The 57671-nt window shown below is 38.1% G+C and carries 48 protein-coding genes and 1 other RNA gene (1 of these 49 running past the window's edge); 37 read left to right on the forward strand and 12 right to left on the reverse strand.

Annotation, left to right across the window (positions count from 1 at the left end):
* From GVV20_RS05075 to serS, 7 genes are all read left to right on the forward strand, one after another.
* Window positions 1-932 (forward strand): 1-phosphofructokinase family hexose kinase (locus GVV20_RS05075; RefSeq protein ID WP_250690172.1); only part of this gene is annotated, 932 nt, incomplete at its 5' end.
* A 2-nt stretch (window positions 933-934) separates the two neighbouring features.
* Entirely contained in the window at window positions 935-2794 is a 1860-nt protein-coding gene (locus GVV20_RS05080; RefSeq protein ID WP_159741516.1) for a PTS fructose transporter subunit IIABC, read from the forward strand.
* Between the two features lie 188 nt (window positions 2795-2982).
* Window positions 2983-3204 (forward strand): RNA-binding S4 domain-containing protein, encoded by a 222-nt coding sequence (locus GVV20_RS05085; RefSeq protein ID WP_159639941.1) that lies wholly within the window; start codon window positions 2983-2985, stop codon window positions 3202-3204.
* On the forward strand, window positions 3176-4273 hold the full coding sequence (gene recF / locus GVV20_RS05090; protein ID WP_236261772.1) for a DNA replication/repair protein RecF: 1098 nt from the start codon (window positions 3176-3178) through the stop codon (window positions 4271-4273). Before GVV20_RS05085 ends, recF begins: the two co-directional genes overlap by 29 nt.
* Window positions 4273-6192, forward strand: coding sequence for a DNA topoisomerase (ATP-hydrolyzing) subunit B (gyrB, locus tag GVV20_RS05095; RefSeq protein ID WP_159741170.1), 1920 nt, complete (start codon window positions 4273-4275; stop codon window positions 6190-6192). Before recF ends, gyrB begins: the two co-directional genes overlap by 1 nt.
* Window positions 6193-6202: 10 nt before the next feature.
* Window positions 6203-8713: a DNA gyrase subunit A gene (gene gyrA, locus GVV20_RS05100; RefSeq protein WP_159741169.1), complete on the forward strand. Its 2511-nt coding sequence runs from the start codon at window positions 6203-6205 to the stop codon at window positions 8711-8713.
* Window positions 8714-9036: 323 nt separating this feature from the next.
* Complete coding sequence (serS, locus tag GVV20_RS05105; RefSeq protein ID WP_159741168.1) at window positions 9037-10326, forward strand: serine--tRNA ligase; 1290 nt, start codon at window positions 9037-9039, stop codon at window positions 10324-10326.
* 54 nt (window positions 10327-10380) lie between these two features.
* On the opposite strand, the gene GVV20_RS05110 is transcribed toward serS, so the two are convergent.
* Window positions 10381-11172 (reverse strand): HAD family hydrolase, encoded by a 792-nt coding sequence (locus tag GVV20_RS05110; protein WP_159741167.1) that lies wholly within the window; start codon window positions 11170-11172, stop codon window positions 10381-10383.
* Window positions 11173-11249: 77 nt separating this feature from the next.
* On the opposite strand from GVV20_RS05110, the gene ffs reads away from it, so the two are divergent.
* Window positions 11250-11337, forward strand: an RNA gene (gene ffs / locus GVV20_RS05115) — signal recognition particle sRNA small type.
* Between the two features lie 25 nt (window positions 11338-11362).
* The gene (locus tag GVV20_RS05120; RefSeq protein WP_201287516.1) at window positions 11363-12250 is read left to right on the forward strand and encodes a GNAT family N-acetyltransferase; all 888 of its coding nucleotides are present in this window, start codon (window positions 11363-11365) and stop codon (window positions 12248-12250) included.
* 44 nt (window positions 12251-12294) lie between these two features.
* Here the strand turns inward: GVV20_RS05120 and GVV20_RS05125 are convergent, their stop codons facing one another.
* Window positions 12295-12900 (reverse strand): sortase, encoded by a 606-nt coding sequence (locus tag GVV20_RS05125; RefSeq protein ID WP_159639933.1) that lies wholly within the window; start codon window positions 12898-12900, stop codon window positions 12295-12297.
* Window positions 12901-12974: 74 nt separating this feature from the next.
* Here GVV20_RS05125 and dnaX point away from each other — a divergent pair, with 74 nt between their 5' ends.
* The 3 genes from dnaX to GVV20_RS05140 are packed head-to-tail and all read left to right on the forward strand — an operon-like array spanning window position 12975 to window position 16326.
* The gene (gene dnaX, locus GVV20_RS05130) at window positions 12975-14846 is read left to right on the forward strand and encodes a DNA polymerase III subunit gamma/tau (protein ID WP_159741166.1); all 1872 of its coding nucleotides are present in this window, start codon (window positions 12975-12977) and stop codon (window positions 14844-14846) included.
* An 8-nt stretch (window positions 14847-14854) separates the two neighbouring features.
* Window positions 14855-15445, forward strand: coding sequence for a recombination mediator RecR (gene recR / locus GVV20_RS05135; RefSeq protein WP_159741165.1), 591 nt, complete (start codon window positions 14855-14857; stop codon window positions 15443-15445).
* Between the two features lie 14 nt (window positions 15446-15459).
* Complete coding sequence (locus GVV20_RS05140; RefSeq protein WP_159741164.1) at window positions 15460-16326, forward strand: hypothetical protein; 867 nt, start codon at window positions 15460-15462, stop codon at window positions 16324-16326.
* Here GVV20_RS05140 and GVV20_RS05145 read toward each other — a convergent pair.
* Window positions 16292-16834, reverse strand: coding sequence for a CYTH domain-containing protein (locus tag GVV20_RS05145; RefSeq protein ID WP_159741163.1), 543 nt, complete (start codon window positions 16832-16834; stop codon window positions 16292-16294). The two genes, GVV20_RS05140 and GVV20_RS05145, sit on opposite strands and share 35 nt — an antisense overlap.
* A 42-nt stretch (window positions 16835-16876) precedes the next feature.
* Between GVV20_RS05145 and GVV20_RS05150 the strand changes: the two genes are divergently transcribed.
* Window positions 16877-17659: an NAD kinase gene (locus GVV20_RS05150; RefSeq protein WP_159741162.1), complete on the forward strand. Its 783-nt coding sequence runs from the start codon at window positions 16877-16879 to the stop codon at window positions 17657-17659.
* 25 nt (window positions 17660-17684) lie between these two features.
* On the opposite strand, the gene GVV20_RS05155 is transcribed toward GVV20_RS05150, so the two are convergent.
* A complete protein-coding gene (locus tag GVV20_RS05155) occupies window positions 17685-18890 on the reverse strand; it encodes an FtsW/RodA/SpoVE family cell cycle protein (protein WP_159812718.1) in 1206 nt (401 codons plus the stop codon).
* 67 nt (window positions 18891-18957) lie between these two features.
* Between GVV20_RS05155 and GVV20_RS05160 the strand changes: the two genes are divergently transcribed.
* The 13 genes from GVV20_RS05160 (at window position 18958) to GVV20_RS05220 (ending at window position 37552) form a co-directional block, all read left to right on the forward strand.
* Window positions 18958-20511, forward strand: a complete 1554-nt coding sequence (locus GVV20_RS05160; RefSeq protein ID WP_159812720.1) for a PTS sugar transporter subunit IIBC family protein — start codon at window positions 18958-18960, stop codon at window positions 20509-20511.
* Window positions 20501-23014 (forward strand): DNA mismatch repair protein MutS, encoded by a 2514-nt coding sequence (gene mutS / locus GVV20_RS05165; protein ID WP_159741336.1) that lies wholly within the window; start codon window positions 20501-20503, stop codon window positions 23012-23014. The genes GVV20_RS05160 and mutS overlap by 11 nt, the downstream gene beginning before the upstream one ends.
* Complete coding sequence (gene mutL / locus GVV20_RS05170) at window positions 23007-24866, forward strand: DNA mismatch repair endonuclease MutL (protein WP_159741335.1); 1860 nt, start codon at window positions 23007-23009, stop codon at window positions 24864-24866. Before mutS ends, mutL begins: the two co-directional genes overlap by 8 nt.
* Window positions 24863-25780 carry a tRNA (adenosine(37)-N6)-dimethylallyltransferase MiaA gene (gene miaA, locus GVV20_RS05175; RefSeq protein WP_159741334.1) on the forward strand — a complete coding sequence of 306 codons (918 nt, stop codon included), beginning with the start codon at window positions 24863-24865 and terminating at the stop codon, window positions 25778-25780. The genes mutL and miaA overlap by 4 nt, the downstream gene beginning before the upstream one ends.
* A 120-nt stretch (window positions 25781-25900) precedes the next feature.
* Complete coding sequence (locus GVV20_RS05180; protein WP_159741333.1) at window positions 25901-28189, forward strand: ABC transporter ATP-binding protein/permease; 2289 nt, start codon at window positions 25901-25903, stop codon at window positions 28187-28189.
* A 210-nt stretch (window positions 28190-28399) separates the two neighbouring features.
* Window positions 28400-28732, forward strand: a complete 333-nt coding sequence (locus GVV20_RS05185; protein WP_159741332.1) for a YajG family lipoprotein — start codon at window positions 28400-28402, stop codon at window positions 28730-28732.
* A 229-nt stretch (window positions 28733-28961) separates the two neighbouring features.
* Window positions 28962-30152, forward strand: coding sequence for a family 20 glycosylhydrolase (locus tag GVV20_RS05190; protein ID WP_159741331.1), 1191 nt, complete (start codon window positions 28962-28964; stop codon window positions 30150-30152).
* A gap of 133 nt (window positions 30153-30285) precedes the next feature.
* Window positions 30286-31218 (forward strand): ABC transporter permease, encoded by a 933-nt coding sequence (locus tag GVV20_RS05195; RefSeq protein WP_159741731.1) that lies wholly within the window; start codon window positions 30286-30288, stop codon window positions 31216-31218.
* Between the two features lie 9 nt (window positions 31219-31227).
* Window positions 31228-32148 (forward strand): carbohydrate ABC transporter permease, encoded by a 921-nt coding sequence (locus GVV20_RS05200; RefSeq protein ID WP_159634787.1) that lies wholly within the window; start codon window positions 31228-31230, stop codon window positions 32146-32148.
* Window positions 32149-32202: 54 nt separating this feature from the next.
* Window positions 32203-33657, forward strand: coding sequence for an ABC transporter substrate-binding protein (locus GVV20_RS05205; protein ID WP_159812722.1), 1455 nt, complete (start codon window positions 32203-32205; stop codon window positions 33655-33657).
* 100 nt (window positions 33658-33757) lie between these two features.
* Window positions 33758-34360: a YesL family protein gene (locus GVV20_RS05210; protein WP_159741706.1), complete on the forward strand. Its 603-nt coding sequence runs from the start codon at window positions 33758-33760 to the stop codon at window positions 34358-34360.
* Between the two features lie 2 nt (window positions 34361-34362).
* A complete protein-coding gene (locus GVV20_RS05215) occupies window positions 34363-36063 on the forward strand; it encodes a sensor histidine kinase (RefSeq protein ID WP_159812724.1) in 1701 nt (566 codons plus the stop codon).
* The gene (locus GVV20_RS05220; protein WP_159741553.1) at window positions 36056-37552 is read left to right on the forward strand and encodes a response regulator transcription factor; all 1497 of its coding nucleotides are present in this window, start codon (window positions 36056-36058) and stop codon (window positions 37550-37552) included. The genes GVV20_RS05215 and GVV20_RS05220 overlap by 8 nt, the downstream gene beginning before the upstream one ends.
* A gap of 38 nt (window positions 37553-37590) precedes the next feature.
* Here the strand turns inward: GVV20_RS05220 and GVV20_RS05225 are convergent, their stop codons facing one another.
* Together GVV20_RS05225 and GVV20_RS05230 are read right to left on the reverse strand one after the other, a co-directional pair.
* Window positions 37591-39726: a GH92 family glycosyl hydrolase gene (locus GVV20_RS05225; protein WP_159741552.1), complete on the reverse strand. Its 2136-nt coding sequence runs from the start codon at window positions 39724-39726 to the stop codon at window positions 37591-37593.
* A gap of 8 nt (window positions 39727-39734) precedes the next feature.
* On the reverse strand, window positions 39735-40790 hold the full coding sequence (locus tag GVV20_RS05230; RefSeq protein WP_159812726.1) for a substrate-binding domain-containing protein: 1056 nt from the start codon (window positions 40788-40790) through the stop codon (window positions 39735-39737).
* A 173-nt stretch (window positions 40791-40963) separates the two neighbouring features.
* Here GVV20_RS05230 and GVV20_RS05235 point away from each other — a divergent pair, with 173 nt between their 5' ends.
* From GVV20_RS05235 to GVV20_RS05260, 6 genes are read left to right on the forward strand one after another with little or no spacing between them, the layout of a single operon-like run.
* The gene (locus GVV20_RS05235) at window positions 40964-42253 is read left to right on the forward strand and encodes a glycoside hydrolase family 125 protein (protein WP_159812728.1); all 1290 of its coding nucleotides are present in this window, start codon (window positions 40964-40966) and stop codon (window positions 42251-42253) included.
* Between the two features lies 1 nt (window position 42254).
* A complete protein-coding gene (locus GVV20_RS05240; protein ID WP_159741477.1) occupies window positions 42255-44921 on the forward strand; it encodes an alpha-mannosidase in 2667 nt (888 codons plus the stop codon).
* Between the two features lies 1 nt (window position 44922).
* Window positions 44923-46299: a glycoside hydrolase family 1 protein gene (locus tag GVV20_RS05245; protein WP_236261774.1), complete on the forward strand. Its 1377-nt coding sequence runs from the start codon at window positions 44923-44925 to the stop codon at window positions 46297-46299.
* Window positions 46300-46303: 4 nt separating this feature from the next.
* On the forward strand, window positions 46304-47185 hold the full coding sequence (locus GVV20_RS05250) for an ROK family protein (RefSeq protein WP_159741475.1): 882 nt from the start codon (window positions 46304-46306) through the stop codon (window positions 47183-47185).
* A 2-nt stretch (window positions 47186-47187) separates the two neighbouring features.
* Window positions 47188-48093, forward strand: a complete 906-nt coding sequence (locus GVV20_RS05255) for an ROK family protein (protein ID WP_159741474.1) — start codon at window positions 47188-47190, stop codon at window positions 48091-48093.
* Window positions 48090-49052: a type I phosphomannose isomerase catalytic subunit gene (locus GVV20_RS05260; RefSeq protein WP_159741473.1), complete on the forward strand. Its 963-nt coding sequence runs from the start codon at window positions 48090-48092 to the stop codon at window positions 49050-49052. Before GVV20_RS05255 ends, GVV20_RS05260 begins: the two co-directional genes overlap by 4 nt.
* 51 nt (window positions 49053-49103) lie before the next feature.
* On the opposite strand, the gene GVV20_RS05265 is transcribed toward GVV20_RS05260, so the two are convergent.
* The 3 genes from GVV20_RS05265 to GVV20_RS05275 form a co-directional block, all read right to left on the reverse strand.
* Complete coding sequence (locus GVV20_RS05265; RefSeq protein ID WP_159812730.1) at window positions 49104-49790, reverse strand: response regulator transcription factor; 687 nt, start codon at window positions 49788-49790, stop codon at window positions 49104-49106.
* Window positions 49791-49900: 110 nt separating this feature from the next.
* Window positions 49901-50755: a DegV family protein gene (locus GVV20_RS05270; protein WP_159741263.1), complete on the reverse strand. Its 855-nt coding sequence runs from the start codon at window positions 50753-50755 to the stop codon at window positions 49901-49903.
* Between the two features lie 57 nt (window positions 50756-50812).
* On the reverse strand, window positions 50813-51667 hold the full coding sequence (locus GVV20_RS05275) for a DegV family protein (protein WP_159741262.1): 855 nt from the start codon (window positions 51665-51667) through the stop codon (window positions 50813-50815).
* Window positions 51668-51774: 107 nt separating this feature from the next.
* Between GVV20_RS05275 and GVV20_RS05280 the strand changes: the two genes are divergently transcribed.
* Complete coding sequence (locus GVV20_RS05280) at window positions 51775-52395, forward strand: IMPACT family protein (RefSeq protein ID WP_236261775.1); 621 nt, start codon at window positions 51775-51777, stop codon at window positions 52393-52395.
* 2 nt (window positions 52396-52397) lie between these two features.
* A complete protein-coding gene (locus GVV20_RS05285) occupies window positions 52398-52811 on the forward strand; it encodes a Fur family transcriptional regulator (RefSeq protein WP_159634739.1) in 414 nt (137 codons plus the stop codon).
* A 43-nt stretch (window positions 52812-52854) separates the two neighbouring features.
* Here the strand turns inward: GVV20_RS05285 and GVV20_RS05290 are convergent, their stop codons facing one another.
* The 3 genes from GVV20_RS05290 to GVV20_RS05300 are packed head-to-tail and all read right to left on the reverse strand — an operon-like array spanning window position 52855 to window position 54574.
* Window positions 52855-53757 carry an SPFH domain-containing protein gene (locus GVV20_RS05290; protein ID WP_201287517.1) on the reverse strand — a complete coding sequence of 301 codons (903 nt, stop codon included), beginning with the start codon at window positions 53755-53757 and terminating at the stop codon, window positions 52855-52857.
* 5 nt (window positions 53758-53762) lie between these two features.
* A complete protein-coding gene (locus GVV20_RS05295) occupies window positions 53763-54194 on the reverse strand; it encodes an NfeD family protein (protein ID WP_159649165.1) in 432 nt (143 codons plus the stop codon).
* Entirely contained in the window at window positions 54191-54574 is a 384-nt protein-coding gene (locus GVV20_RS05300) for a hypothetical protein (protein ID WP_159812732.1), read from the reverse strand. The genes GVV20_RS05295 and GVV20_RS05300 overlap by 4 nt, the downstream gene beginning before the upstream one ends.
* 169 nt (window positions 54575-54743) lie before the next feature.
* On the opposite strand from GVV20_RS05300, the gene GVV20_RS05305 reads away from it, so the two are divergent.
* The 3 genes in view from GVV20_RS05305 to GVV20_RS05315 are tightly spaced (at most 14 nt apart) and all read left to right on the forward strand, a layout consistent with a single transcriptional unit that may run on beyond the window.
* Window positions 54744-55583 carry a VOC family protein gene (locus GVV20_RS05305; RefSeq protein WP_159741658.1) on the forward strand — a complete coding sequence of 280 codons (840 nt, stop codon included), beginning with the start codon at window positions 54744-54746 and terminating at the stop codon, window positions 55581-55583.
* Window positions 55584-55590: 7 nt separating this feature from the next.
* Window positions 55591-56709, forward strand: a complete 1119-nt coding sequence (locus tag GVV20_RS05310) for a cation diffusion facilitator family transporter (RefSeq protein ID WP_159741657.1) — start codon at window positions 55591-55593, stop codon at window positions 56707-56709.
* A gap of 14 nt (window positions 56710-56723) precedes the next feature.
* On the forward strand, window positions 56724-57671 hold the 5' portion of the coding sequence (locus GVV20_RS05315) for an APC family permease (protein WP_159741656.1). The gene runs 393 nt beyond the window's last position; the window shows 948 of its 1341 coding nt (coding positions 1-948); the start codon lies at window positions 56724-56726; its stop codon lies off the right edge, out of view.

The raw sequence follows: 57671 nt of genomic DNA on the forward strand, positions 1-57671 counted from the left end.
ATACAAATAGAGGTGATTTCATGATACATATTATTGCACTAAATCCATCAATTGATTATTTGATGTCGGCAAGTTCTATAGATCTTGGCAAGACGAATCGGTCAAACTTCGAAAAAATAAGAATAGGAGGTAAAGGAATTAATGTTGCAATCGTACTCAATAACTTAGGAATTGATACGACGCTTCATGGATTTTTAGGAGGTTTTACTGGCGAACATATTCGTGAAAATTTGAAAGAGTATCCACGAATAAATGATAAATTTATCAATTCAAATGTATTAACGAGGATCAACGTGAAGATAAAAACTGATATCGAAACTGAATTGAACGGTTCTGGAGAAATCATCGATTCGAGATACATTGAACAACTCGAACGAGAAATCATGACATTTACCGAAAACGATATTGTCGTTATGAGTGGTAGTATTTCCCGGGGAATGAATTACAGTTGGTACACAAAGATAGCAAAACATTTACATTCGAAGAATATTGATTTTATCGTTGATATTGGAAGTCATGAGCTCATAAATATTTTGGAATATCATCCCCTCTTAATTAAACCAAATATTGATGAGTTCCTTCAAATTACCAATGTCTCGGATGATTACGAATCGATTCTTATTGCAGGTAAGGAAATGCTTAAATTAGGTGTTAAGAATATTATTATCTCTTGTGGTAAAGATGGATCTATATATATTTCCAATCAAGAGCTGTTTAAGGCGACGGTTCCAGAAGGGAAGCTTATTGATTCAGTTGGAGCTGGAGACTCCATGGTTGCTGGATTTATTGCAGGAATCGTAAAAGGAGAATCCGAAAAAGAAACATACTTATTAGCATCGGCTTCGGGAACGGCGACGGCATTTTCTGAAGCACTTGCTACATCAGAGGAAATCTCAGCTTTAATGAATAAAATCAAAATAGAGAGGATCTAATTATGGAATTAAAAATTAGTGATGTACTTAAAAGTAATAGTATTATTTTCGATTTGAAAGAAAATGATAAGAAATCTGTACTTTTAGAAATGTCCGAGTATTTAAAGGAGCAAGGATTTGTTAGTAATGCAAACCAGTTCTTAGATGTACTTCTTGAAAGAGAATCTATCAGTACGACTGGTGTTGGAGATGGAATTGCAATCCCTCATGGTAGGAGCAATCTAGTTACAGAAACAGTTGTTCTATTTGGAAGAAGTGCTGCTGGGGTAAATTTTGAAAGCATGGATGGCAAACCTGTACATTTATTTTTTATGATTGCTACTCCGGAAAATTCAGGGAATGAGCACCTTAAAATTCTTGCAGAATTATCGGGTAAGCTCATGCATGCTGATGTTGTGCTAAAACTAAAAAATGCCTCAACGTATTCAGAAATAATCGAAGCATTCGCAATTGACGATACTTCTAATAATATCGAAACGAATGATTTCCATAATCATAAAAAAGTTGTAGCAGTAACAGCATGTGCAACAGGAATTGCACACACATATATGGCAGCTGAGAAGCTTCAAGAAATTGCAAAGAAGTTGAATATTGATGTAAAAGTTGAAACTAACGGAACTTCAGGTGTTGGAAATCAACTTTCTAAGACTGATATTGAGAATGCTGATGCTGTGATTGTTGCTGCTGACATCAAGGTTGAAACATCACGATTTGATGGTAAAAAGATGCTTGCAGTCCCAGTAGCTAAAGCAATTAAAGAACCTCAAAAGTTATTTGAAGAAGCACTTTCTGATAATACTCCGATTCATAGTGAGAAGGCTCAAGAATCACCACGAGATGAGAAAAAAGGAATCTATAAACATCTAATGAGTGGTGTGTCTTATATGCTTCCATTTGTTATTGGTGGTGGAATTGTTATTGCACTTTCCTTTTTGGTCGATCAGTTAATAGGTGTGCCACAAGATAGTTTAGGTCAATTGGGTAGTTATAATGAACTCGCAGCATCTCTGAATAAAATTGGTGGCGCAGCATTTGGATTCATGCTTCCCGTATTAGCTGGTTACATTGCCTACAGTATTGCAGACCGTCCGGGTCTTGTAGCGGGATTTGTTGCAGGTGGAATTGCTAGCACTGGTGGCGCAGGTTTCCTTGGTGCCCTAATTGGTGGATTTGTTGCAGGGTATGTAGTCAATTTTGTGAAGAGAATGCTCAATGGACTGCCACATTCACTGAATGGATTAAAAAATATCATGTTATATCCTCTTTTAGGTGTCCTCATTACTGGTGCAATAATGCTTATTGTTAATGTACCAATGAAAACGATTAATGATATGATGAACAACTTCCTGTTGAACCTGTCTGGCACGAATGCTGTAATCCTAGGATTGCTTTTAGGTGCAATGATGGCAATTGATTTAGGGGGTCCAGTTAACAAGGCGGCTTATGTTTTTGGTACAGGAACGCTTGCTACAGCATCTGTAGGAGGAAGCAGTGTCATGGCAGCCGTAATGGCGGCTGGGATGGTACCACCGCTTGCTGTATTCGTTGCCACACTATTTTTCAAAGATAAATTTACAGTCGAAGAGAAACAAGCTGGACTTACTAATGCAGTCTTAGGAGCATCTTTCATTACTGAAGGAGCAATTCCTTTTGCATCCAAAGATCCGTTACGAATCATTCCAAGTTTTGTAGTTGGGTCCGCGGTTACCGGTGCACTTGTGCTTGCATCAAATATTATGGTAAGTGCACCTCACGGTGGTATCTTCGTAATTTTCCTTGTTTCGCAACCAGTTCTATACATTGCTTACATTGCAATTGGATCAATAATTAGCGGATTCATTATGGGTATTTTATCCAAATAATTAGCATATAAAACATAAAAACAACCGAATGCACTCATCTAAAAAAATCAATTTTTGAAGGTGCAAAATCGGTTGTTTTTTTTTATGTAAAAAAATGTCGTCAAACCCACTAATATAGGACTTTTATGATTATTCATATACGTGCATTTTGTCGTAAAATATGATAAAATAGAGGAGTTAAAAAAAGGATGGATAATATGAAAAAAGAAGGAGACTACATAACACTTGGACAGTTTCTGAAAGTTATGGACTATGTGCAATCGGGTGGGGAAGCTAAACACCTTATTCATACATTCTCCATTCAAGTAAACGGCGAGAATGAAAATCGTCGTGGAAAGAAACTTTACCCTGGTGATCAAGTTGTGATTAACGGGAATATGCATGAAATCTCTGAAGAAGATGCAGATTAAGCAACTTGAACTTAAACAATTTCGAAATGTTGAGGACGTAAGTCTCGATTTTCCGGAAAATATTACAGTATTTGTTGGAAACAATGGTCAAGGTAAGACAAATATCATCGAATCGATAGTTTTTTTAGGTTCAGGTAGATCATTTCGAGTCAATGACGATAAAATTCTGATTCAAAATGGAAAAGAATTTGCTAAAGCTGAAGCAGTTATGGATTCGGGACACCTTTTGAAAATAGTTGTTAGCGAACAAGGAAAATATTTACAGGTTAATCATTCACCATTGAAAAAGTTAAGTGATTTTATCGGGTATTGTAATGTAATATTATTCAATCCTGATGATTTAAATTTTTTTACGGATGCACCCAAAATTCGACGTAGAAGTGTTGATTTTGAGTTAGGAAAACTTTCTAAGGATTATATTGGCATTTTATCTAGATACACACAGGTCTTAACACAACGTAATGCATTATTGAAATCACGAAATATTGACTTTAGCTTATTGGAAATACTGGATAGTCAGCTAATTGAGTATCAAATTCCGATTATCAAGCAACGAAATGCATTTATTGCTCGTTTAGAGCCAGTTGTAGAAAGATTTTACCAAGCAATGAGTCAAACATCGACTCGTGTTAATTTCGAGTATAGGAGCCCTGTAAGTGTTGATAGTTCGATTCTTGCTAATCTAACGAAACGTATGCAAGAAATGCACCAAAGAGATTTGGATATACGTGCAACGCAAGTGGGAATTCATCGAGATGACTACGTATTTAAGATGGATGGGGTTCCTGTTATCAATACTGCGTCTCAAGGACAGAAACGAATGCTCATGATTGCGTTTAAACTTGCACTTGTCTCGTTGGTTTATGAGTTGCAAGGGGCTTATCCAATATTATGCTTGGATGATCTATTTTCGGAGTTAGATGAGTCACGTCGCAAAATGGTTCTGAAAATGATTCCAGACGCCGTACAAGTATTTATTACAACGACTGATATGCAATTTATACAAACAGAAAGAAACTTAAATGTGTTTCACGTTAATAAAGGAATTATTCATAAGGAGGTAATTTAATGGCATCAAACAAAGTAGAACATTCTTATACTTCAGAAGATATTCAGGTATTAGAGGGTTTAGAAGCTGTTCGTAAACGCCCTGGGATGTACATAGGGAGTACATCTGCTCGTGGTTTGCACCATTTGGTATGGGAAATTGTTGATAATGGTATTGATGAAGCACTAGCTGGTTATGCAAGTGAAATTACAGTTACTGTCGACAAAGATAACATTGTCACTGTTTCTGATAATGGTCGTGGTATTCCAGTTGGAATTCACGAAAAAACTGGTGTTTCTACTGCAGAAACAATTTATACAGTGCTTCATGCCGGAGGTAAATTCGGTGGTGGTGCCTATAAAGTTTCTGGTGGACTTCATGGGGTTGGGGCATCCGTTGTTAATGCCTTGTCTACTTTCTTAGAAGTATCTATTTTTAAAGAAGGCACTGAGTACTATCTTCGTTTTGAAAACGGTGGCCACACTGCTATTCCATTAGAAGAACGTGGAAAAACTGATCGCCAAGGTACAGAAGTTAGATTTAAAGCTGATCCAGAAATATTTAAAGAAACTACAGAGTATTCATTTGATGTATTACGTGATCGCTTACGTCAAATGGCTTTCTTGAACAAAGGAATTAAGATTACATTTATTGATGAGAGAGAGCCTGAGGAGTCACGTGCCAACGTCTTCCATTATGAAAATGGAATTCTTGAATATGTTCATTTTATGAATAGAAATCGCCAAGTAATTCATGAAGAGATTGTTTATGTTGAAGGCGAAGAAGATCAAATTCAAGTTGAAGTTGCAATGCAGTATAATGATGGGTTTGTTCCAAATATCTATTCATTTACAAATAATATTAATACACAAGAAGGGGGAACTCATGAAGATGGTTTCCGTCTTGCTTTAACACGTGTTATTAATAATTATGCTAAAGAAAATAATCTACTGAAAAAAGACGAAGATGGCTTCTTAGGTGATGATGTTCGTGAAGGACTCACTGCTATAATCTCCGTAAAACATCCAGATCCTCAGTATGAGGGGCAAACAAAAACAAAACTTGGAAATAGTGAAGTACGTAAGATTGTTTCTAACATATTTGGAAATCAATTTGAACGTTTCTTAATGGAGCATCCTGATGATGCAAAAATTATCATAGATAAAGCGCTCGTTGCATCAAAAGCACGTGTTGCTGCTCGTAAAGCGCGGGAACTGACACGTCGTAAAGGTGCTCTTGAGGTATCATCATTACCTGGAAAACTTGCAGACTGTTCAAATCGTAACCCGGCCGAAAGTGAAATCTACCTCGTCGAGGGTGATTCCGCTGGCGGAAGTGCAAAACAAGGTCGTGATAGTAAATTCCAAGCAATTCTTCCTCTACGTGGTAAGGTTATCAACGTTGAGAAGGCTCGTTTACACCGAATCTTTGACAATAATGAAATTCGTATGATGCTTACAGCGTTCGGTACAGGAATTGGTGAAGAAATGAATCTTGAGAAGTTGAGATATCATAAAATCGTTATCATGACCGATGCTGACGTAGACGGTGCGCACATTAGAACGTTACTTTTAACATTCTTTTACCGTTTCTTACGTCCAGTCATTGAAGGAGGCTTTGTGTATATTGCGCAGCCACCTTTGTATAAAATTTCTCGTGGAAATAAAATGGCTTATGCCTATAGTGATGAAGAATTGGAAGAGCTTAAACCTGAGTTTGGTGATCGTTTCAACGTTCAGCGATACAAGGGTCTTGGTGAAATGAATCCGGAGCAACTATGGGAAACAACTATGGATCCTCAAACACGTACGCTTATTCGTGTTGATATTGAAGATGCAATGGAAGCCGATATGATTTTTGAAACGTTAATGGGTGATGAAGTTGCACCCCGTCGCCAGTTTATTCAAGAAAATGCAGAATATGCAGATTTAGATATCTAGGGAGGGAAAAATGGAAGAGAATAAAGAATTTGATCGCGTAAAATCGCGTAGTATTTCTGATGAAATGAAGAAATCTTTCGTTTCATATGCAATGTCCGTTATTGTCTCACGTGCCCTTCCAGATGTACGTGATGGATTGAAGCCTGTTCACCGTCGTATTCTATATGCGATGAATGATTTGGGTATGACGAGTGATAAACCGTATAAGAAATCTGCACGTATTGTTGGGGACGTAATTGGTAAGTATCACCCTCACGGTGATAGTGCTGTCTATGAATCAATGGTTCGTATGTCACAAGACTTCTCTTATCGTTACATGCTAGTCGATGGCCATGGTAACTTTGGCTCAATTGATGGTGATGGTGCTGCGGCGATGCGTTATACTGAAGCTCGTATGTCCAAAATTTCGATGGAAATGATGCGCGATATTAACAAAGAAACTGTTGATTTTCAACCTAACTATGATGGGGAAGAGACAGAACCTTCAGTTCTACCTTCACGTTTTCCGAATGTTTTAGTTAATGGTGGAACGGGGATTGCTGTCGGGATGGCAACGAATATCCCTCCTCATAACTTAGGAGAAGTCATTGATGCTACAATTGCGTTAATTGATAATCCGGAAATCACAATTAAAGAATTGATGGATGAATATATTTTTGGTCCAGATTTCCCAACAGGAGCTTATTTACTAGGACGCTCAGGTATTAAGTCAGCATTTGAAACAGGTCGTGGATCTGTAGTTATGCGTGCTAAAGTTGATATTACGGAGTTACCTAATGGGAAGCCGGTTCTCACAATTTCTGAAATACCTTACCAAGTAAATAAAGCGAATCTTGTTGAGAAAATCGCTAGTCTTGTTCGTGATAAGGAAATTGAAGGAATTACTGACTTAAGAGATGAGTCAAACCGAGTCGGTATCAAAATAGTTATTGAATTACGACGCGAAATACAACCGGAAGTTGTATTAAACCAACTATACCGTTTAACCGCTATGCAATCGACATTTGGTGTGAATATGTTAGCGTTGGTCGATAATAGACCAAAACTTCTCAATCTTCTTGAAATACTAGGATATTATCGAGATCACCAAATCGAAATTATCACACGAAGAACGCGATTCGAACTTCGAAAAGCTGAAGAACGTGCTCATATTCTCGAAGGAATGATCATTGCTCTTGATAATATTGATGAAGTAATGACAATTATTAGAAGTTCAAATGATGATGCTGAGGCAAGTAGTCGTCTTAATGAACGATTTGGCCTTACAGCAATTCAATCTAAAGCAATCTTAGATATGCAGTTCAGACGTCTGACTGGATTGCAACGTGAAAAACTCGATGCAGAATACGCAGAGTTAACACTAACAATAGAAGATTTAAAAGATATTCTCGCAAATCACAGTCGTGTTTTAGATATAATTAAGACAGATTTAGAAGAAATTAAGACTAAATTTGGTGATCCAAGACGCTCTGAAGTAATAGAAGCAGATATCGATATGCTTGATGAAGATTTGATACCGGAAGAAGATATCGTAATTTCGATGACTATGAATGGTTATATTAAGCGTACAACTATAGACTCCTTTAATGTTCAAAATAGAGGTGGTAAGGGTGTTAAAGGTATGGCGACATACGATGAAGATGAAATTGATCAGTTCTTAGCTCTTTCAACTCATGATTACTTACTGGTCTTTACTAATAAAGGTAAAGTGTATAGAATGCGTGGATTTAATGTTCCTGCAGCAAGTAGAACTGCTAAAGGAATTCCAGTCGTCAACTTACTATCTCTGGATGAAGGAGAAGAAGTACGTACGCTGGTGAAAGTACCTAGAGATGATGAAGACTCTAAATATGCATTCTTCGTAACTCGACAAGGTATTGTAAAACGTGTTGCAGTGAGTGAGTTTGAGTCAATTCGACAAAATGGTAAAATTGCAATTACGCTACGCGAAGACGATGAACTCGTGGCTGTCAAAATGACGGATGGTTCAAATGAAATTATCATCGGTGGAGGCAACGGTAAAGCAGTTCGCTTTGACGAGAATGAAGTTCGACCAATGGGACGTACTGCATCTGGTGTTCGAGGATTCGATGTTGATGGTGGAATCGTCGTAGGGGTCGCAACTGACCGTGAAGGTAAGTATATTTTAGCCATTACTGAAAAAGGTTATGGAAAACGTACTGAATTAGATGAGTATCGCTTAACCAAACGTGGTGCTAAAGGTGTTAAAACAGTTAATATTACTGAGAAGAACGGAAATCTCGTATCGCTTCGTGCTGTCGAAGGTGATGAAGAGCTTCTTGTTATTTCAAGTGATGGAACTGTTATCCGTACAGAAGTTGCAAATATAGGAATATATGGTCGTTCAACGATTGGTGTTCGAATTATCAATGTTGGAGAAAATGACGCTGTAGCTTCAGTCGCGGTGTTGAAAGTTAGTGAAGAAATTGCTGACTCAGATACCGATGATAAGTCACACGATGATACAGTGACTGAAACCGAAACTGTAGATTCAGAATAATATAGTATAAAAGCATACGATTAGTCGTATGCTTTTTCTTTATCTACAATTAAAACTTACTAATTTGACAATAAATACAGTAATGGCTATAATTATCTTAAACTCAGTGTGAGGGAATAATATAGTCGCAAGTTATTTAAAGAGAGATACTGTTGGTGAGAGGTATTATTAATTGATTATAGATCTACCCTTGAGAGATTAAGTTCGGAAGACAGCCGTTATCTGTTAAAGGAATGTTTCACGTGAAACATTCGAAAAAGGGTGGCACCACGGTAAATCCGTCCCTTAATGAGGGTGTTTTTTTTATTTTAGGAGAGATAGTTATGTTAGATATTAATCTATTTAGAACTGATGCGGATATTATTCGCGAAAACATAAAGAAAAAATTCCAAGATCACAAGCTACCGATGGTCGATGAAATCATTGCATTGGATATTGAATATCGTGGTTTAAAGACACGTGCGGACGAATTGCGTGGTCAAAGAAACTCATTAAGTAAGGAAATTGGTAAACTAATGGGTCAAAAGAGAATCGATGAAGCAAATTCCATTAAAGAGCAAGTTCAAGCATTTGCTAAAGAACTTGAAGAAATTGAGCAAAATGAAGAGCCGGTATTTGAAAAATTACAACAACTCTTGATGCAAATACCGAACTTAATAGCTGATGATGTTCCTTTGGGAAAAGATGACAGTGAAAATGTTGAGCGCTCACGTCATGGTGAAATGGTAGAAAAGCCATTTGAAGTCCCTTATCATGTAGATATTATGGAGTCATTCGATGGAATCGACTTAGATGCAGCACGAAAAGTTAGTGGACAAGGATTCTACTACTTACAAAAGGATGTTGCGCGTCTTCATTCAGCTGTCACTGCATACGCGAGAGACTTCATGATTGATCGTGGTTATGATTATGTCATTCCACCATATATGATTCGTAGTCACGTTGTTACTGGTGTAATGAGTTTCGAAGAAATGGAAAATATGATGTATAAGGTTGAAGGTGAGGATCTGTACTTAATTGGTACCAGTGAACACTCAATGATTGGTAAGTTTATTGATACAATCAACCCTGAATCTAAGATGCCTCAACGCCTCACTAGCTACTCACCTTGCTTCCGTAAAGAAGTAGGTGCTCATGGAATAGAAGAGCGAGGAGTATATAGAATACACCAGTTTGAGAAGCAAGAGATGGTTATTGTATGTAAACCGGAAGAAAGTGCTGCATTATTTGAAGAAATGTACAAAAATTCAGTTGATTACTTCCGAAGTTTAGATATTCCAGTCAGAGTACTAGAGTGCTGCTCAGGGGATTTAGCTGATCTAAAACACAAATCTGTTGATGTTGAAGCATGGAGTCCTCGTCAAAAGAAATTCTTCGAAGTAGGAAGTTGTTCAAACCTTACAGATGCTCAAGCAAGAAGACTGAAAATAAGAATTGATACAAAAGACGGACGCGTATTTGCACATACTTTAAACAATACAGTTGTTGCACCTCCGCGGATGCTTATCGCATTTTTAGAGAATAACCTTCAAGAAGATGGTTCAGTACTAATTCCTGAAGCATTAAGACCTTACATGGGATTCAAAGAGAAAATGGTTCCTGTATCTAAATAAATCATTAAAAAAAGGAGTTAATCTTACGATTAACTCCTTTTTTAATTGCATTAACTACTGTTTTTCTAAGTATTCCTTAATAATTCGAGTTACAGGAGCAGAATTATTGTCTTCAATTAAAAAATCAGCAATTTGTTTGACATCATCATGCGCATTCATAACGGCATATCCAATACCCGCTAGCTCGAGCATTCCAATATCGTTATGATAATCACCAAATGCAACAACATCATCTTGATCAATATTCATTTCTTCGAGAAGATGCTTAAGACCTTCTCCTTTATCGACATTGTTATGCATGACGTCAATCCAAATTTTACCCGCAGTAACAGCATTATAACGACTTGATAGGGCAGGTTCAATAAAATTCTTGTAATTATCAACCGTATTTTCAAGACTTAACATAGTGACTTTGATTATATCATCATTCACTTTAGATATATCGTCGACTATATTGTAGTCGAGATAATATTCATACAGTTTTTGTTTATGGTCATCATCATAGACCTCGACATAAGCACTCGTTAGAGACGATGCGATAATTGAAGTTTCTTTTGCTTTACGAATGGGAACTAGTACTTCTTCAATATCTTCCTGAGAAAATACAGACTTATAGATTATTTTACCGTTATACTCGACAATTGCACCATTGTCTGAGATAAAATTGATCTCATGATTAAAATCCTTAACTTTATTTTTAATGCTAAAGAGTGTTCTTCCAGAAGCTAAAACAAGTCCGGAATCACTACTGTTTAGTAGGTCTAGTGTTTCTTTAAAATCTTTTGGCAACTCTGAATTATCGTTCAGAAGAGTGTGATCCATGTCACTTACAAATAGTTTTGGCATATGTTACCTCCAGTGAAATTATATCATAAATGTTTCACGTGAAACGTTGCATTTATTTGCATATTTGTTATAATAACTATGCTACTACAACATAATCTAATGAACCAGGTCAGGGTAGGAATACAGCAGCCTTAATTTAGCTCTTATGTGTGTAGTGGCTTTTTTTGTATCCAAAATGAGGTGATAGATCATGAATCACGAAATGTATATGAGAGAAGCTATAAAACAAGCTAAATTGGCATATGAGATGGATGAAGTACCTGTCGGTGCTATCGTAGTAAAAGACGGAAAAATTATAGGTAAAGGATTCAATCTAAGAGAGAGTACCAAAAGAACAAGCGCACATGCAGAAATTGAAGCCATGAATGATGCGGGGAAATCACTTAATAGTTGGAACTTAAGCGGTTGTACTGTTTATGTAACTGTTGAACCTTGTCAAATGTGTGCAGGGGCAATGATTCAAGCTCATGTAGATACGGTAGTATATGGTGCTAATGAACCCAATAGTGGTAGCTATGGGTCAGTATTGAATATGTCTGAAATAAAGGGATTTAATCATTACCCGAAGGTAATCCCAAACATACTCGAATCTGAAGGGAGATTACTTATGAAAGAATTTTTTAAAGAAAAACGTAATAATGAAGTAAAAATCAAACGCGTCGATGAGAAATCCTATAATCTATACTTAGATGTCAGAAAGAAAGTGTTTGTTGAAGAACAAAACGTTGATATAGGACTTGAAATAGATGAATATGATTCAGCTAATAACGAGAATGTAATGCATGTAATGGCGGTTGTTAATAATCAAGTTGTTGGAGCTGCACGTTATGTGAAAAAGGGAGATACCCTCAAGGTTGGACGAGTTGCAGTGCTCAAAGAGTATCGAAAATTCAAAATAGGGACTAAGTTGCTCCAAGATGCGGAGAAACAAGCGAAAAATAATGGATTTAAACGACTTGAATTGGGTGCCCAGATTCAAGCAATACCATTCTATGAAAAAAATGGTTATAAAGAATATGGTGAAGTCTTTGATGACGCAGGGATTGATCATATAATGATGGAAAAGGAAATCAAATAAAAAAACATCAATCTTAGTGATTGATGTTTTTTTATAGCATAAACTTATGTGTTCGGTACTTCACTGATTTGTGTTGCTTTGACGATAGTTCGCCATGGATCAACAGTTGTCTGTTCTGTACATGTAATTAAAGTAAGTGTTCTAGCATCTGGAGTATCATTCAAGACCGACACATCCGTATGATGAACGGTAGAAATGTCTTCAATACGATAAGTGTAAGTATTCTTTTTATCGTTAAGTATTACTTCATCACCAATTTCAAGTTTATCAAAATCTCTAAAGACACAGCTTGCACAGTTACCATTGTGGCCCGCGATAGCAAAGTTTCCGTTACCTGTAGGTTCAGGAGAACTTTCATACGCAACTACATAGCGAGAAAGATAGTTCCAATCATTTGTTTTAGCAATCAAATGATTAACACCGAGTTTTTCAATAACTATATAGCCCCATACATTGGCATCAACAGTCTCAGCTGGCAATTCCGAGTTCTCAGATAATAAAGGAGCATTCATAAAATTTTGTAGTTCCTGTTCCTGTGATTTACGTTCGAAGTATTTGATACCGACATCGTAAACAATGATTGAGAGCCCCAGCACAGTCATTAGTATCCCAATGATACCAAGAACATTTACTTTTTTCTTCTTTTCCATACCTTAATTATATGGAATCAAATAAGTAATTACAACCAATAGGCCGTATGATATAATGAATAATAGGTGATAACATGGCATATCAGTCATTATATAGAAAATACAGACCTTCTACGATGGACGAAGTAGTCGGCCAACAACATATTGTTGAAGTCCTTACAAATTCAGTAAAAAAAGATAAGATATCGCATGCTTATCTTTTAACTGGTCCACGAGGTACCGGGAAAACCTCAACAGCAAAATTGTTTGCACGTGCAGTAAACTGTACAAGTGACACTGAACTGATCTGTGGTCAGTGTGATAACTGTGTTGCAGTACAAAATAACACGCACCCTGACTTAATTGAAATCGATGCAGCAAGTAATAACGGTGTCGATGAAATCCGAAGTCTAATCGAACGTGTTAAATACACACCAATTTTAGGTAAATATAAAGTTTATATTATTGATGAGGTCCATATGTTAACACAAGGTGCATTTAATGCCCTTTTGAAGACATTAGAGGAACCACCAAGTCACGTCGTCTTTATTCTTGCGACTACAGAAATTCATAAAGTGCTTCCAACCATCATTTCAAGATGCCAAAGATTCGATTTTACGAGAATTCCTGAATTGGCAATTGCAGAGCGTTTAGACAGTATTTTAGAGAAAGAACATGAAAGTGCAGAACCTGGTGCAACGGAATTGATTGCATCATTATCGGGTGGTGGATTGCGTAATGCTCTAACTATTCTAGAACAAGCAATTGTGCTATCTGATGGTCCAATTACAAAGCAACAAATCTATGCGTCAAACGGTGTACTGTCAGTTGATGGAAAAATGGAAATGTTTAGAAATATTGCGGCAAGTGATATGCAGCAACTTATTGATAATATTCAAGCTATGAAAATGCAATCAGTCAGCTATGATCGCTTAGTGATGGACATTACTAAAAACCTCAAAGATAGTCTGATTTATACGTATACTAAAATGAATACATTAACTGAAGATACTTTAGTTCGTTATTTATCAGAAGCATTTACAACAGATGTTCGTCTTAAAATGATTGATATCTTGTTAGAGTATGCAGAAAAGATGCGTTTCTCACAACAACCCGAAATGTACTTTGAGATTGCTATGTTAGACATATTCAATCATTTTTCGAATAACTCAGGTATAGTACAAGGACAGCCAACTCAAAAATATACGCAGTTTGTTCCAAATAAACAAGAGACTGTAGTTGAAACTCCAAAAGACTTAAATCCGATAGTAGAATCCGTAAATACGAAAGGTGCTACAGATTTAGATCCAGTAGTACTCACAAAAGATGTAAGTAAACAACCAGAAGTTGTTATATCGAATCCAGAAGATGCAATACAATTTGAGTTTGATGATACTGAACATGAAGTAATCGAAGATGTCATTGATGATTCAATAAACGCATCAAGTATTGCTCCTGTACATACAGAAAATAGTATTGGGCTAAAGAATATTGATACTGATATGGTTATAAGACTTATGGTAACTGCTGATAAGTCACTAAGATTAGCAGATGAAGAGCAATTTACGCAAATCCAAAGGTATCGAAATATACCACAATGGGCACGATCAGCGAGATTACTATCTGGCGGTAAAGTTGTGTTAAGTAGTCCGTTCTTTGTGGTTGTGGCGATGCAGTCTGAAATTGAAGTTCGTGAAATTGGTGAAGCACGGAATCGTCACGAACTCAATAAATTTAGCGAAGTGATTTTCAATAAAGATAAAACAATCTTAGCAATCTCGGTAAATATGTATCAAGAAGCGGTCGCGAGGTTTATTGAACTTAATAAAGCAGGAACCTTACCAAGTCCTGTTTTACCTGAAGAACTTACTGTAACAGAAGAAAATGCGGAAGATGCACGAATTGTTGATGAGTCACTTGATAGTGTCTTAAATCTATTTGGTGACTCCGTAGAAATTATTGAATAGGAGTTATAATGTATCCGAAAACACTGCAACAACTCATAGAGTCTTTTAAAATGCTTCCTGGAGTTGGTCAAAAAACAGCAGAACGTTATGCACTTACAATGTTGGAATCAAACATTGAAGATCTCAACGAATTTGCAAGCAATCTGATGAATATAAAATTAAACATTAAAACATGTAAAGTATGCCATAATCTTACAGAAACAGAAATCTGCGATATTTGTGCAGATAATACTCGTGATCAAAATACAATTTGTGTTGTTTCAAGTGCTAAAGAAGTTTTCTCAATCGAAAAAACACAAGAATATCATGGTGTCTATCATGTACTCGACGGCCTGATTTCAACGAAAAAAGGCATAATGCCTGATCAATTGAATATTGAAAGTTTGGAAAAACGTCTATCCCAAGAATCAAAAGAAGTGATTTTAGCATTGAATGCAACAGTTGAAGGTGAAATGACTTCATTGTACCTTGCTAAAAGGCTCGAGGATAGAGTTGATGTAACACGTTTGGCTTTCGGACTTCCAATTGGAGGGCATCTCGATTATGCCGATGACATGACATTAATCAAAGCTTTTGAAGGGCGTAATAAAATTAAGTAAAGGAGGATAACATAATGAGCTCAATCGCATATATTTCGGATGAAAGAATGATAGAATTTCATAGAAGTAATGGTCATCGTTCCATCAATTTTTGGCGTCTTAGCACGAAGCGATTTGAACGTTTTGATGTGGGCTCATTGTTATTCTTTATAGACAAACGTTATATTCACCCCGTAACAAAGGAAAAAGGAATTATTGGATATGGACGTGCTCGTAGCGTACGAACGATGAGTATCAAGCGGACATGGGACGAGTACCAACACATGAATGGATACAAAGATTATCCTTCGTTTCATGAGTCCATTATGAATGCAACTAAAGATGGGGAAGCGCCTAAGCAAATTCAATCAATCGAATTAGATCATGTCGTATTTTTCAAAGGACCAGTCTTTCTAAGTGAAGTTGACTTCGTCTTGCCAAGTAGACTTGAATCATTCTTGTATCTTGTAGATGGTGGCAGAGATGTCGCGATTGAACTCTTAAAGAAAGCAGAAACGATTGGTATCGATCAATGGTTTGCAGCAATAAATGCGCGCGTAGAAATGAATTTAATTTATGAAGATATCCATGAACAGACGATCCGAAATGCAATTTCTGATATAGCAGTAACATGGACACAATTACAAGAAAATTTGACCTACAATATTGAAAATACATCGCGAATCGGTCCAATCGCATATCAATATACGGAGCGGTTAACTAAAATCTATTTGCCAAGCTCATCAATAAAAAACCATTTTTACGAGCTTCTCGGTATTATAACGTGGTTAAAAAAAGAACTCGAAGTTTATCAACTTGAGTTCGTCATTGTATCGAAAACTTCGATGCGTGATTTTGAAGATCAATTTAAGCGCCTGAAGTTAACGCCCTTATATATTTAGGTTTTGCTTCGTGGTATTCAACATTTAACTCATTGAGCATATCTACATAGTGTGGATATGCTTTTTCGTTTGCTTCATGTAGTTCATATTCCAATTCGAAATCGTTGTGGTTCTCGAATGATGATGCATCGAGGCACCAAGACCCATAAGTATCATCATACGTATAGCGTTGTGTGTCACTATATGCAATGCAATCCAATTGGTTAACGTCCAAGTTTAACCGATTAAAAAAATCAATGACGGAAGGGTGGTCTAATGTCTTTGTTTCTAAGAGCACCTCATGTTCCATGACCCCATCCTCTTGAGGAATTTTAACTGTAAACTCGAAGCGATTATCGACTGTGCGAATACGGCACATGATGCCCATACTGTACAGTTGACGATCAGGTGTATCGTAGTAATCATTGCGTTGGTTGACTCCAGAATCGAAAGGCAATTTCGACTTAATCTTCTCAAATAACGGTTCATCCAACATTGTTTTGTATTCAATCTCTAGGTTATGTTTCATATTACTATGTTACAATATGTCTAAAGGAAAAGGAAGTAACTTATGAAACGATTTATAACAATTCATCGTGGTGATAGTGCATCAGAAAGTATTTGCCAAATGGTAACACGCAAATTAACTGAAGGTGGTATGGTTCGTGATGAGCATCAACCAGAACTCGTGATTTGTGTTGGTGGTGATGGTACTTTGTTGAAAGCCTTTCACGAGTATATTGATAAAGTTGAAGACGTCTCGTTTGTGGGTATTCATACGGGTACTTTAGGGTTTTCAACAGATTATACACAGGATCAAATTGATGATTTCATTGCGGATGTATTAACAAAACAACCGATCATTGATGAGAAGAGAATCTTAGAAGTCACTTTAAAAAATACTACCAAGGTGTCCCATTACTACGCACTTAATGAAGTTCGCGTGGAAAATATTGTAAAGACGCAAACGATGGATATTCATATTGACGATTCATATTTTGAAACTTTTAGAGGAAATGGTGTATGTATATCAGGGCAATATGGATCGACTGCATATAATCGTTCGATTGGCGGAGCAGTAATTTATCCGGGTCTTGATCTCTTACAGATGACAGAAATATCTGGAATTCACCATCGCCACGCTCGAAGTTTAGGGTCACCACTGGTGATGAATCCACATACAACAATTAGACTTACGAGTGACTCGTTTGATCATGCGTTGCTTTGCTATGACCATCTACATGTTCATTTAGATTCAATCCACGATATAACAATTCGAAATAGTGACCATGTCATGCGTTTTGCTCGTTTCAAAGAGATACCTCATATAACACGCTTAAATGCACTATTCTAAAAAAAACAGGAGATAATCCTGTTTTTTAGTGTCTGTGTCTATTTTGTGTTTCACTGTACATATGAAATGCGACGGCAAGTGGAATCATATATGAAAGCAATGATGATCCCCCATACGAAATAAAGGGTAAAGTAATTCCGGTAATCGGAAGCACTGCCATAATCATCCCAATATTTTCTAGATGCTGGAAGAAAATCATTCCAATGATTCCCATCATCATATAACGTTCTCTCGGTAAATCACTGTGTTTTGTAATGGAGACGAGTTTAATATCAAATAAGAATGATAGTGCGATAGTTATTGAGCCACCGATGAAACCAAAATTTTGAGAAATAACGGCAAAGATGAAGTCTGTTTGTGCTTCAGGATAATGGGCAATCATCGTTCCGAGAGGATGTCCATTAATACCAGCAGTTCCGTAAGAAATCATCGATTGGAAAAGTTGGTAACCATGTCCCATAGCGTACTTTTCATAGTCAAGCCAGCCATAGAAACGATCCAAGCGATATGACGTCGATCCTCCACCAAGTAAAGTATTCAAGACATCTGGGTAGTTATAGTAGAGGAAGACAATTCCTAATAATGCGCCAATACTTAATGTTGCAATGATAATGAACCATTCGCGACGTACACCAGATAAAATAAACATAGTTGCTAAACTAAATAGAATAACAATAGGAACTCCAGTATCTGGTTGTAAGAAAATTAGGATAAAAGGTGGGAGTGCAAATTTAGCAATTTTGAAAAATAGTTGAAAATCACTTTGAAATGTATACCCTTCTTTATCGGTATTATGTTGATGAATGACATTTGCAGCTTTGATAACTAAGACAATTTTCATGAACTCACTAGGCTGAAAAGAACCGATTCCAGGGATCATATACCAAGCCCGTGTTCCGTTAATTGGTGCAACGATACTGCTGTTGATATTTGCAAAACGTGCGATTACAAGACCAGCTAGAAGGACCATTAAGATCCAATAAGCTATATCTATCGCAGTAAACAGTCGGTCTATTCCGATTTTAATTAGAAATGCGATAACTGCGAATCCAATCGCAAACCACATTAATTGTTTCTTAACTAAAGAAATTGCATCTGCTTGACCATTATCTAAAAGTGGTGCGGATAGATAGATGGCCACAACACTTATCGTTGCGAATGCAATCATAATTCCGAACAAAACTTTGTCTAAGGTAAAGTAGCGCTTACTTTCATTGATGAATTTGTTCATTGTCGCTCCTTTTGTGAATAGATAGAATAGTGTATAATATATAAAGATAAATCAAGAGGTGTTCCACATGAATCGTCTTCAAACTTATTACGAACAATTACAATTACCTTTAAAATCATTATTCTTTGGATCGTTGCTAGTCGCAATTGGTACGATTATACCTAATCCATATGTGAATAGTGTTTTAAAATTGGATAGCCCAATACTACTTTCAATATCACGTGTGTTATTGATGAGTGGTGGTATTATTTTAGCATATTTCCCACTATATGTTTTTATCAAGTTACTCTCTCATGAGAAAAACGAACCGAACATAGTAGTCACAGGAATTATATCATATCTAGCATTTTTAGTATCTATGCTACTCTTGTCACCAACGACATCACCAACGGCTACTTACATTAGCGCATTAGTGATCAAATTAGGTGATAAACAGTATATGTTATACCGTACAGGGATATTTGGTTTAATAGCAATCTATCTCTTTGTTAAGAATATATATCGTAAAACTTCAGAAAAACGTCACATAAGTAATGTCTCATTTGCGGATCGTGAAACAGTTAAGATGGTTTTCGCAATCGTAGGATCATCTGTGATCGGTATGCTCTTTGCATTTGGATGGCCATATTTTATGGAAATGATGTACAGCATCATGGAGTTTATTTCGCAAGATGTAAATAATCCAATGAGTTTATTTGCTTATGGAGCGCTAGAACGTCTCATGGCACTTGCTAACCTTGATGTTATATTACACCAAGAATTCTGGCTCAATACCTTAGGTGGAACCTGGATGAACCTTGCAGGTCAATCATTCGTTGGTGATGTCAACATCTGGGCCGGACAGTTAAAAGAAACGGTGAATGTCTTTGGTGCTGGTCGCTTTACAAGTGCATATTATGTTATGAACATCTTTGCCGTTCCAGCTTACTTAATTGCAATCTCAACGACCATTTCAAACAAACGTGCACGTAACCGTAATATCGGATTATTAATTGCTGCGATTCTTGTATCGATGGTTGGTGGTACGTTGTTACCAATCGAAATTTTAATGTTACTTACAAGTCCAACACTATACTTCTTCCACCTGTTTGCAACAAGTTTTATTTATGCGATTCTGAGTGGATTCTCGGTAGCATTGGGATTCTCCTTCTTTGGAAATCTACTCTCAGCAACACCTGGAAACATTATCGATTTGATGGGTATTTCTTATAATACTGTATTAGTAAGTAAAGTCTTTATCTTATTGCTCGTAGGTATCATTGTCTTCCTAGTTTACTTCTCATTCACACGCTTGTACTTCAATAAACTAGCATTGGATGTTCTAAGTATTACAAATAAGCAACAACGTATTGAAGACTTCACAGAAGGTCTTGGTGGTGTATCAAATATTGAAACAGTATCAAGTACGTTAACGCGAATTCATGTTGAACTAAGGGAGCGAGAAGATTTAAATATTGCTGCGCTTCACCGTCAGGGTGTTACTCGAATTGTTGAGACTCGCCAAGGCTTTGTCTTGTCCATTGGTTCACCAGCATATATGATTCAAAAAGCTATTAACAAAAATATGAAAACATACAGAGCAATACACGAAGTAGAGGAAGTTGAAGAGAATGAAGGATAATTCAAAACTGACACCTATGCTCCAACAGTATATGGAAATAAAACAAAACACCAATGATGCGTTGGTGTTTTATCGATTAGGTGATTTTTACGAACTCTTTTTTGAGGATGCCGTAGTTGCATCAAAAGTTTTAGACCTTGTGCTAACAGCACGATCGGCAGGTGGTAATGAGAAAGCACCCATGGCGGGTGTACCGCATCATGCCGCAGCATCTTATATTCAAAAACTTGTGAATGCGGGTTATAAAGTAGCGATCGTCGAACAAGTTGAAGATCCCAAATCAGTTAAGGGAATTGTGAAACGCGAGGTTGTAGAAATTGTCACTCCGGGTACATATCTCGAGGTTGAAGACCATGAAACGCGTGAGATTGCAGCCATTCATACAGATCTCGTTTATGCGAGCGTTGTCAGTTGCGACATCGTTTCGGGTACAGTTCGTGCTATAAGAGTTATGAATGATTTCGTAGATATCATTAAAGTTCTCCAACAATTTCAAGTTAAAGAAATCGTAGTTAGCGAAGACTTTGACCCTAATATTTTAAAAGAAGTTAAAGCCAAAACAGATATTTATGTATCATATCAAGAAACAATTGATGAGACCATGAACCATGATGATAAGGCGATTGGAATGGCCTTATCACGATTGAGTGCCTATTTAAAATATACGCATAAGCGCTCATTGCAACATTTATCAGATGTTGTCGTTTTGAACGATCAAGCATACCTTCGTATGGATTATGCAACAATGACAAACCTTGAACTGATAGATCATCAAAATGGCAAAGAGTTGTCCTTGTTTCACTACCTCAACAAAACCCGCACAAATATGGGAGCACGTGCTTTAAAACAAGAGTTGATGCAACCAATGGTTAGCAAAACAGCGATCTACAAACGGCACGCTCAGATCGAAACACTAATTCAAGATTATCTGTTAAATGATAAATTAGTGGCAAGTTTAAAAGAAGTCTATGATATTCATCGTGTCGTTGCACGGATGGCGACAGGAAAGCATAATGCCCAAGACCTTGTTCGTCTGAAGAAGACATTGGGAGTCTTCCGTACAATTCAAAGAGATATTGAAGGTTTTGATGAGTTCCAATTCATTAGTGAATTAGACCCCTTAGAAGCAATTTTTGAGATGCTTGATAATACAATTTTAGATGATGCTCCCGTTCAATTAAAAGAAGGGCGTACATTTAAAACCGGGATTCATGATACCTTAGATGAACTCCTCGAAATTTCAAAAAATGGCAAGCAATGGCTCGTTACGTATGAAGCCAAACAACGGGAAAAAACAGGCATTAAAAATTTAAAAGTAGGATACAATCGTGCGTTTGGATACTTTATTGAAGTGTCAAAAGGACAAGTTGATAATGTTCGTGATGATTTCGGTTATATCAGAAAACAAACACTAACCAATGCCGAACGCTATATCAGTGAAGAACTTCAAGAATATGAAGTGAAGATAAGCCAAGCAAGTGACCAAATTTTACAGATCGAAACTGAACTCTTTGCGAAGTATTCTGAGTATGTTTCAGAACATGCGAAATCCATTCATGCAATTGGAGATGGTCTTGCGACATTGGATGTACTTGTTGCTTTAGCAGAAATTTCGGCACTTCCTGGTTTTACAAAACCAAAAGTTGTAGAGGGGCGTTACCTTGATATTCAAGAAGGAAAACATCCTGTATTACAAGCAACCCTTAAAGATCAACAATACATTGCAAGCGATACTCTAATGGATGAATCGATTTATACACTGATTTTAACTGGACCGAATATGGGTGGTAAGAGTACCTATATGCGAATGGTCGCATTAAATGTTGTGCTTGCACAAATGGGATGTTTTGTGCCATGTGACCGCATGGAATGGAGTCTTGTTGATCAAATCTTTACACGCATGGGTGCCAGTGACGATATTCTCATGGGTCAGTCTACGTTTATGGTTGAAATGATTGAAGCGCAAGCAGCTTTATCTAATGCGACAGAACAGTCATTAATTCTGTTTGACGAAATTGGTCGTGGAACCTCAACCTATGACGGGATGGCACTAGCCCAAGCAATTATTGAATATATTAATAACTCGGTTAAAGCACGGACGATTTTCTCGACTCATTATCACGAACTGGTTGCACTGGAAGAAATGTATGATGGCATTAAAAATATTCATGTTGAAGTTCATGAAGAAAATGACCATGTAACATTCCTATATCGTGTTTTAGATGGGCGAGCAGATAAATCATATGGGATAAACGTTGCGCGTCTTGCACATTTACCGCAAAGTATTATTGATCGCGCAAAACAAAATCTTGAAGTTCTCGAACTTTCTAAGAACTCAGTCAATATTGATAGTAAAGTAATTCAAGTAGAAGTAGAACCTCAAGGTTATGGATTTGTGAAGCAACGGCTTCAAGGAATCGATGTTAATCAACTGACACCGATTGAAGCGTTAATGCTTGTTTCTGAACTCAAAAAAGTTTTAGAAGGTGATTCACATGAGTAAAATTCACGTATTAGATACACATTTAACAAATATGATTGCTGCTGGTGAAGTTGTTGAACGTCCAGGTGGTATTGTAAAAGAACTTGTTGAAAATGCAATTGATGCTATGGCTACAACGATTGATATTAAAATCATTGAAGGTGGAATGCAATTGGTTGAAGTATCTGATAATGGTGAGGGTATGAGTGCTGATGATTTGTCACGTGCCTTTGAGCGTCACTCAACAAGTAAAATATCTGATACAGATGACTTAAACGCAATCCTGACATTTGGATTTCGTGGGGAAGCATTGCCGTCGATATCGTCAGTTAGCCAAGTTGAAGCGACAACAAACAATGGTGATACTGGCCATCGTATTTTTATTGATAATGGTAAAAAACGTGACGTCGTGCGGTTTGCACGAAATAAAGGAACAACAATTCACGTTCGAAATCTCTTTTTGAAGACGCCTGCGCGTCTGAAATACATTAAGAATATTCATTATGAAAACTCGATCATCCAGGATACTGTGCAAAAATTTGCATTGGGTCGACCGGATATAGCTTTTTCACTCACGCTTGATGATCGCATGGTGTTTAGAAGTTATGGCACTGGTGATGTCATGGATGTGTTCCACCGAATTTATGGAGGAACTATTACAGAAGATTCACGCCGCTTCGAAGCATCAAATTATGATTTCAAAATCGAGGGGGTTGCAGCTTTACCGCAACATAATCGTTCAAATCGATATGCGATTTGGTTATATATCAATGATCGAATGATTCGTTATCCAAAAGCTCAAAAGGCTGTCGTTGATAGCTTTAGACGTCATATGCCGACCGACCGTTATCCAATTGTTGTCATGAAGATAACAGTAGATCCGCAACTTGTTGACGTCAACGTTCATCCAAGTAAATGGGAGATTCGTTTGTCGAAAGAAGATCAACTTGTATCATTAATTCAAAATCATTTGGAGGCGTTACTGTCAGAAGGTATGCGTCCACAAAAAATCACAATAAAACCAAGTTTACCAGAACAAACGGATATGCGAGATGCACTACAAAATGCGATTATTGAAACTCAAAAAGAAATCTATATTGAAGAAAATTTTGTTAAAAATACCATTCTATCGAGCACATTCGATGATGAATCAGAAGTAACATCAGAACCAGTAAACATCACAGATATGCCAGTTATTGATACACCGATATTTACTCACGATTATCGTGTTGAAGAAAAAGAGACTGCTTTTATACCTCAAACACCATATCCATCTGAACCAAAACCCATAGAAGTTTTAATTGAGCCACTAACAGTTCTATCACAATTAAGTGGTAAATATATCTTGGCCCAAGGGGATGCGGGATTATATATAATTGATCAACATGCGGCAATGGAGCGTGTTCGTTACGAATACTATCAAGATAAACTCTTAAATAAAGATGTACCCATGCAAGACTTTTTGATTCCAATGATTATTGAAGGGCGTCAAAAACTAATTGGTCAGATCAATGCAATCAATGAAGTCTTTAGACCATTTCAAATGCAACTCGAAGTTTTTGGAGATGATGCATTTGTCCTTCGGGCTGTTCCAGTCTGGATTGATGAAGCAGAGGTCCATGAATTTGTGAATGAAGTATTGGATATGTTCGAAACGGACAAAGTGGTTCGTGAAGAGGATGTGCGTCGTAATGTCATTGCGACATTGGCGTGTCATTCTTCAGTGCGCTTTAATGAGTTTATGTCTATGGAAGCCATGGAAACATTGGTTGAGCAATTGCGACATACGCAACAACCGTTCCATTGTCCCCATGGACGTCCGACATTTATAACAGTCGAGCACAATCAACTCATTAAGGAATTTAAACGATGAAAAAAATAGTAGTAATTGCAGGTGTAACTGCATCTGGGAAAACAAAAATGGGTGTTGCATTGGCTCATCGATTTAACGGTGAAATTATAAGTGCCGATTCCGTTGCGGTCTATCGTGAACTGAATATTGGTTCTGCGAAGCCATCAATGGAAGAACGTGAGGGCATCATCCATCATTTAATTGATGTTACATCGATTGAGGAACCGTATCATGTTGCCCAGTTTCAAAAAGATGCGCGCGCAGCGATTGCAGCGATTCATGCAAAGGGAAAACTACCAATCATTGTAGGTGGAACGGGACTATACATTAATGCATTAGTAAATGATTACCGTTTCGAAGAAGAAGTTCCGGATGTGAAGGATTCCTTCGAGGGCATCGATGATGACACACTGTATCAGATGCTTCAAGAGCGGGATTCGGAGGCAGCGCAATCAGTTCATCCCAATAACCGTAAACGTATTGTACGAACACTAAACATGCTTCAAGACGGTAAGACAAAGACCGAAATCCATGAAAACCAAAAAAATGTGGCTCTGTTTGACGCATGTATTTTCTTCTTGCAAACAGACCGCGTCGTACTTTATGAGCGAATTAATAAGCGCGTTGATATGATGATGGCACAAGGGCTTGAGTCGGAAGTTTCATGTTTGCTTCACCATAATCCAAAACTCTTTGAACTGCAGGCTTTACAGGCAATCGGATACCGTGAATTTGAACCGTTTTTTAACCATGAGATTAGTGCGGAAGCGCGTGATGAACTCATAAAACGGAATACCCGTCGTTTTGCTAAAAGACAGATTACGTGGTTCAAACACCAAACACCGAGTCAATGGATTGATATTCAATCGAGCAATGCCTTTGAAACAGTATCGCAACGTGTTACACAATTTATACAAGGGCCTACGGAATCGTAGGTCTTTTAATTTCCCAGGAAATAGTATATGTGAAGTATCTTTCATCAAACGATGCGTAAAACTATTGAAAGCACAATATCACTGTGTTAATATATTGATACAGCGGAAGGAAGTTAGTTTATGCTTAAACTGAAGAATATTACAAAGAATTATGGACAGGTTCAAGCACTCAAAGATGTAAGCCTTACATTTAGAGACACTGAATTTGTATCTATCCTGGGACAATCAGGAAGCGGAAAAACAACATTATTAAATATTGTAGGTGGGTTGGATCGTTATACATATGGTGATTTAATTATCGATGGGCAGTCCACAGAAACCTATACAGATAAACAATGGGATGCATACCGAAATAGCTCTGTCGGATTCGTCTTCCAATCCTATAATTTAATCCCCCACTTGACAGTACTACAGAATGTCGAGCTATCTATGAAGTTATCGGGCATTGGAAAACAGGAAGCACATAAGCGCGCGGAAGAAGCACTTATTAAAGTTGGTTTACATGACCAAATCAACAAAAAACCGAATCAAATGTCAGGTGGACAAATGCAACGTGTAGCGATCGCACGGGCATTAGTTAATGATCCAGATATTATCTTAGCGGATGAACCAACAGGAGCACTAGATAGTAAAACAAGTGTAGTGGTCATGGACCTTCTCAAAGAAATATCAAAAGAAAAGTTAGTTATTATGGTAACGCACAATGCTGAACTTGCTCATACCTATAGTTCACGAATCGTTGAATTCTTGGATGGAGAAATGGTTTCTGATAGCAATCCTGTAAGTAATGATATTGAAGAGGAAAGCAATCATAAACAGGTTATGACAGCGATGCCTTATCGTACGGCATTAACATTGAGTGGACGAAATCTATGGGCTAAAAAAGGTCGTACCATTCTAACAAGTATAGCAGGAAGTATCGGAATCATTGGAATTGCCTTGGTTCTCGCACTTTCGACTGGATTATCGAATACAATTAAGACCATGCAAGAAGAAACGCTTGCCTCATCACCAATCACAATCGAGCAAACAGCAATGGACTATGGTATGGCGATGAGTCCAAATCTTTCGAATCCTGGTGAGTCCTATCCAGATTCTACATCAATCAATGTCTATGACCCAATGGAAGGTTACGAGGCGAAGAAAAATGTAATTACTGCTGACTATATAGACTATGTAAGAAAACTTGATCCAAATCTCTATATTTCCATTCAAGAATCTACAGGTGTTTCCATGAACTGGATTACACAAAAAGGGTCAAACTATGAATTGGTTCAAACGGGCCAAGATGGTGTGGGTGAACTCTTGAACAACGATGACTTTAACAATCGACAATACGATGTGATTGCAGGTAAGATGCCGACCAATCAAAATGAAATTGTCGTTGTCGTTGATGAATATAACCGAATCCCGAAACAATCTCAACGTATTTTAGGGATAGAAGGTGAATCGTTTGATGCAACGTCCATTGTTGGTAAAGAATACAAACTTATTGAACACAATGATTTCTATCAAGAATCGGCAATGGGGATTTTCCCGCCGGCAAATACATCACAATACGAAACACTCTTTAACAGTGACACTGCAACAACATTAACAGTGTCGGGAGTTTTACGTAAGAGTGAAGCATCATCTGTTTCGATGTACAGCCCTGGACTTTATTACACTGAGGCACTTTCTAAAGATTTCGCAACGCGTGCGCGTCAATCAAATGTTGTGGCAAAACAATTAGAAGTTAAAGATCTTTATTCGGTTGTCTCAGGTCAGCCAATCGCAAATGCAAATCCATTTATGGATTCAGAACAAGTTTACAACGAAGTTCTTGCATCCTTAGGTGGTTCTGATGTTGCAACGAAACTCGCGATCATTCCAAAAGACTTTGAAACGAAGTCACAAATTCGCGATTATCTTGATGCATACAATCAAGGTCGCGAAAAACCTGATCAAATTACGTATACAGATATGTCAGAGATTATGACAAATATTATGGATACAATGGTTAATACGATTTCTTATGTATTAATTGGTTTCTCATCAATTTCATTAGTTGTATCATCATTTATGATTGGTATTATTACTTATGTATCGGTTATCGAACGGACCAAAGAAATTGGCGTGCTGCGTAGTTTAGGAGCTCGTAAAAAAGATATCTCACGTGTCTTTAATGCGGAGACATTCCTAATTGGACTTGTATCCGGTACGTTTGGAATCGTAGTAACATACTTACTTCAGTTCCCAATTAATGCTGTCGTTTACGACTTAACGGGTGCACAAAATATCGCAAACCTAAGTATTAACCATGCATTAATTCTGATTGCAATTAGTATTACATTGACCTTTATTGCAGGATTTATTCCTTCAAAAATGGCAGCTAAAAAAGATCCAGTTGTTGCACTACGTAGCGAATAATTGTGATCATAATCGAACCTTGAGTTTCATAGCAAATTCAAGGTTTTTTTTAATGGCCTTGATACCGTGCAATTAAGTTGAATTACACTTGTTCTAGCACGGTGTCTGACAATCATAAATATGCACAGATTTTTGCTTGCAATTTTAGGCAATCTGTCTATATTATAGATATTTGTCAATGTGATATACTTGAAAACGGAGGGGATTTAAATGAAAAAACTATTTATAATTGGACTTACGATTTTAATACTCGCAGGTTGCTCTGCAGCACCTGTAGAGCCAGATTTAACTGCCGTAGAAGCTGAGACGATGCTTAATGAAGGCAAAGATATTGTTGGCAAAAAGGTAGCGGTGACTGTCAAGGATTTGAATCCTGCTTCAGCATTTGGATATAACATTTTTGATGGAGAACATCTTAATTTTGTATCTCGAGAAAATCCCAAAGTAGAAGTGAATGATAAAATAATTGTGACAGTTACTAAAGTGGAAAGCATGCTTGGGTCGTTTATTATCTCTTATGATAATTTGACAAGAGTTAAGTAATCTCTTTAAGTATTGAGCACTAGTTATTGTAAGGTAGAAGAAACCTAACGAGTGTAATCATCTGGAATACGAACTTAGATCCGAAAATAAATGACCTCCAGCTTCAATAGAGCTTGAGGTTTTTTTGTGCATTCAAAAAAAGAGAACACTAATTCGTATCGAAAATCCTATAATCTATGACTGTTAGATACCGTCATAAAAACCTAAACTAAAAGAAAAGGAGTCAAGTATGTTAGAAGACAAAATAAAAATACTATATCCTCATTATCGGGAAGTACTCGATGTGGCCATCGATTCGACGATAACAGGATATATCATTAATGGTAATACGATACGCGGATCATCTGACGTGATGGCTTTTTATGGCGCACTGGATCGTATTCAAGGCGTTGAGGCAATTCACCAAAAAGCGTGGATTCAAGAACGTGGTGTTCATATTGATATGGGACGTAAATATTTTTCGAAAACGTGGTTTTTTAATCTAATTGAAGTCATGGCTAAGCAAAAACTTAATACATTGCAAATTCATATATCAGAAAACGAAGGGTTTCGGCTTGCGTTGGATGGTTATGAATCGCTATGTTCACCAGAGCATCTAACAACGTTGGAGATGCGCGATATCATTCGCTATGCTAATTACTTTTATATAAAAGTTATTCCATCGTTTGATACACCAGGACATCTAAAATATATCCTTAAGGATTATCCACAGTACCAATTAAAGGGAAACGAATCAGCCTTAGATATTACAAATCCTAGAGCTCGTCGATTCATTAAGGGAATGTTAGGGAGTGTAATGGAGTGTTTCTATACATCCCAAATTATTCATATCGGTGGCGATGAGTTTATTCCATTTGAAAATTATGGTGATTATCCGCAACTCGAAGCCTATGCGAAAGCTCATTTTAGTCCTGATGCAACGGGAGTTGATACCTACATCGACTACATTAATGACATTGCAAATTACGTCTATGAGTATAAAAAAGAAGTACGTGTTTGGAATGACGGGTTGTATCGTACAAACCAGAAACCAATCGTCAAACTGGATAAACATGTTCAAGTGACCTATTGGACGAGCTGGAACCAATACATGGCACCAGTAGAAACGTTTATAAAGCATAAACATAAAGTGCTCAATTTTATGGATCAATATCTCTATTTTGTATTGGGTGAAAAAGCAGGATATACATATCCGACTGTAGATAAAATACAGGCATCATTTGAGCCACATACATTTCCATTACGCCATGAACTTGCTTCTGAGCAGCGTGTCCAAGTTATCTCTGACACATCAGAACAATACTTGGGAAGCTACTTTGCGATATGGTGTGATGACCCTAATGCACTGTCACAGACAGCTGTATTAGCCATGATTACACCATTAATTGAAGCGTTTGGAGGTAAATTATGGCGCGACTAAATATATGTATTCTACGTGTAAAATCTATAGTTTGTGCTTTTTTACATATATTTTGTCCCTATATTAAACAAAATGTAAGCGGTACAATTAGGATGTCACAAGGCAAACTGTATAACAACTGGGGTGATAGATGATGAAACAGTTTATAAAAGACATGCGCAAGAATTGGGTCTTGCTACTAATGGCATTACCTGGTGCGCTTTGGATGATTTTCTTCTTCTACATTCCGGTATTCGGAAACGTAGTCGCATTCAAAGACTTCCGATTCTCCAGTGATGGTGGATTCCTACGAAGTCTTTACGAAAGTGAATGGGTAGGACTTAAGAACTTTGAGTTCCTCTTCAGTTCCGATAATGCATGGATCATAACCCGTAATACCGTACTCTACAACCTGGGATTCATAGTAATTGGTACAGCCTGTGCTGTTGCCCTTGCTATAGTCATGAGTATGTTACGGAATAAACGCCGCGTGAAAACGTACCAAACGGCAATGATGTTCCCATATTTTATCTCATGGATCATAATTTCATCCTTCGTATATTCCTTCCTTAGCCCTGACAAGGGTATTGTAAACCGCGTGATGGTAAATATGGGATCGTCGCCAATTAATTGGTATACAGATCCAACCTACTGGCCGTTTATTATTATCTTTATTGGGATTTGGAAGAACCTTGGTTATCAAAGTGTTATCTACTTTGCATCAATCATGGGAATTGATCCAACATATTATGAAGCAGCTAAAATTGACGGTGCTAACCGTTGGCAACAAATTCGACATGTTACAATTCCACAAATTGTACCATTAATTAGTATCTTGATGATTCTCGCAGTTGGTAATATCATGCGAGCAGACTTCGGTCTCTTCTATAACGTACCTCGAAATTCAGGACCATTAACACCAGTAACACAAGTTCTCGATACATTCGTCTATAAAGGATTGGCTGCATCGGGTGACTTAGGAATGTCGTCCGCGGCGGGACTTTATCAATCTGTCGTAGGTTTGGTGATCTTGGTAGGAGCGAACTCAATTGTTCGAAAACTCGACCCTGATTCAAGCTTATTCTAGGAGGACATTATGGATAAAAAAACTAAGAAACGAATTGCAAGTGTAGAAGTTCGAAGTTTTGGTAGAAAAACAGACCTATTCTTCTCAATCTTCCTTGGAATCATTGCATTATCGTGTTTATTCCCGTTCTTCTTTATTATCGCAGTATCCTTTACCAGTGAGTCAGCATTAGCGATTCAAGGGTATCGATTGATACCTGGAGAATTTAGTTTAGATGGATATAAATACTTGTATGAATTCAAAGGACAACTTCTATCGTCATTAGGTGTTACCGTATTTATTACTGTAGTAGGTACAATTATCAATACAACATTTACCTCTACATATGCATACGCAATTTCAAGACAAAACTTTAAATATCGAAAATTCTTTACGAAATTTGCATTACTTACGATGTTATTCTCGGCAGGGATGATTCCAAACTACTTGGTTGTTACCAAGATGCTGGGACTTCGTAACTCGATTTGGGCCCTAATTTTGCCAATGGCATTGAGCCCATTCAACATTATGGTTATGCGTACTTTCTTTAAAAAGACAGTACCAGATGCCATTATTGAATCAGCCCGTATTGACGGTGCAAGTGAACTTCGAATCTTTGTACAGATTGTTGTTCCACTTGCAGTTCCAGGAATTGCGACAATCAGTTTATTTGCCGCATTAGGATTCTGGAATGACTGGTTTAACGCACTCTTGTATATCACTTCTGATAACTTATACCCACTTCAATATCTGTTGATGCAGATCCAATCAAATCTGGACTACATCGCGAAGAACGTTGGAAACGCGGGAATCAGTGCTGGGATGTCAATCCCACGTGAAGCGACACGAATGGCAATGGTCGTAATTTCGACATTACCAATTGCACTTACATATCCGTTCTTCCAAAAATACTTCGTCTCAGGATTGACTATCGGTGGCGTTAAGGAATAAGAGGATATAAAATATTGCCTATTTATGAAGTTTTAGAGGAAGAGGAGGACTATCATGAAAAAAGGCGCATTAAAATTTGCAGTAGTAGCATTAGCATTCTTGTTAGTGTTAACAGGCTGTGGTTCAAAGAAAGGTGCTGAAGGAACGGGTTCAGGCGAAACTGTAACTTTACAAGTCTACCAAATTGGGGACGCACCAAAAAACATTAAAGAGTTAACAGACAAAATTAACACTATTTCAGAGAAAGAAATTGGCGTTAAAGTTAACTTCACATACATTGGTTGGGGAGATTATGACCAAAAAATGTCTGTAATGGTTACAGCAGGGGACGAATTTGATATCGCGTTTGCTCAAAACTATACAGTTAATGCTCAAAAAGGAGCATATGCTGACTTAACAGATCTTGCAAAAACACATGCAAAAGAATTCTTTGATTCAGTAGACCCAATTTACTACGACGGTAACGTTGTGAATGGAAAACTATACGGTTTCCCAGTCAACGGTAACGTATTTGCGGCTCAAATGTTATCATTCAACGGTGAGCTATTAGACAAATATAACTTAGACATCTCAAATGTTAAAACATATGCAGATGCAGAGCCAATGTTACAAACAATTAAAGACAACGAACAACAAACTGTACCATTCGCAATTGGTAAAACATTCAAAGCTAACTTAGGTAACTTTGACTACATCTTAGGTGATGCACTACCATTCGCAGTAAACATTGATGGTGATCAAACACAAATTATCAACCCATTCGAAACAGAAGCTGGTATGCAACGTCTACGTGAATTACACGATCTATACAACAAAGGATTAATTCCTACTGATGCAGCAACAAATGATACATCATACGACTTGAACAACAACACATGGTTCATGCGTCAAGAAACTCAAGGTGCTGCTGACTACGGTGATAACTTATTAACACAAGTTGCTGGTAAGAAAATCGTATCACGTCCATTAAACAATAACTTAAAATCAACAGCTCAAGCTCAAATGGCTAACTTCGTTGTTGCTCAAAACTCAAAAAATAAAGAAGCAGCAGTTAAATGGTTAAACCTATTGAACACAAATGCTGAAATGATGAATACATTAGTATACGGTATTGAAGGCGAATCATGGGAAAAAGTAGGGGATAAACACCTCAAATTCTTAGATGGATATAAAGAAGGTTTCCACATGGCAGCATGGAATACAGGAAACTCAGAATTATTACTTCAACCAGAAAATGTAACAACAGAAATGATCGAAAAACGTGAAGCAGATACTAAAGCAGCTACAGTTTCACCAATCTTAGGATTCAACTTTGTTACAGACTCAGTTAAAACAGAAATCAGTAACGTTACAAACGTTGTTGACGAATACTATGCAGTATTACATACAGGTACAGTTAACCCTGATGAAGTCGTTCCAACATTCATTGCTAAATTAAAAGAAGCAGGATACGAAACGATTCAAAAAGAAATGCAAAAACAATTTGACGAATTTAGCAAAAAAGCTTAATGATCAAATGAAGGAGGGGGCATTGGCCCTCTCCTTTTTCTTCGTAAAGCGCTATCATCAAAAATAGTATATAATTATAGAAGTAAGGAAGATGATGATTATGGGAACCTATGTAAGTGATTTTTTTGACCGAATATATGTATTGATCAAATTATCGTTAATGTTTTGGATTATGACGATGATGGGTGGAGTCGTTCTAGGCATTGGTCCAGCGTTCTCAAGTGTTGTTCAGTTGTATACCGATCATGAGTGGACGCATCGTGATATGCGTTGGAAGCAGATCGGTACACTCTTTGTAAGTAATTTTAAAAGAGGAAATATGATTTTCTATACATATTTCTTGATTATCGCAGTTTTGGCTTACAATATGTACCTTGCAGTACAAATTAGAGGTATCGCAATTTTATTTGTTCAATTCTTGATTGTTGCCGCATTTGTACTAACAGTGTGTGCATATATCTATGCGGTCTTAATTGATAATAATTTTGAAATTTCATATAAAAACTTATTGAAGCTAAGTGCAATCGCAGTCATGGGGAACTTCTTTAGTGTCTTAAAATTATTGCTAGCAATGATTGTGGTAGGGTTTATTACGTCGAAATATATGGGTCTTTTACCATTCTTAACAATCGGTATGATTACAGTATTAGTATCCCGAATTGGGAAACCAATGATTGTAACCATCGATGAGCACATCGGATAGTTATGCAAAAGAAAAGCCTGATGAAACGTTTGATTCATACATATGCCGCGATACTAATTGTCGTTATACTCATCTTTTCGTTGATGGTGAGTTATGCAACAACACAGTCCGATCGAACGGCAGTACAGAATCAAGTGGATCAAATAACGAAAAAAGTATCAGCAGTAACAGGGGGATATCAAACCGATTTACGACGTATGATCAATGATCTCTTTCCCGATCAGGCGCGTCTTGATAGTATGCGTGATTACTTTTATATGGATTTTAGTAAGTATTATACGCAACAGTTGGGACGTCCACAGTTCCAACTTTTTCCGCGTGATGTCGAAAAACTCTATGAACGCTACGATGCGATTGAAGGGTTTGTAATTTCGCTTGAGGCAACCAATGACATTTATCACTCAAGCCGAGATAACAAAATGGGAAGTAAGCCTGAGCAATTACCTGATATCTCCGATTACATGGTCTTTTCCAGACCGATTATTAATTATGATGCATACCTACCGCTCGGAAATATCTATCTATACATTGACTACTCGGTATTTGATACGATTGTGCAACAGGAGCAACGATTTGTTGAACCTATTGTATTCCTACTTTCGAGTACGGGAAATATTCAATATCAATATAATATGGGGAATGGCGATGTCTTACAAGAACACATCAAGACGCAGTATGAAACCCGTTCACCATTAGATTCCGCAATATTTGAACAGTATGTCTATAATCGTGTTGAGTTATCAGATGGTTCGGTACTCATTGTAGCTGCTGATAAGCACGATATCTTTATGAAGTCATTCTCTACATATGCTTTGATTACTGCAGGAGGGACGTTCTTAATTGTGATTCTACTGTTCGTCTTGTTTCGAACATTTGGACGTTATGATACACAAGTGAACGATGTGTTGGGAACCATGGAGCGTGTGCGTCGTGGTAATGTTTCAGATCGTATTGAAATTCAAAATAAAGAGGATGAGCTTCTTACTATTTCCCAGGCAATTAACGAGACCTTGGACAGCATGAATCGTTATATTAAACAAATTTATCAGATGGAGATTCGCCAACAGGATATTAATATGCGTGCCTTACAATCACAAATAAATCCTCATTTCTTATACAATACATTAGAATTTATTCGAATGTATGCTGTCTCGGAAGGTGTTAATGAATTAGCGGATATCGTCTACACATTCTCTACATTGCTTCGCAACAACATTTCGTTAGAGAAGACAACGACTCTCGCGAAAGAACTGGAATTTGTTGAAAAGTACGTTTATTTACATCAGATGCGATATCCCAATAAGATTGCCTATAAATTTGATGTAGCTGAGAATTTTGAAATGATTAGCATTCCTAAATTTACGCTGCAACCTTTGATTGAAAACTATTTTGTACACGGTGTTAACTATCGTCGTGTTGATAACGCCATTAAAGTCGCAGTCTACAAAGACAATAAACGAATTCACATAAAAGTATCGGATAATGGCCGAGGGGTCACGGATGAAGTCTTAGCGACAATTCGTCAACGCTTGCAAGAATCTGAATTTGATTTGGATAACGACAAGTCAGTAGGGCTTGTGAATGTTCATGAACGATTGAAAGTATTCTACAAAGACAATGACTATCGTATGGAAGTAGCACATAGTGATAATGGAGGATTTGAGGTTTTAATTAGTTTTATAGAGGAGGAATCGGATGTATAAAGTAATCTTAATTGATGATGAGTATATGATTTTACAGGGGTTACAGAAGCTTATTCAATGGGACCAACTGGGTATTGAATTAGTAGGAACCTTTGATGATGGTATCGACGCTTTGGATTATGTTCGCGAAAATCCTGTAGATATTGTAATTACGGATGTGAGTATGCCTGTTATGACGGGAATTGAATTTGTCGCACAATCGCAAGAAGAAGACATCAACTTTAATTTTATTATTTTGTCAGGGTATCAAGAATTTGAATATGTCAAAGAGGGGATTCGTCTTGGTGCAGAAAATTTCATCCTTAAACCAATTGATACGGTTGAGTTGAATGGCTCGATTCGTAAAATAGTTCAAAAGCTAGATGAAGAAAAGTATCACGAGCAGGGAGATGAAATTCTCTTCCGGAATACAGTTATTCGTTGGTTAACAGGGGAAATTGATTCAGTCGATTTACGTCGTATCTTAAAACAATTAGGGCATCGTCTTGAGTTAACTGACTTGTATTCGGTGATTGCAATTGGGGGTGTCACTGAAACACGTAAAACAGTTTGGAATCATTTCATGAAAGAGATGATGATTCCGTACTATGCTTACATGGGGGAAGAACTGTATATTATCATTGAGGGTTCAAATCTTCGTTTCGATCAAGTCCGTAAGGGAATCATTCATCTCATTATTAAAGAAGATGAAAAAATTGCGATTGGTGATTTGTTTGTAAAGTTTGATCAAATTCATCGTAGTTATGACCATGCCTCAGCACTCTTGGAAATTGTTGAGTTTTATGACGATGATTCGTACTTGCGTGATCAAAGTATTAAAGATAGCACGAGCATCGAAATGAATGCCAAAATATCGTTCGAGAAATTCCATCAATCACTTGCTTTAGGTGATGGTGCAGGAATTCGTGAAGAGATGAAAGGTCTAATCGATGAGGCGATTGTAACCAATCCACAACCAGAGTATATACGCTATATTGCGTTTATTGTTTTTTCAGACATTTACCGTCATTATAATCGTATGTCCTCCGAGCATTACTACTCAAATCTCAAATTGTTACATGGTGCAAACTCAATCGGCGAAATTTTAGATGTCCTTGAGTCATCTATTGAGGTTAATCATGCGCAAACTGATGTCAAACAGTACAATGTGAACGTTCAAAAAGCACTGCAAATGATTCATCAGAATTACACTGATGACCTAACAATTGGAACGATTGCAGACTCATTACATTTAAACGCGATGTATCTCGGACAGATTTTTAAGAAAGAAACGGGACTTAGCTTCTCACAATATTTAAACCAACACCGCATTAAAAAAGCGCAGAATCTTTTGATGCAATCAAGTCATAATGTGAATGAAATAGCGGAACTGGTTGGCTATACAAGTTCTGGATACTTCTACAAAAACTTTAAGAAGGAATGTGGAATTTCTCCTCGAGAGTTCCGTGAACGATGGCACAAGAATGGCGACGTCCTTCAGTTAGACTAACAAAAAGGAAGAACAATCTTTGTTCTTCCTTTTTTAGTTTATTTTGACATTGAGAATGGAAGTTCATCATCCGTATATTGACGCTGACGAGGAACAATTCCTAACTCGAAATCAAGTTGCGTACCTTGAATAAGATCATTGTGTTTGAGATAGAGTGCTGTATACTCAGTCCCATCTTTCATCATCTTGGAAACGAAATTATGATGACGCGTGTTATTTTCGGTATTGATTTGGAGTACTTCACCGTTTGGTAGATTTACTGTAACGGTATCAAAGAAAGGAATACCCACGACATATTCTTGTGTTCCGGGACTAACTGGATAGAATCCCATAGCATTGAAGACATACCATGCAGACATACTACCATTGTCTTCGTCGCCGGGGTAACCTGTGAATGTGGGTTTGAATGTTTCGCGCATGAGGCTTCGTAAAAGAACTTGTGTTGAAGCCGGCTCGCCACCATACGTGAAGAGATAAGGAATATGGAAACTTGGTTGGTTTGAAATTGCCATTTGGCCAAAATCAATCGCAGCGACTTCACTCATTTCGTGAATTTCAAAGCCATAACTTCCTGATGTGAAGTACGGTTTTTGGTTCACAAGATGCGTAATTTTATCAAGATAGGCTTGTTTTGAATCATATAACTTAATAAGACCTGCAAAGTCGTGATACACAGCCCAAGAGTTTTGCCAAGAGGATCCTTCGGTATACGCATGTCCCCATTCGATATCACTAAATGAATCACTGAAGTTGCCATCTGTATCTTTTGCACGCATCAATCCTGAGTTTGAATCAAAGAGTTGCGCATAATTTTTTGAACTTTCCATGAATGTTTGGTAATCATCGGTACGTCCAATCATTTTTGCTACTTGTGCGATACAAAAATCACTGTAACTGTTATCTAACGATTGGTTGACACTTTCATGGTAGGATGATGGAACGTAACCATACTTCCAATAGTCATTGACGGCGCGGCGGCCATACTGTGGATTCTCCGATTCGACTGTTGCAGATTGTTTCATCGCCTCATACAACGACTCAATCTTATCGTGAGCGAGCCCTTTTGTGAGCGCATCACTGATAACTGCATCGACAAGAGTGCCTGGCATGAGTCCGCGTTCATCAGGTGAAAGCCATTTAGGAAGGTATCCGGCTTCATGGAAACTGTTGAGGAAACCTTCAAGCATCAGTTCATAGTGTTCGGGTTCAATAAGGGAAAAGAACGGGAATAATGATTTATAAGTATCCCAGAATCCGTTATTGGTAAATAAGACTCCTGGTGCACTCGATCGCGTAATTGTATTGTAGTGGATAGGCTCATTGTTGGAATCCATTTCATAGAATGTTTGAGGGAAAAGGAAACAACGATAGAGCGCAGCGTAAAACATTTTGACAGCTTCTTTGTCAGTGTGAGTTACTTCAACTTTGGAAAGTTTTTGTTCCCATGCATCTTTCGCATTTGCTAGCATGCTTTCAAAGGTTGATGGTAAGCGTGATGCATTGAGTTTTGCTTGTTGCGAATTGATAAAAGATGTCGCAACGGTAATGGTTGGATGTGATGAAGTCGTACGAATAATGATAATGTCAGTGCCATCTTCAAAAGTACTTGCTTCGGCGGTGAATGGAACGTCTAACGTCATATGTGCATACATTGTGAAGTTTGGATCTTCGGAACCTGAAGCATTCACGACAGCATATGAAATGGTGTTTTCGTCAATATGGATATCATGGATACCTTTGATTGCTGATACAACAAAACAGACTGCTTCAGAACGTAAGCTTGTGTTCTGAAGCTTCATTCCGTAAGTTGATGCCGTTAGTTCTGACTCAAGGGCATAGCGTTGGCTCGTAAGTTTGAGATATCCTGGATTGTATACAGCTTCTTCAATGCGATAACTGCTTTGAAGGTGAAACACACTGCGGATAAGTGGATCGGTTGTAAAGGGAGTTATTAAAAAACTACTGAAGTCACCCATCCAAGGACTCGGTTGGTGTGTACAGCGAAAACCGGAAAATAATGGTTTGCTTGGATTAAACCACCATGACCCTTCATCATTTTGTGGTGCAAAGTAGTTCATGCCAAAGGGAACTCCGGTGAAAGGGAGGGTGTTACCATTTGAATAACCGGGATAGTTTTGTGTCCCGACGCGTGTATCAATTGTATCGTGTGTCATAAAGTCTCCTAATTGTGCGTAGATTCGCGTTTAATGAGTGAAACATCAATAATCAGTCGTTCTTGTGGTGTATTTGGATCTTGGATAATTTTAAGTAAGTGCTGCATTGCACGCATCCCAATCTGCTTAAAGTTCTGCTCAAGGGTTGTAAGTGGTGGATTGACGAATTGTGAAGCCTGGGTATTGTCGAAACCAACAATCTTGAAATCGTGTGGAATCGAATAATTCAGATGTGTTAAGGCATTCATAATAGAAATTGCGAGAATGTCGTTTTCACACACAATACCATTGATTCCTGATGCAATCAGAACGTGAATCAAATCTTTAAAGTCATCTGCATTCTTCGTTAGGTTGCAATAGATCGGCTTGGCATTGTGATTCAATCCCGAATCGCTAAGAGCCTTGAGATACCCGAAATAGCGCTCACGAACTGATGAAACATCTTCTATGCGTGTGGTACTTATATAGGCAATATTTTTCAACTCTTGATCAATTAGGTGTTGTGTTGCAAGATATCCCCCTTGAAAGTTATTGGAAATAATACTTGAAAAGGGAACACCGGATACTTCTTTATCTAAGATTACGGTTGGAACATTGAGCAAATAGAGAGGATAAGCATATTCTAAAATATCGTTGTTGTTGAATGGATAGAAGATAATCCCGGCATAATTTGTCGCAATATCTTGAAGCTGTTCGGCTGAAATTTTGCTATTTTGCTGTACTTGCAGACGATAGGGTGTATCTTGAAGTGCTTGAAGAATGCCTTGCGTGTAATTCCCAAAACTGTAAGTATCGGGAAAAGGCATAATAAATAGAATATCGGTTAAATCACGCGAAGCCGTGATTTTTTCTATTGGACTTACAAAACTCCCAAGACCACGTTTGCGGTAAATAAGGCCTTCTTGCTCAAGGTCGTTTAAAACACGTTTTGATGTAATACGACTGACATTGAATGTGGCAGCAATATCATTCTCACTTGGTAACTGGTCGTGAGCGTGGTATTTGCCATGGTAAATGTCGTTTTTAATGTGCTCTTTAATTGTTTGGTATAGAGGTTTGGTCATAATGCCTCCTGGTTGGTATATCATCTACATTTTACTTGTTATATCAAGAAAAATCAATCCAATAATTCGTACACAAAGACCTATAGTTTGTCCATTAAAAACCTATTGTATAAAGAATAAAATTGAAGTGTAACTGGTAACTATATCTTGGTATATCAACTTTAGGAGGAACTATGACAGTCTATAGAGAAATGCCAAAATCCGTACGTGATTTTATGAATGAAATTGCTGAACTTTGTGGTGAAGAACACAAAGGGTGGTCAGAAATATTTGAAAACGTGTATTCAAATACACTGCTTACAACAATCAAACGTATCAGTGAGGACGATACATATGTACTGACAGGAGATATTCCGGCAATGTGGCTTCGTGATTCAACAGCCCAAGTACGTCCATATCTACCCATTGCTGAACGTGATGCTGATATTCAAGCCATGATTCGTGGTGTGATTTCGCGGCAATTTGACATGATTCTTCATGATCCTTATGCCAATGCATTTAATGAAGATGCGAATGGCGCAGGTCATCAAACCGATGATACAACCATGACCCCTCTCATTTGGGAACGCAAATATGAAATCGATTCATTATGCTACCCAATCCAACTTTCTTATCTTTACTATCAACATACTCAAGATGCAACAATCTTCGACGATCGCTTCAAACAAGTTGCAAAAACGGTCATTGATTTATGGGTAGTCGAGCAAGATCATACGCGATCCCCATACAATTTTGAACGTCCAACAGATCGAAAAGAAGACACATTAACCAATGGTGGTCGTGGTGGTGAAGTTGCCCGCACAGGTATGACTTGGTCAGGATTTAGACCAAGCGATGATGCATGTGAATACAACTACTTAGTACCATCAAATATGTTTGCGGTTGTTGTTCTTGAATATATGGAAACGATTTTTACTACCGTAAATGTTGATGCAAACTTAGCAAACCAAGCGCAACAACTCAAACTTGAAATTAAGAAAGGAATCGAAGACTTCGCAGTGTTCTCAAACGGTGAAAAAGATATCTATGCCTATGAAGTTGACGGCTTAGGCAATGCCCTACTAATTGATGATCCAAACGTCCCAAGCCTCCTTGCAGCTCCTTACTTAGGATTCTGTGATGTCGATGATGTTCTGTATCAAAACACGCGTAATCATATTTTGAGTCCTAAAAACAAATACTTTTATGAAGGACAATTTGCACGTGGATGTGGAAGTTCACATACTCCAGAAGGCTACATTTGGCCAATCGCATTATCAATTGAAGGCTTAACTACCAATGATAAAGCTACAAAAGCAGCAATCCTAAATACATTAGTAGCTACCGATGGTGGAACAAAAATGATGCACGAAAGTTTCGATGTCAATAATCCAACAAACTTCACCCGTGAGTGGTTCTCATGGGCAAACATGATGTTCTGTGAACTTGTCATGGATTTCTTCGATATAAAGGTTAAACGATAATATGAAAAAAACAGTACATATCATTTCACATAGCCACTGGGATCGTGAGTGGTACATGCCATATGAGCAACATCATATGCGCTTAATCGAACTCTTCGATGACTTATTCGAAGTTTTCGAAAATGACCCAGGATATAAAAGCTATCACCTCGATGGTCAAACAATATCATTGGATGACTATCTTGAAGTGCGTCCAGAGAACCGTGAGAAACTAGAAAAACTTGTTCGTGACCAAAAACTCTTCATTGGACCTTTCTACATTCTACAAGATGATTTCTTGATTAGTGCTGAAGCAAATGCACGAAACATGCTTGTAGGTCTCGATGAGAGTTACAAATGGGGTGAACCCGTAAAACTTGGATATTTCCCAGATACATTTGGCAACATGGGACAAGCACCACAAATGATGAAACAAGGAAATATGGACGCAGTTGCATATGGTCGTGGGGTCAAAACGACAGGATTCAATAACGTCGTTGTTGATGAAGACTACACTTCAAAATACTCTGAAATTAACTGGGAAGGCGCTGATGGTACTGAAATCTTCAGTATCTTGTTTGCCAACTGGTATAGCAATGGTAATGAAATCCCAGCTGAACGCGAAGCAGCAATTTCGTTTTGGGATAAGAAACTTGCCGATGCAGAACGTTATGCATCCACGCCACACCTTCTCATGATGAATGGTGTTGACCATCAACCAATTCAAAAAGACGTAGCAAAAGCCATCGCTCTTGCCAATGAATTGTATCCAGACTACGAATTCATTCATAGTAACTTTCCGGATTATATTGAGGCGGTCAAAGCGACACTTCCTGAAGATATCGGGACCGTTAAAGGTGAACTAACAAGTCAAGAAACAGATGGGTGGTATACATTAGCGAATACATCATCATCACGAATTTACTTAAAACAAGAAAACGTTGCAATTCAAAATCTTCTAGAACGTATTACAGAACCTTTGGCTACAATTGCGACCGATGTAACGGGTCACTATCCACATGAAATGTTGCGATACGCTTGGAAGAAGCTAATGCAAAACCATCCTCATGATTCGATTTGTGGATGTGGTGTTGATAGTATTCACCGCGGAATGATGACTCGTTTTGAAGATGCAAAACAAGTTGGTAATTTTGTACGTGACGAAGCACTTCGTCATATTGAAACTGCTTTAAATACAGACGTTTTCCCGAAAGCATCACGTCCATTTGTTGTTTTCAATACAGAAGGTCAAGAAAAGTCTGGTTTAGTCGAAGTTGAAGTAGAGTGGGAACGAATCCCATTTAACGATCGTAAACCGCAGGAAAATTACTACGAACTTGTTGAAAAAGGGACACCAGATGTCCTCGTAATCAACGAAAGTGGGGAATCGGTACCTTTTGAAATCGTAAGTTCAGATGTGAAGTACAACTATGATTTGCCAAAGGATGCTTTCCGTAAACCTCATTTTGCACGCTACATCACCGTACGTTTAAATATGGCAATGATGCCGTCTTTCTCATGGGAGACATTTGCACTTGTTGAAGGAACACCCGAACCGCTCGTATCATCATTCAAAGGATTGGAAAACGCATCATTACGTGTATCTGTCTCCAATACCGGACAAATCGATATTGAGGATAAAGTACACGGTCATACTTATGAAGATGTTCTTTGTTTTGATGATGCAGGAGATATCGGGAATGAATATATCTTCAAGCAATCTCTTGATGGAACATTCATCACATCCAAAGGATTGGATGCAACAGTAACGATGCTTGATGACACTGCTTTAGTAAAACGCATGAAGATGACTCAAACGATGATGATTCCTGAAGCGGCTGAGGATCTACTCAAAATAGAACAAGAATCAGTGACGGAAATGCGTGAACGTTTGTCAAAACGCTCAACAAAACTTATCCCATTAACACTCGAAACGATTATGACGCTTGAGGCAGACAGCCCAATTCTAAAATTTGAGACACACTTTAATAATCAAGCGAAGGACCATCGTGTTCGTGCTATTTTCAACAGTTCAATGTCGGTACCAACACATGAATCAGAAAGTATTTATGAAGTTGTAACACGTCCTAATGCAGTCTCAAAATCATGGCAAAATCCAACAAACCCACAACACCAACAAGCATTCTCCGCCATTACAACTGAGGAAAAAGGAATGATTGTTGGGAATACAGGATTGCATGAATATGAGGTATTGGATGACCAGTATCTTGCAGTCACAATTCACCGCGGTGCTGGAGAAATGGGTGATTGGGGATATTTCCCAACACCAGAAGCACAAGTTCTTGGTGAAACAACAGTGTCCTATGCTGTAAGTTTCCATGGTCGTGATGACAAACATGAATACTACCGTGCGATGAAAGGAATTCAAGTTCCATTCATCACTACACAGGCAGCTGTTCATTCAGGAACATTCGCAAGCAAACATCAATACCTTATTGTCGATGCAGCAGACGCATATGTAACATCGCTCAAACGTAAAGAACACGAAACAGATATCATGGTTCGCATGTTCAACTTAAGTAATGATGATGCCACAACAATTCATGTCGATTTTGAAGGCACACAACTTTATGATTCTAGTCTCATTGAAATTGTCACGGACAAACCATACGATACAACGCTCAAAGCCGCTGAGATTCGAACAATTCGTATTCCAGATGTCAAATAAAATGAGATTTCCAAAAGACTTTCTGTGGGGTGCAGCGGCTTCTGCACCTCAAACAGAAGGGTCTAACCTAAGTGGTGGGAAATCTTTAAACACATGGGATAAATGGTTTGAATTGAGCCCTGAACGATTTGATCAAAACGTGGGCCCACAAACAACCTCAGATGTCTACAAACTTTACAAAGAGGATGTTCAACGCATGCGCGATATGAATCTAAACTCGTATCGAACATCGATTTCATGGACTCGATTATTGCCAGATGGCAAAATACTGAATCAAGAAGCAGTCGCTTACTATCGTGATTACTTCCAAACAATGATCGATAAAGGTATTCATCCAATTATTAACTTATTTCACTTCGATATGCCGTGGTGGATGATGGAAAAGGGTGGATGGACCAATGCAGAAGTTACGGACCATTTTGCCTTCTATGCCCAAACATGTATCGAAGAGTTTGGAGATTTAGTGAAAGACTGGACAACATTTAACGAACCTATTGTTCATGTTGAATGCAGCTATTTATATGAATTTCATTATCCAGCGATTGTTGATTTCAAACTTGCTATCTTAGCGGGATATAACACGATTTTAGCCCATGCAAAAGCTATCAAAGCAATGCGTAATGTTCGTTCAGACATTCGGATCGGAACCATTTTAAACCTAACCCCAGTCTATGGTCGCTCTGATTCGAAAGATGATGTTCAAGCAACACGGATTGCGAACGCTTTAAACATTACGAGTTTTATGGATGCCATGGTCAAAGGAACGTTTGATCCCTTCATGGTCAATCTTCTTAAAGAACATGGTCTTCTTCCCGAAACCAATGCAAAAGATTTAGAAATTATTCGGGAAAATACAGCTGAGTTCTTAGGCGTTAACTATTATCAACCACGCCGTGTCCAAGCCCCATCGAAGAAACTCGAGGGTCTTGCAACGATGCCCGAAGACTTCTACGAAGCCTATGCTTGGCCAGAACGTCGTATGAATCCATATCGCGGTTGGGAGATATATCCTGAAGCGATTAAAGATATCGCAAACCTCATCACAACACAATATGACAACATGCCGTGGTATGTATCGGAAAATGGAATGGGTGTCGCAGATGAGGCCCGCTTTAAGGATGAAGATGGCATGATTCAAGATGCCTACCGCGTTGAATTTGTTGAAGAACACCTACAGTACCTATCTGAAGCAATTGCTGGTGGGGCAAACTGCTTTGGCTATCACATGTGGACATTTGTAGATTGCTGGTCATGGCTCAATGGCTACCGGAACCGTTACGGATTCTACAGCGTCGACCTTGAAACACAAAAACGAACACCTAAAGCAAGTAGCTTCTGGATGCGTGACTTTATTCAATCACAACAGGAAGGGGAATAGGAACATGGCAATACTAGCATTTGATATGGGAGGAAGTGCTGTCAAGTACGGTATCTGGAATCATGATACGCTCGAAATGACAGATCAATTCAAAACACCTGCTACATGGGATGAAATGAAAGATAGTCTCAATCAAACTTATCAAAATCTAAAAATCACTTATGACATTTCGGGCATCGCACTTTCAGCCCCTGGAAGTGTTGATGTTGCGAAAGGTGTTATTGGTGGTATTTCAGCAATCGAGTATATCCACCATTTCCCTATTGTGGAAGACCTTGAATCCGTTTTTGGTTTGCCGGTAAGCATCGATAACGATGCCAACTGTGCTGCACTTGCGGAAACATGGAAAGGCGTTGCACGTGGAGAATCAAACGTACTTTTTGTGGTTGTTGGAACAGGAATCGGAGGTGCGGTCATCGTCGATGGCGAAATCCAAAGAGGTCATAATCTCTTTGGTGGTGAATTTGGCTGCATGATTCTTGACGGAAAACAATCGTTTAGTATGCTTGGTACCGCTGTCCACATGGCTGAGCGGTACGCCCGTCGTCTAGGAATTCCTGAAGATAGCATAACGGGTGCAGAAGTATTTGACCGCGCAAAAGCAGGGGATGCACTTGCAATCGACGAGGTTAATAACTTCTATGATTATCTCGCGTTAGGTCTATATAATTTACAATTTACGACAGATCCAAGTTCCATCATTATTGGTGGTGGTGTTAGCCAGAACCCTGATTTAATACCGGCAGTTACAACACGAATTCAAGATATGTTAAGCAATGCAGGTCTTGAAAGTGTCGACGTATCGGTTAAGGCGTGCCATTTCCTCAATGATGCCAATTTAGTCGGAGCAGTGGCTGCATTCCAAACACAGAAGGGAGCACAATAATTATGAAATATGCTGCAAGCGTTGATATTGGAGGAACATCCACACGTGTTGCTCTAATAAGTCAAACAGGCGACATTATTGAACGTCAGTCCTTCACAACGTTGGGTGATAATCCACACGCGACACTCGAAGGAATTTACGAGATTATTCAAAGTTTTAGTGAGCCTTGTGTTGGCGTTGGTGTGTCTTGCCCAGGACCACTAGATTTAAAGAAGGGAATCGTTCTCACTCCACCAAACTTAACAGGATGGCATTACTTCAAATTTAAAGAAGAAGCTGAAAAGCTTTGGAATTTACCCGTAATTTTAGAAAATGATGCAAACTTAGCAGGTTATGCCGAAGCTATGAAAGGTGCTGGTGTTGGTGAAGATGTTGTTCAGTACTTTACGATTAGTACAGGACTGGGCGGTGGCTTAGTCATCAACGAAAATATCTTTCTAGGATCACACGGTTTTGCGCAAGAGGTGGCCAATGCTATTTTATGGAAGGACGGCCCACAGTTGGGTGATTTGAAGCCCGGCTCTGTAGAATCGATTTGCAGTGGGACGGCAATCACACAACGTGCCAAACAACAAGGACTCGATGCACAACATGCTGGCGATGTTTATCAACTTGCACAATCAGGCAATATGGTCGCTGAAGCTATTATTGATGATGCTATTGAATATCTTGCAAACATGATTGCGATTGTAATTGGTGTTATCGATCCCGGTGTTGTTGTATTGGGAGGTGGTGTTGCATTGAAAATTCCGAACTTTGTAGAAAAAGTTACCGAACGTGTTCAAGCCAAAGTCTATGCGGTCCAAGTTGAAAATGTAAATATTAAACGCGCGGAGTTAGGCGACGATAATGGTCTAATCGGCGGTGGTTTATATGCCTTCAATGTATTTGCTGGAGGTATGATATGAGCGTAATCAAGCTATCACCATCTTACAAAGACTACCTTTGGGGTGGTAATAAACTCAAAGAATCCTATCGCAAAGAAACACCATTAACGCCACTTGCCGAAAGTTGGGAAATATCAACCCATAAAGATGGACCCAGTTATCTTGTGGACTATCCAGGTGTTGCGAAGACATTACCAGAATACATTGCTGCCCAAGGTCGCCACGTTCTTGGTACCAAAGGACAAGCATTTGAATACTTTCCAATCCTCGTTAAATTTATTGATGCTAAACAAGACTTATCCATTCAAGTCCATCCTGAGGACGCGTATGCTAAAGTTCATGAAAATGAGTACGGTAAAACGGAAATGTGGTATATCTTGGAAGCTGAACCCGGTGCATCCATCTACTATGGTACAAAGACATCACTAAGCAAAGAAGCATATAAGGAAGCGATTGAAACGAACACCATCCTCGATGTTCTCAATAAAGTTCCAGTAAGCAAAGGCGACGTAATTTTTGTTGAAGCGGGAACGATTCATGCAATTGGTGCTGGAATCGTTATCTGTGAAATTCAACAAAATTCAAACACAACGTATCGTGTCTATGATTTTAATCGTAAAGACGCGAATGGTAATTTGCGCGAATTACATATCCAACAAGCGATCGACGTATCAAATTTAGAACCCAAAGATACATCATTTGAAGCCCAGGAGCCATTTGTTGTTTCCGACGGCTACCAAAGTCGAATTCTTGTAAGTTGTGATTACTTTACAACGACAGAAGTCATTCTTGATGATTTCAAAAATTATTATCTTGACGATACATCATTTGAAGGGATTGTGGTTGTCGATGGCTATCTCACAATTACACAAAACGATACAGTTGTTGAGCTTAAAAAAGGCGAATCAGCTTTCATTGATGCAAACACGCCAAACATCAAAATAAGTGGCATTGCACGCTACTTATCAATCAGAGTATAAAAAAAGAAGACACGCATTCATGCGGTGTCTTCTTTTGTGTTCCCTACACAATTATACGCGGTGTGGGTTTTCGCTCCAGCGATAACCCTTACCACGCACAGTGTAGATTGAAGAAAGATTTAATTTCTTTCGGATATTACGAATATGTACATCAACTTTACGTTCGAGCTCTTCAGAATAGGGCTCGTTCCAGATGTTATCAATAATTTGACGCCGTGAAACGACATCACCACGGTTTGCTAAGAAATGGCCAATAATGCCAAGTTCAATCGGTGTCATTGGAATATCAACACCATCTTTAGTGATGACTTGATTATCAACATCCATCAACATATTCTCGGAAATTGAGAACAATGAAAGTTGTGTTGATTTATCAAAGTAAGAATCAAACATGCGTTCCATGTATGCGAGTAAAACATTAATGGATTTATTCTTTTCCCAAACAACATCGATGTCTTCATCGAGTGCTTCAATTTCAATAGCATCGGTAAGTGATGTTGTCATCAGGACCGTGCGTGCTGTCGGTACCATGCGTTTCACTGATGCTAAAAGTTTGATTCCGTTTGTATCATCAAGATCGTATTCGGAAATGACGAGTAATGAATTTTTCATTGCAAATTGCTCAATGCCTTCCATGGCAGACGATGCGGTTAGCACTTTGTAGTTGTTTGCTTCAAGCCCTTTACTTAATGTTTCTAAATATTTTGAATCGCTATCAATAATTAATGTTGTTATCATAATGACTAACCTCCTAACATCATCATATATAAACATATTATAAAGTTATACAATCTGTCATTAAAGTATGAATTGGTGTTATAGAAAACAAAAAAACCGCATATCGCGGTCTAAATTATAGGGTTTTTCATGTATTGGAAAGCTACAGATCCGATTCCAACATGAACACTAACTGTAGAAATTAGAGGTCCTGTATGAAGTTTTGCTTCTGGGAAAGCTGTCTTCAACTTATCAATCGTTGTTTCTAATGCTTCGGGTGCATCGACATCAACAACCGTTATCGTATAACCAGCACCAACGCCAACATCTTGCATATGTGCGATGACAGTATCAATCGCTTTAGACATTGTGCGAACTTTACCGAATGGATCAATGACACCATTTGTTGTGTGGTTTAAATGCAAGATTGGCTTGATCTTGAGGAATCCACCCAATGTTGCTGCAAGTGGTGATAAACGACCACCACGAGAGAGATGTTTCAAATCATCAGGAATAATATAGGTATCACTATTCTTAATGGAATCATCCAAGATTGCGCGAATTGCTTCGATTGACTTGCCTTCATCTAATAAATCACGTGCTGTTAATGCTAAGTCTAATTCAATACGCGCTGCGGTAAAGCAGTCGATGTATTCAAACTTGATATCTGCAAACTGTGCAGCTGTTACCATTGCATTGATTGTTCCTGAGATACCGCTTGTAATTGGAACGGCTAAGATTTGTTCGTAGCCCATTTCTTTAATTTCTGTAAAAAGTTCCTCAATTTTCCCCAAAGATGGCAACGACGTTTGAAGCAGTTTTCCAGATGCGAGTTTCTGGTTTACTTCATCTATTGATATTTCAACGCTTTCTAAGTAAGCGTGATCTCCATCTATTATTTGTAGTGGAATAGCAAAGAGTCCTTCCTTACGATCTACTTCGTTGTAATAGTTGCTTCCGCTGTCAACGACTACTGCAGTTTTCATAATTCAACCTCCTAGTATCCTAATATTATATACCATAAACGCATGTTGTGCTCATATTTAGAACTTTGGTGCCCATTGAATTGCAATCGTTCCAAGCCCTGCATGAGCAGCGACAACAGCTGGTAATTTAGATGCATGTGTTTCAAATGTTCCCAATGCTTCGGTAATGGCAGTATTTGCCCGTGCAACAATTTCTTCACCCTCATTGTCTAAGTAGTAAATAACATGGGTTTCCGGTGTCACGTTGTCATCACGCATCGCTTTGATAATAATGTCAAAGACTTTCGTTTCTGTACGTGCTGTTCCAAATTTTTCGATCGTATCCAAGTCACTCTTTAAGTATAGGATTGGCTTCACTTTAAGTAGAGACGCTAAAGTTGCTGCACTTTTTGAAATTCGACCACTAATTTTTAATTGATCTAATGTTTGTGGGTAGACAAATGATGTGATCTTTGGAATCATCGCATCAATTCCAGAGAGAATTGCGGCGACAGAGCTGTTGGCTGCAGCTTGTTCATTTACGAAGCGAACAAGATGTTGTACGGCTCCAGCAAGAGAACGGGTATCCACGAGCGAAACATTATCTAAACCAACTTCTTGGATGGCTTGATTCATGGAATTGTAAGTTCCAGATAATGATGATGTAAGAGCCAATACGAAAATATGATCATAGTTTTGAGTTTTCAAAGTTTCAAATGTTGTAATAAGGAGTCCAAGATTTGGTTGAGATGTTTGAAGATGCTCTTTGTTACGGAGTAAATCGTTGACAGCATCATAGCCCATTTCAACTTGATCGAGATATTCTTTATTGTTGTGAATAAGTGTAAGTGGTGTAATTGTGACATTCATTGCAGCCGCTTGTTCGGGTGTTAAGGAGACTGATGTGTCACAGACAATTGCATAATTTTTCATGGTAATCCTCCAATGCGAGCATTATATAATTAAATACTTTGAATGTCAAACTATCTACTGAAGTCGCCAGTCTTTCAACTGAAATCAAAATGCTTTATAATGTATGCATGGAACCAATAGACTACAAAACAATTAAAGAATCAGTAATCACTGAGCAAGAAATCCAAAAATCGAAATTTATCACCTATTTGGCACCGGTACAAACGGAAGCTGATGCAAAAGAATACCTGCGTGCGATAAAAAAAGAACATCCGAAAGCAACGCACCATTGCAGTGCATATGTTGTTGGTGAGATTGAACGATCGAATGATGATGGCGAACCGTCATCAAGTGCAGGACTTCCAATGCTTCAGGTCTTACGCGGTAATAAGATGAACTATGTCATTGCAGTAGTCGTACGCTATTATGGTGGAATCTTGTTGGGTGTTGGCGGTCTTATCCGTGCATACGGTTCAAGTGTCACGCTTGGAATCCAGGAAGCGGAAGTCTTAGTACCACAACGTGTCTTTCTATTCCGTGTGTCCTTTCCATATGAGTTTACCAATGATGTGGAAGTCTATGCAGGGTCAGTAGGTACAGTTATGGAACGCCAATATGATACTCTAGCAGTCTATGATGTTCGTGTCCTTTCACTAGACGCTCTAGACAAGCTGAGCGATGTGACACGAGGCATGGGTCACAAAGAACTGATTCAGGAATCAACCGAACTTATTAAGGAGGTGTCGTAGTGATGAGAGAAGAACTCAAAAATCATAAAATTAAGTACACAAAGCAACGGGATGAATTGTTATCACTCTTAAAAGAGAGTAACCAACCGCTGACCATTAATCAAATTTTTGAATCACTAAAGAGTACGTTAGATCTTTCGACGATTTACCGCACCCTTGATTTGTTTGTTGAAAAGGGATTAGTATCCAAACTATTGGTGAGTGAACCCAGCCAAACCGTCTATGAATTTAAACACCATGGTCATAAGCACCATCTTATTTGTACTGAATGTGGTCTCTTTCAAATTATTGAAGGATGTCCATTACATAATTATGAAGACCGTGTCGAGGAAAGCACAGGCTTCATTATCGCGCGACATCAATTGGAATTGTATGGAATTTGTCCTGCATGTCAATTATTGATGGCCAATGCATAATAAAAAAAAGCATTCATCGTTTCGGTGAATGCTTTTTTTTGTTTTAGTTGTCTGATTTCATAATTTCTTTTGCACTTGCAAGAAGAGATGCCATATTTTGAAGTTCTGAAGGAACGATAATTTTCGTTGCTTTTCCATCAGCTACTTTCTCTAAAGCTTCAAGGCTCTTCAATTTGATATAGGCATTATCTGCAGATACAGTTTCAAGTTTCAAGGCAGCACTTGCTTGCGCAGTAAGAATCTTGTCAATTGCTTCTGCTTCCCCTTCCGCTTCGGCGATCATTGCAGCTTTCTTAGCTTGAGCACGTAAGATAGCAGCTTCATTTTCCCCTTCAGCGATTAGGATTGCGGAACGTTTTTCCCCTTCGGCACGTAGAATGGATTCACGACGTTCACGTTCAGCACGCATTTGTTTTTCCATCGCTTCTTGAATATCACGTGGTGGAATAATATTTTTAACTTCAACACGTTGAACACGAATACCCCATGGATCAGTTGCTTCATCAAGAATCGCACGCATTTGTGAGTTGATGATATCACGTGATGTTAAGGTTTGGTCGAGTTCTAAGTCCCCGATTATATTACGAAGTGTTGTTGCTGTAAGGTTCTCAATCGCATTAATTGGATTGTGAATACCATATGTAAACAAGACTGGGTCTGTAATTTGGAAGTAAATAACTGTATCAATTTGCATCGTGACGTTATCTTTAGTAATAACAGGCTGTGGCGCAAAGTCTTGAACACGCTCTTTCAATGAGACACGATTAGCGACGCGGTCGACGAATGGTAGAATCAAATGCATCCCTTTATCTAATGTATGTGAGTATGCCCCTAAGCGCTCAATGACATACGCATTGGATTGCGGAATTACTCGGATACAGTACCCAATAATGAGTAACGCAATAACCAAAATAAGTCCAATAATAATCATTGTTGAAATTTCCATTGTTTCTAGTTCTCCTTGATCTCTCTAACAATTAATTTAACACCCTCTATTGCTATAATCTCAACACGCGTTCCTTTTGGAAGCTCTGAATAATCCGAAGTTGTTGCAGACCACTCAGTACCATTGAGACGTATCATTCCCCACTTGTCTTCATCAATTGCTTCTGACAAGATTGCTTTCCGACCAATAAGACTGTCGGCATTTGTTGCGATAACATTTCCTCGTAATAAACGCGTCGTAAATGGACGAATTAAGATTAGAGAAACAATCGAAACAAATGCAAATATAATGACTTGGATGAGAACGCTATCTGTAAAGAATGCCACAGCAGTTGCTGCAATTGCCCCAATCGCAAACCATATAGAAACTAAATTCCCTGCAGTTAGTAATTCGATGACAATCATCGCAATAACTACTACAATCCAAAACACTGTCATACAAGTACCTCCTCCCCATTTGATAAAGCATCAATGTCGAAGATAAGAACATTTTCTGTTTCATCAAATCGAGCATAGATTTTTTGTCCTGTTAACGGTTTGCCAACTTTAGCAGAAATTAAATCACACAGTGCCTTATTATTTATTTTAGCATATCCTTTACCAATTGATATCTTATGTAGGTTCTCTTTTGGATATGCATTTAAATCCATATCACGTTTTGAGACCGGTTTAATTCCAATCTCAGAATTTTGTGAAAAACCAACCAAAACATACTGACTTGCCTGAAAGTGAGATGCAGCATTCTGGTTTAGTGTTATGTTGTTACTGTTTAATGTCACAATCTCGAGTTGTGCATTACCAGTTACCCAATTAAACATAGCGTCCCTCCTTTATGTTTCAATCATACACCCTATTTTCGAATATTTCAAGTTCTTCTTTTTCTTCGAAATCTTTTTTCTTTGGGGTTTTAAAATTTTTGAGTGTTTCAAAATAGAAATATTAAACATACTGTGATACTATGTTATCGAAAAGAAACGAGGACTACTTATGTTAGTAAATAATGAAGCGCTACTTGGATACGTCACGTTACGTGTCAAAGATTTAAAAATGATGACGCAATTCTATAATGAAACAATTGGTCTACAAATTATCAATGAAACAGAAACGCGTGCGATGCTTGGCGTTGATAATCGAAAAATTGTAGAGTTGATAACATCGAAAGATGTGAAACAAGCAACCAAAGCTTACAATGGCCTCTACCATCTCGCAATCCTATTGCCAGAGGAACGATATCTTGGTCAAATTCTGTATCACTTTGACGCAGTTGGATTTGATATTGGTGGTGCCGGTGACCACATTTATAGCCAAGCACTATATATGAATGATCCAGAGGGGAATGGTATTGAAATCTATGCCGATCGTCCACGCTCAGAGTGGCTTGTGAATGAAGACGGGACAATGGAAGCTGCCACCGAACCGGTAGATATTCAACGTTTAGTTTCATTGGTAACGGATCCAACATGGTATGGTATGCCAGCAGGAACAATTTTAGGTCATGCTCACCTTCAAGTGAATGCGATTCGTGATGCACGTGATTTATACTTGGATAGACTCGGCTATGATTTGATTACTGATATGCAACATGCTATTTTTATTTCCAAACGTGGTTATCACCATGATATCGCCCTGAACGTTTGGTCAGGACCATCATTAACACCACTCCCTGAAGATACAACTGGACTTGCTTCAGTAACAATCTATGTTAATAATCTCGAGCCAATTAAAGCAGATCTTCAAGCACTCGAAAATTATCGTTATACAGTTTCAGACGATATGGTCGAAATAGTTGATAAAGCAGGGATTCATCTAAAACTGACTGTGTTATAATAAATACATGGAAAATTTAAACGAAAAAAACAGAAACAAAGAAGGTATTAAAGTAGGTTTAGCGGGACTCGCGATAAACCTACTTTTGTCTGTCTTTAAGGTAACGATAGGAATTATTGCGAACTCACAATCTATAATGGCTGATGGTATTAATAACTTTTCAGACTCAATGTCATCGGTTATTACAGTGGTTGGCTTTATCGTCACTGGTAAACCAGCAGACCGCGAACATCCGTATGGACATCAACGTTTTGAATATATAGCGGGATTTGTGATGGCTTTAATTATGGGTGTTTTAGGATTGGAAGTTCTCAAAACATCGATAGCTAATATTATTGAACCACAAACTACAACGTTCTCGATGCTTGCCATCTTTGTTCTGATATTTTCAATTGCTGCTAAAGGATTCATGGCATATATGTACGATGTTCAAGCACGAAAACTCAAATCAGACATGCTACTAGCATCCCGTCAAGATAGTCTCAATGACATGATGACCACCGCTGGTGTTCTGATTGGTGTTGGCTTTCAATTTTGGACTGGCTATACCATTGATGCCTACTTAGGACTGGGCTTATCCTTGTTTATTCTTTGGTCAGCTCTAAAAATGGTCCGTGAATTCATGAATAGTCTTCTCGGAGAACGCCCTGATGCATCAGTTCTTGATGAAATAAAAATAATTTTGGATACGAATTCCGAAATTTTAGGATATCACGATTTAATGGTTCATAATTACGGATCAAATACGACATACGGGAGTGTTCATGTTGAAATTAATCAAACAATGTCACTGATTGACGCCCATACGATTGTCGATACTTTGGAGAATACAATTCTAAACAAAACAGGGATTTCGTTGGCGATTCATATGGATCCATTAGATATCGAGAGTCCCGAAATGAAAGAGATTTATCAAATTATAAAAAAACATATACGAACGTTCTATGGTGGTGTTGATTTTCATGATGTTCGAATTATTCACGACACGCTGATGTTTGATCTCGTGATTGAACCCGATAAACTCAATGTAGTAGACACAATCAAAACCACACTTAAAGAAGAGCTCGCGCGTAATGGTTTTACCTATCCCCTGAAAGTTACCGTTGATACTCAGCAATTAATATAGAATGAGGAACACCTGTGAAAGAAACTAAAAAATTTGGACTGTTTACAACCATAGCCATGATTGTCGGAATTGTGGTAGGGTCTGGCATCTTTTTTAAAACTGATGATATTCTGTTTGCCACCCAAGGCAGCGTCCTTCTAGGAGTCGTACTTTGGGTCGTCGGAGCTTTCGGCATTATCTTTGGTGGGCTCTGCGTTGCCGAGTATGCGAAACGAACATCAGAAGCCGGTGGACTCATAGCCTATGCGGAACTCGCATGGGGAAAGACAATGGGATACCTTTCTGGATGGTTTCAAGTTGTTTTCTATTTTCCAGCAATTGTTGCGATTCTATCGTGGATTTGTGCTATATATATTGGATTGCTCTTCAATATTACAGATCCAACAGACATTAGACTGTGGATCATAACATTAATCATTATCGTCGCAACATTTGTCTTGAATATATTTAACCGTAACCAAGCGGGGCTATTTCAAAACATTACGCTAGTTATTAAAATAGGTGCTTTGCTAGGATTAGCGCTATTGGGGCTGGTTTTTGGAAATCCTTCCAATCTTGCTGCACCAATAATTGAAGAATCACGATTAAATTCAAGTTTGTTTGTCGGCCTTATTGCGTGCGCATTCTCCTACGATGGTTGGTTTGTTGCACCGGCAATAGCACATGAAATTGAGAACCCGAAGAAGAATCTATCGAAAGCATTGATTGTCGCTCCGATTATCATTCTTGCTATCTATCTCGCGTATTTTGTCGGAATTAATGCTTTGTTAGGACCAGAACAAGTGATGGCTTTGGGTGATGGATCTGTTGGTTACATTGCAGAAATGATTTTTGGACCAATCGGTATGAAATTGGTTTACCTTGCGGTGATCATTTCAATTTTGGGTTCTGTGAATGGATTAATATTGGGTTACATCCGATTGCCTTATTCTTTGGCAATTCGCAATCGCTTCCCTCATTCG

It is taken from the genome of Erysipelothrix aquatica (genome assembly GCF_009828775.2).
Lineage (GTDB): Bacteria > Bacillota_I > Bacilli_A > Erysipelotrichales > Erysipelotrichaceae > Erysipelothrix > Erysipelothrix aquatica.

Coding starts and splice junctions, on each gene's coding strand:
- GVV20_RS05125 (WP_159639933.1), bottom strand. CDS start 12,900: ATGGAAAAGAAGAAAAAAGTAAATGTTCTTGGTATCATTGGGATACTA.
- GVV20_RS05305 (WP_159741658.1), top strand. CDS start 54,744: ATGTTAGTAAATAATGAAGCGCTACTTGGATACGTCACGTTACGTGTC.
- GVV20_RS05145 (WP_159741163.1), bottom strand. CDS start 16,834: ATGAAACATAACCTAGAGATTGAATACAAAACAATGTTGGATGAACCG.
- GVV20_RS05270 (WP_159741263.1), bottom strand. CDS start 50,755: ATGAAAACTGCAGTAGTCGTTGACAGCGGAAGCAACTATTACAACGAA.
- dnaX (WP_159741166.1), top strand. CDS start 12,975: ATGGCATATCAGTCATTATATAGAAAATACAGACCTTCTACGATGGAC.
- GVV20_RS05280 (WP_236261775.1), top strand. CDS start 51,775: ATGGAACCAATAGACTACAAAACAATTAAAGAATCAGTAATCACTGAG.
- GVV20_RS05190 (WP_159741331.1), top strand. CDS start 28,962: ATGTTAGAAGACAAAATAAAAATACTATATCCTCATTATCGGGAAGTA.
- GVV20_RS05085 (WP_159639941.1), top strand. CDS start 2,983: ATGGATAATATGAAAAAAGAAGGAGACTACATAACACTTGGACAGTTT.
- miaA (WP_159741334.1), top strand. CDS start 24,863: ATGAAAAAAATAGTAGTAATTGCAGGTGTAACTGCATCTGGGAAAACA.
- GVV20_RS05110 (WP_159741167.1), bottom strand. CDS start 11,172: ATGCCAAAACTATTTGTAAGTGACATGGATCACACTCTTCTGAACGAT.
- recF (WP_236261772.1), top strand. CDS start 3,176: ATGAAATCTCTGAAGAAGATGCAGATTAAGCAACTTGAACTTAAACAA.
- GVV20_RS05120 (WP_201287516.1), top strand. CDS start 11,363: ATGAATCACGAAATGTATATGAGAGAAGCTATAAAACAAGCTAAATTG.
- gyrA (WP_159741169.1), top strand. CDS start 6,203: ATGGAAGAGAATAAAGAATTTGATCGCGTAAAATCGCGTAGTATTTCT.
- GVV20_RS05300 (WP_159812732.1), bottom strand. CDS start 54,574: ATGTTTAATTGGGTAACTGGTAATGCACAACTCGAGATTGTGACATTA.
- GVV20_RS05150 (WP_159741162.1), top strand. CDS start 16,877: ATGAAACGATTTATAACAATTCATCGTGGTGATAGTGCATCAGAAAGT.
- GVV20_RS05220 (WP_159741553.1), top strand. CDS start 36,056: ATGTATAAAGTAATCTTAATTGATGATGAGTATATGATTTTACAGGGG.
- GVV20_RS05215 (WP_159812724.1), top strand. CDS start 34,363: ATGCAAAAGAAAAGCCTGATGAAACGTTTGATTCATACATATGCCGCG.
- GVV20_RS05140 (WP_159741164.1), top strand. CDS start 15,460: ATGAGCTCAATCGCATATATTTCGGATGAAAGAATGATAGAATTTCAT.
- GVV20_RS05195 (WP_159741731.1), top strand. CDS start 30,286: ATGAAACAGTTTATAAAAGACATGCGCAAGAATTGGGTCTTGCTACTA.
- GVV20_RS05205 (WP_159812722.1), top strand. CDS start 32,203: ATGAAAAAAGGCGCATTAAAATTTGCAGTAGTAGCATTAGCATTCTTG.
- mutS (WP_159741336.1), top strand. CDS start 20,501: ATGAAGGATAATTCAAAACTGACACCTATGCTCCAACAGTATATGGAA.
- GVV20_RS05230 (WP_159812726.1), bottom strand. CDS start 40,790: ATGACCAAACCTCTATACCAAACAATTAAAGAGCACATTAAAAACGAC.
- GVV20_RS05285 (WP_159634739.1), top strand. CDS start 52,398: ATGAGAGAAGAACTCAAAAATCATAAAATTAAGTACACAAAGCAACGG.
- GVV20_RS05210 (WP_159741706.1), top strand. CDS start 33,758: ATGGGAACCTATGTAAGTGATTTTTTTGACCGAATATATGTATTGATC.
- serS (WP_159741168.1), top strand. CDS start 9,037: ATGTTAGATATTAATCTATTTAGAACTGATGCGGATATTATTCGCGAA.
- GVV20_RS05295 (WP_159649165.1), bottom strand. CDS start 54,194: ATGACAGTGTTTTGGATTGTAGTAGTTATTGCGATGATTGTCATCGAA.
- GVV20_RS05200 (WP_159634787.1), top strand. CDS start 31,228: ATGGATAAAAAAACTAAGAAACGAATTGCAAGTGTAGAAGTTCGAAGT.
- GVV20_RS05080 (WP_159741516.1), top strand. CDS start 935: ATGGAATTAAAAATTAGTGATGTACTTAAAAGTAATAGTATTATTTTC.
- mutL (WP_159741335.1), top strand. CDS start 23,007: ATGAGTAAAATTCACGTATTAGATACACATTTAACAAATATGATTGCT.
- GVV20_RS05225 (WP_159741552.1), bottom strand. CDS start 39,726: ATGACACACGATACAATTGATACACGCGTCGGGACACAAAACTATCCC.
- GVV20_RS05290 (WP_201287517.1), bottom strand. CDS start 53,757: ATGGAAATTTCAACAATGATTATTATTGGACTTATTTTGGTTATTGCG.
- GVV20_RS05260 (WP_159741473.1), top strand. CDS start 48,090: ATGAGCGTAATCAAGCTATCACCATCTTACAAAGACTACCTTTGGGGT.
- GVV20_RS05185 (WP_159741332.1), top strand. CDS start 28,400: ATGAAAAAACTATTTATAATTGGACTTACGATTTTAATACTCGCAGGT.
- GVV20_RS05250 (WP_159741475.1), top strand. CDS start 46,304: ATGGCAATACTAGCATTTGATATGGGAGGAAGTGCTGTCAAGTACGGT.
- GVV20_RS05255 (WP_159741474.1), top strand. CDS start 47,188: ATGAAATATGCTGCAAGCGTTGATATTGGAGGAACATCCACACGTGTT.
- GVV20_RS05265 (WP_159812730.1), bottom strand. CDS start 49,790: ATGATAACAACATTAATTATTGATAGCGATTCAAAATATTTAGAAACA.
- GVV20_RS05275 (WP_159741262.1), bottom strand. CDS start 51,667: ATGAAAAATTATGCAATTGTCTGTGACACATCAGTCTCCTTAACACCC.
- GVV20_RS05180 (WP_159741333.1), top strand. CDS start 25,901: ATGCTTAAACTGAAGAATATTACAAAGAATTATGGACAGGTTCAAGCA.
- gyrB (WP_159741170.1), top strand. CDS start 4,273: ATGGCATCAAACAAAGTAGAACATTCTTATACTTCAGAAGATATTCAG.
- GVV20_RS05240 (WP_159741477.1), top strand. CDS start 42,255: ATGAAAAAAACAGTACATATCATTTCACATAGCCACTGGGATCGTGAG.
- GVV20_RS05310 (WP_159741657.1), top strand. CDS start 55,591: ATGGAAAATTTAAACGAAAAAAACAGAAACAAAGAAGGTATTAAAGTA.
- GVV20_RS05160 (WP_159812720.1), top strand. CDS start 18,958: ATGAATCGTCTTCAAACTTATTACGAACAATTACAATTACCTTTAAAA.
- recR (WP_159741165.1), top strand. CDS start 14,855: ATGTATCCGAAAACACTGCAACAACTCATAGAGTCTTTTAAAATGCTT.
- GVV20_RS05155 (WP_159812718.1), bottom strand. CDS start 18,890: ATGAACAAATTCATCAATGAAAGTAAGCGCTACTTTACCTTAGACAAA.
- GVV20_RS05245 (WP_236261774.1), top strand. CDS start 44,923: ATGAGATTTCCAAAAGACTTTCTGTGGGGTGCAGCGGCTTCTGCACCT.
- GVV20_RS05235 (WP_159812728.1), top strand. CDS start 40,964: ATGACAGTCTATAGAGAAATGCCAAAATCCGTACGTGATTTTATGAAT.